Annotated in this window: 43 protein-coding genes (2 of these 43 cut by a window edge); 18 read left to right on the top strand and 25 right to left on the bottom strand. The window is 33.8% G+C overall.

All coding sequences use genetic code 11. The features are described 5' to 3' along the window. Positions 1 to 471, top strand: the 3' portion of a protein-coding gene (locus AC4FRF_RS06505; RefSeq protein ID WP_491158678.1) for a hypothetical protein. 225 nt of this gene lie to the left of the window's left edge; 471 of the gene's 696 nt are visible here — the last part of the coding sequence; the start codon falls outside the window, past its left edge; its stop codon occupies positions 469 to 471. Between the two features lie 65 nt (positions 472 to 536). Continuing rightward, on the top strand, positions 537 to 4277 hold the full coding sequence (locus AC4FRF_RS06500) for a DUF7149 domain-containing protein (RefSeq protein ID WP_491158677.1): 3741 nt from the start codon (positions 537 to 539) through the stop codon (positions 4275 to 4277). On the opposite strand, the gene AC4FRF_RS06495 is transcribed toward AC4FRF_RS06500, so the two are convergent. Next, complete coding sequence (locus AC4FRF_RS06495) at positions 4261 to 4932, bottom strand: TaqI-like C-terminal specificity domain-containing protein (RefSeq protein ID WP_491158676.1); 672 nt, start codon at positions 4930 to 4932, stop codon at positions 4261 to 4263. The genes AC4FRF_RS06500 and AC4FRF_RS06495 overlap by 17 nt on opposite strands. 4 nt (positions 4933 to 4936) lie before the next feature. Here AC4FRF_RS06495 and AC4FRF_RS06490 point away from each other — a divergent pair, with 4 nt between their 5' ends. Then, the gene (locus AC4FRF_RS06490) at positions 4937 to 5539 is read left to right on the top strand and encodes a master DNA invertase Mpi family serine-type recombinase (RefSeq protein WP_491158674.1); all 603 of its coding nucleotides are present in this window, start codon (positions 4937 to 4939) and stop codon (positions 5537 to 5539) included. Between the two features lie 56 nt (positions 5540 to 5595). On the opposite strand, the gene AC4FRF_RS06485 is transcribed toward AC4FRF_RS06490, so the two are convergent. The 3 genes from AC4FRF_RS06485 to AC4FRF_RS06475 all read right to left on the bottom strand — a co-directional run bounded on the left by AC4FRF_RS06485 (position 5596) and on the right by AC4FRF_RS06475 (position 7440). Beyond that, positions 5596 to 6099: a conjugal transfer protein TraD gene (locus AC4FRF_RS06485; RefSeq protein WP_491158673.1), complete on the bottom strand. Its 504-nt coding sequence runs from the start codon at positions 6097 to 6099 to the stop codon at positions 5596 to 5598. A gap of 132 nt (positions 6100 to 6231) precedes the next feature. Further along, a complete protein-coding gene (locus tag AC4FRF_RS06480) occupies positions 6232 to 6669 on the bottom strand; it encodes a DUF3408 domain-containing protein (protein WP_491158672.1) in 438 nt (145 codons plus the stop codon). Between the two features lie 3 nt (positions 6670 to 6672). Beyond that, positions 6673 to 7440 (bottom strand): ParA family protein, encoded by a 768-nt coding sequence (locus AC4FRF_RS06475; RefSeq protein WP_491158671.1) that lies wholly within the window; start codon positions 7438 to 7440, stop codon positions 6673 to 6675. A gap of 668 nt (positions 7441 to 8108) precedes the next feature. Here AC4FRF_RS06475 and mobA point away from each other — a divergent pair. Beyond that, positions 8109 to 8552 (top strand): conjugal transfer protein MobA, encoded by a 444-nt coding sequence (mobA, locus tag AC4FRF_RS06470; RefSeq protein WP_491158854.1) that lies wholly within the window; start codon positions 8109 to 8111, stop codon positions 8550 to 8552. A 158-nt stretch (positions 8553 to 8710) separates the two neighbouring features. On the opposite strand, the gene AC4FRF_RS06465 is transcribed toward mobA, so the two are convergent. Further along, positions 8711 to 11137: a DEAD/DEAH box helicase family protein gene (locus AC4FRF_RS06465; protein ID WP_491158670.1), complete on the bottom strand. Its 2427-nt coding sequence runs from the start codon at positions 11135 to 11137 to the stop codon at positions 8711 to 8713. Between the two features lie 6 nt (positions 11138 to 11143). Further along, positions 11144 to 11899, bottom strand: coding sequence for a hypothetical protein (locus AC4FRF_RS06460; protein WP_491158669.1), 756 nt, complete (start codon positions 11897 to 11899; stop codon positions 11144 to 11146). 254 nt (positions 11900 to 12153) lie between these two features. Here AC4FRF_RS06460 and mobB point away from each other — a divergent pair, with 254 nt between their 5' ends. Then, positions 12154 to 13464, top strand: a complete 1311-nt coding sequence (mobB, locus tag AC4FRF_RS06455) for a conjugal transfer protein MobB (protein ID WP_491158668.1) — start codon at positions 12154 to 12156, stop codon at positions 13462 to 13464. Positions 13465 to 13574: 110 nt separating this feature from the next. Next, complete coding sequence (mobC, locus tag AC4FRF_RS06450; protein WP_491158667.1) at positions 13575 to 15575, top strand: conjugal transfer protein MobC; 2001 nt, start codon at positions 13575 to 13577, stop codon at positions 15573 to 15575. An 86-nt stretch (positions 15576 to 15661) separates the two neighbouring features. Here the strand turns inward: mobC and AC4FRF_RS06445 are convergent, their stop codons facing one another. Beyond that, positions 15662 to 15793 (bottom strand): hypothetical protein, encoded by a 132-nt coding sequence (locus AC4FRF_RS06445; RefSeq protein ID WP_262493886.1) that lies wholly within the window; start codon positions 15791 to 15793, stop codon positions 15662 to 15664. A 205-nt stretch (positions 15794 to 15998) separates the two neighbouring features. Here AC4FRF_RS06445 and AC4FRF_RS06440 point away from each other — a divergent pair, with 205 nt between their 5' ends. Beyond that, positions 15999 to 16175 carry a histone H1 gene (locus tag AC4FRF_RS06440; protein WP_055091131.1) on the top strand — a complete coding sequence of 59 codons (177 nt, stop codon included), beginning with the start codon at positions 15999 to 16001 and terminating at the stop codon, positions 16173 to 16175. A gap of 114 nt (positions 16176 to 16289) precedes the next feature. Here AC4FRF_RS06440 and AC4FRF_RS06435 read toward each other — a convergent pair whose 3' ends face one another. The 4 genes from AC4FRF_RS06435 to AC4FRF_RS06420 all read right to left on the bottom strand — a co-directional run bounded on the left by AC4FRF_RS06435 (position 16290) and on the right by AC4FRF_RS06420 (position 21326). Then, positions 16290 to 18371 (bottom strand): type IA DNA topoisomerase, encoded by a 2082-nt coding sequence (locus AC4FRF_RS06435; RefSeq protein WP_491158666.1) that lies wholly within the window; start codon positions 18369 to 18371, stop codon positions 16290 to 16292. Between the two features lie 20 nt (positions 18372 to 18391). Next, entirely contained in the window at positions 18392 to 19825 is a 1434-nt protein-coding gene (locus tag AC4FRF_RS06430; protein WP_491158665.1) for a DUF3945 domain-containing protein, read from the bottom strand. 99 nt (positions 19826 to 19924) lie between these two features. After that, on the bottom strand, positions 19925 to 20218 hold the full coding sequence (locus AC4FRF_RS06425; protein WP_491158664.1) for a helix-turn-helix domain-containing protein: 294 nt from the start codon (positions 20216 to 20218) through the stop codon (positions 19925 to 19927). Positions 20219 to 20480: 262 nt separating this feature from the next. After that, positions 20481 to 21326, bottom strand: coding sequence for an RteC domain-containing protein (locus AC4FRF_RS06420; protein ID WP_491158663.1), 846 nt, complete (start codon positions 21324 to 21326; stop codon positions 20481 to 20483). A 523-nt stretch (positions 21327 to 21849) separates the two neighbouring features. Between AC4FRF_RS06420 and AC4FRF_RS06415 the strand changes: the two genes are divergently transcribed. After that, a complete protein-coding gene (locus AC4FRF_RS06415) occupies positions 21850 to 22056 on the top strand; it encodes a hypothetical protein (protein ID WP_491158856.1) in 207 nt (68 codons plus the stop codon). On the opposite strand, the gene AC4FRF_RS06410 is transcribed toward AC4FRF_RS06415, so the two are convergent. Then, entirely contained in the window at positions 22031 to 22267 is a 237-nt protein-coding gene (locus AC4FRF_RS06410; protein ID WP_491158662.1) for a transposase, read from the bottom strand. The two genes, AC4FRF_RS06415 and AC4FRF_RS06410, sit on opposite strands and share 26 nt — an antisense overlap. A 54-nt stretch (positions 22268 to 22321) precedes the next feature. Beyond that, positions 22322 to 26278 (bottom strand): hybrid sensor histidine kinase/response regulator transcription factor, encoded by a 3957-nt coding sequence (locus AC4FRF_RS06405; RefSeq protein WP_491158661.1) that lies wholly within the window; start codon positions 26276 to 26278, stop codon positions 22322 to 22324. A 385-nt stretch (positions 26279 to 26663) separates the two neighbouring features. Between AC4FRF_RS06405 and AC4FRF_RS06400 the strand changes: the two genes are divergently transcribed. The 9 genes from AC4FRF_RS06400 (at position 26664) to AC4FRF_RS06360 (ending at position 40672) form a co-directional block, all read left to right on the top strand. Continuing rightward, positions 26664 to 29675: a SusC/RagA family TonB-linked outer membrane protein gene (locus AC4FRF_RS06400; RefSeq protein ID WP_491158660.1), complete on the top strand. Its 3012-nt coding sequence runs from the start codon at positions 26664 to 26666 to the stop codon at positions 29673 to 29675. A gap of 17 nt (positions 29676 to 29692) precedes the next feature. Continuing rightward, positions 29693 to 31216, top strand: a complete 1524-nt coding sequence (locus tag AC4FRF_RS06395; protein WP_491158659.1) for a RagB/SusD family nutrient uptake outer membrane protein — start codon at positions 29693 to 29695, stop codon at positions 31214 to 31216. A gap of 84 nt (positions 31217 to 31300) precedes the next feature. Further along, the gene (locus tag AC4FRF_RS06390) at positions 31301 to 32476 is read left to right on the top strand and encodes a cellulase family glycosylhydrolase (protein ID WP_491158658.1); all 1176 of its coding nucleotides are present in this window, start codon (positions 31301 to 31303) and stop codon (positions 32474 to 32476) included. Between the two features lie 100 nt (positions 32477 to 32576). Then, complete coding sequence (locus AC4FRF_RS06385) at positions 32577 to 33632, top strand: glycoside hydrolase family 43 protein (RefSeq protein ID WP_491158657.1); 1056 nt, start codon at positions 32577 to 32579, stop codon at positions 33630 to 33632. A gap of 3 nt (positions 33633 to 33635) precedes the next feature. Next, positions 33636 to 35387: a sugar-binding protein gene (locus AC4FRF_RS06380; RefSeq protein ID WP_491158656.1), complete on the top strand. Its 1752-nt coding sequence runs from the start codon at positions 33636 to 33638 to the stop codon at positions 35385 to 35387. A gap of 166 nt (positions 35388 to 35553) precedes the next feature. After that, positions 35554 to 37371, top strand: coding sequence for a glycoside hydrolase family 2 protein (locus AC4FRF_RS06375; RefSeq protein ID WP_491158655.1), 1818 nt, complete (start codon positions 35554 to 35556; stop codon positions 37369 to 37371). Positions 37372 to 37381: 10 nt separating this feature from the next. Then, positions 37382 to 38422, top strand: coding sequence for a glycoside hydrolase family 43 protein (locus AC4FRF_RS06370; protein ID WP_491158654.1), 1041 nt, complete (start codon positions 37382 to 37384; stop codon positions 38420 to 38422). 31 nt (positions 38423 to 38453) lie between these two features. Continuing rightward, positions 38454 to 39635, top strand: coding sequence for an aldose epimerase family protein (locus tag AC4FRF_RS06365; RefSeq protein ID WP_491158653.1), 1182 nt, complete (start codon positions 38454 to 38456; stop codon positions 39633 to 39635). A gap of 23 nt (positions 39636 to 39658) precedes the next feature. Beyond that, positions 39659 to 40672, top strand: coding sequence for a glycoside hydrolase family 43 protein (locus AC4FRF_RS06360; protein WP_491158652.1), 1014 nt, complete (start codon positions 39659 to 39661; stop codon positions 40670 to 40672). A gap of 439 nt (positions 40673 to 41111) precedes the next feature. Here the strand turns inward: AC4FRF_RS06360 and AC4FRF_RS06355 are convergent, their stop codons facing one another. Then, the gene (locus AC4FRF_RS06355) at positions 41112 to 41762 is read right to left on the bottom strand and encodes a sugar-binding protein (protein WP_491158651.1); all 651 of its coding nucleotides are present in this window, start codon (positions 41760 to 41762) and stop codon (positions 41112 to 41114) included. Between the two features lie 323 nt (positions 41763 to 42085). Between AC4FRF_RS06355 and glmM the strand changes: the two genes are divergently transcribed. Continuing rightward, positions 42086 to 43459 (top strand): phosphoglucosamine mutase, encoded by a 1374-nt coding sequence (gene glmM, locus AC4FRF_RS06350; RefSeq protein WP_491158650.1) that lies wholly within the window; start codon positions 42086 to 42088, stop codon positions 43457 to 43459. 249 nt (positions 43460 to 43708) lie between these two features. On the opposite strand, the gene AC4FRF_RS06345 is transcribed toward glmM, so the two are convergent. From AC4FRF_RS06345 to AC4FRF_RS06295, 11 genes are all read right to left on the bottom strand, one after another. Then, on the bottom strand, positions 43709 to 44497 hold the full coding sequence (locus AC4FRF_RS06345; protein WP_491158649.1) for a gluconate 5-dehydrogenase: 789 nt from the start codon (positions 44495 to 44497) through the stop codon (positions 43709 to 43711). Positions 44498 to 44532: 35 nt separating this feature from the next. Then, complete coding sequence (locus AC4FRF_RS06340) at positions 44533 to 45663, bottom strand: BT3233 family polysaccharide utilization protein (protein ID WP_491158648.1); 1131 nt, start codon at positions 45661 to 45663, stop codon at positions 44533 to 44535. Positions 45664 to 45752: 89 nt separating this feature from the next. Beyond that, entirely contained in the window at positions 45753 to 46535 is a 783-nt protein-coding gene (locus AC4FRF_RS06335) for an SDR family NAD(P)-dependent oxidoreductase (protein ID WP_491158647.1), read from the bottom strand. A gap of 71 nt (positions 46536 to 46606) precedes the next feature. Then, positions 46607 to 47242, bottom strand: a complete 636-nt coding sequence (locus tag AC4FRF_RS06330) for a response regulator transcription factor (protein WP_491158646.1) — start codon at positions 47240 to 47242, stop codon at positions 46607 to 46609. 295 nt (positions 47243 to 47537) lie between these two features. Continuing rightward, the gene (locus AC4FRF_RS06325) at positions 47538 to 48452 is read right to left on the bottom strand and encodes an alpha/beta hydrolase (RefSeq protein WP_491158645.1); all 915 of its coding nucleotides are present in this window, start codon (positions 48450 to 48452) and stop codon (positions 47538 to 47540) included. A 228-nt stretch (positions 48453 to 48680) separates the two neighbouring features. Next, positions 48681 to 48815, bottom strand: coding sequence for a hypothetical protein (locus AC4FRF_RS06320; RefSeq protein WP_491158644.1), 135 nt, complete (start codon positions 48813 to 48815; stop codon positions 48681 to 48683). Between the two features lie 28 nt (positions 48816 to 48843). Beyond that, positions 48844 to 51153, bottom strand: coding sequence for a glycoside hydrolase family 3 N-terminal domain-containing protein (locus tag AC4FRF_RS06315; RefSeq protein ID WP_491158643.1), 2310 nt, complete (start codon positions 51151 to 51153; stop codon positions 48844 to 48846). Between the two features lie 50 nt (positions 51154 to 51203). Further along, positions 51204 to 53522 carry a GH92 family glycosyl hydrolase gene (locus AC4FRF_RS06310; protein WP_491158642.1) on the bottom strand — a complete coding sequence of 773 codons (2319 nt, stop codon included), beginning with the start codon at positions 53520 to 53522 and terminating at the stop codon, positions 51204 to 51206. 96 nt (positions 53523 to 53618) lie between these two features. Next, positions 53619 to 55055, bottom strand: a complete 1437-nt coding sequence (locus AC4FRF_RS06305; RefSeq protein WP_491158641.1) for a sialate O-acetylesterase — start codon at positions 55053 to 55055, stop codon at positions 53619 to 53621. A 90-nt stretch (positions 55056 to 55145) separates the two neighbouring features. Further along, the gene (locus AC4FRF_RS06300) at positions 55146 to 56729 is read right to left on the bottom strand and encodes a DUF4955 domain-containing protein (RefSeq protein WP_491158640.1); all 1584 of its coding nucleotides are present in this window, start codon (positions 56727 to 56729) and stop codon (positions 55146 to 55148) included. A gap of 369 nt (positions 56730 to 57098) precedes the next feature. Next, positions 57099 to 57671 carry the 3' end of a glycoside hydrolase family 88 protein gene (locus AC4FRF_RS06295; RefSeq protein ID WP_491158639.1) on the bottom strand. The gene runs 645 nt beyond the window's last position, so only the last 573 of its 1218 coding nucleotides appear in the window; the start codon falls outside the window, past its right edge; the stop codon is at positions 57099 to 57101.

Genomic DNA, 57671 nt, shown 5'->3' with positions numbered 1-57671 from the left:
TATCCCGATCCTCAAGGACAATCCATATGTTCTTATCAGTTTGAAAATATTGCAATAGACATTATGCCTGCCGATGATAGTAGTATTGGAATATCCAATAAATGGTACAAGCCCGGATTCAAATACCTGCAACAAATAGAATTGCCCGAAGGAATTAAGATCAATATATTACCATCTCCTTATTTTCTGGCAACCAAATTAGAAGCTTTTAAAGACCGGGGACAAAATGACTTTTACGGAAGCCACGACTACGAAGACATCATCTATCTTATAGACAATAGAACAACAATAGTCGAGGAAATACTAGCGAGTGAAGACGATGTAAAACAATACATCAAGCAAGAACTGACAGCTATTAAAAACCATCCACAAGCAAACGAAATTTTAGCCATGCACATCCATCCGTTAATTAGAGAAGAAAGATTTCAAATGTTGATGGGGAAAATTGAGAGAATAATAAATTTTTACTAATGATTTAAAGCTTAAAAAAATCAACTTACTTTACAATATAAAAAATTAGTGCAATTTCAATTAATATGAATAATCAACTACTACAGCCAAGAAAAGCTTTAAATAAAGCCTTCCTAAAAATCAAACCTATTCGTTCTCAAATTGAAAATTTCAAAACCAATTTGATTAAGATTCTAGATGCTATAAATGAAAAGGAAAGTGAAGAGTTTCATAAAAACTTAGTTATTGATTTTCTAAAAAAAACATACTACGACCCTGACTATTTTGTAAATACCAAAGGACGCAATGATTTAGTAATTCATAACGGAAAAGATGCCAAAACTAATGTAGGGGTTATTATAGAAGCTAAAAGTACCATAAACAAATCTGAAATGATTACCGTTGATAACCTTAATGGTAAAGCATTACAGGAATTAATATTGTATTATATGAGAGAGCGTATTACTCATAAAAATACTGAATTAAAACATCTTGTCGTTACCAATATATATGAATGGTTTATTTTTGATGCTCAACTATTCAATAAATTATTTGCTGAAAACAAATCATTTACAAAACAATTTATTGATTTTGAAGAAGGTAGAGCATCAGGTAATACTACTGACTACTTCTATAAAGAAATTGCAAAACCATTTATTGAATCCATCGCAAATAAAATTGAATTTACCTATTTTGACATTCGTAAATACGAGAAACCGCTTCGAAATGAAGATAAAGAAGATGACAAAAAACTTGTTGCCTTATTCAAAATACTTTCTCCTGAAAATTTACTAAAATTATCTTTTACCAACGACAGCAATACATTAGACAAAAACTTTTATAGTGAACTACTCCATATCATTGGTTTAACCGAAGTAAAAGAAGGCGGTAAAAAACTTATTGAGCGACAAAAACAAGGCAGTCGAAATTCAGGTTCATTATTGGAAAATGCAATCATTCAACTCGATAGTCTGGATAAAATATCCCGTTTACAAAATGTAAAGCAATATGGAAACACCTATGAGGAACGTTTATTTACAGTAGCCTTAGAGCTTACAATCACTTGGGTAAATCGAATTTTATTTTTGAAATTACTCGAAGCACAACTCATAACCTATCATAAAAAAGATAAAAGTTATTCGTTCTTGAATAGCAATTTGATTACAGATTACGATAATTTAAACAGCTTGTTTTTTCAAGTTTTAGCAAAAAAACCTGAAGACAGGAATGAGAGAGTCAAAACTATATTTGCCAAAGTACCATATCTAAATAGCTCATTATTTGAACCTACCAACTTAGAACACGAAACCTTATTTATTTCACAACTCGAGGACCATATTCCTTTAAAATTACTGCCATCAACTGTCATTAAAGATACTAATGGCAAAAAAGAAACGGGAACAAAAGATTCACTAAATTATTTTTTCTCATTTTTAGATGCTTATGATTTTGCAAGCGAAGGAAGTGAAGATATTGAAGAAGATAATAAAACCTTAATAAATGCTTCTGTTCTTGGGTTAATATTTGAAAAAATAAATGGCTATAAAGACGGTTCATTCTTTACACCTAGTTTCATCACAATGTATATGTGTAAAGAAACAATTAGAAGGTCAGTAGTGCAAAAATTCAACGAAACTAAAGATTGGAATTGCATCACATTTGAGGAACTATACGATAAAATTGAAAATAGAAAAGAAGCAAATAATATCATTAACAGCCTAAAAATTTGCGATCCTGCTGTGGGTTCTGGACATTTTTTAGTATCTGCTTTGAACGAAATTATTGCTATTAAAAATGATTTAAGAATATTACAAGACACTAAAGGTAGCAGACTCAAAGAATACCATTTTGAGGTAGTTAATGACGAATTAATTGTTACTGATGAAGATGCTGTACCATTTCAATATAACCCAAAAAATAAAGAAAGTCAACGCATACAAGAAACACTATTTCACGAAAAGCAAACTATTATTGAAAACTGTCTATTTGGTGTAGATTTGAACCCAAATTCTGTAAAGATTTGTCGTTTGCGATTGTGGATAGAGCTACTTAAAAATGCATATTATAGAACAGGAACTAACGAACTAGAAACATTACCAAATATTGATATTAATATTAAATGTGGAAACTCTTTAATTTCTCGTTTCGAATTGGATGCCGATTTGAAAAAAGCATTAAAACAAAGCAAATGGAATATTGAAAGTTACAAACTTGCCGTTGACACCTATCGTAATGCCGAAAATAAAGAGCAAAAACGAGAAATGGAACGTTTAATCGCCGACATAAAAGGAAATTTCAGAAGCGAAATAAACAGTAATGATCCCAAAAAGTTAAAGTATGAAAAGAAAAAAGGGGAACTCTATAATTACACCCAACAAACTGGACTTTTTGAGCGAAGCAAAAAAGAGCAAACTGCTTGGAACAAAATTGTAAATACATTAACTGTCGAAATAAAAACACTTGAAACCGAAATAGAGGAAATAAAAAGTAATAAGGTTTATGAAAATGCTTTTGAATGGCGTTTTGAGTTCCCTGATGTTTTGAATAATAATGGAGATTTTGAAGGATTTGATGCTATTATTGGGAACCCGCCTTACATTCAATTACAAAAAATGGGGACTGATGGTGCTTTTTTGGAAAAAATGAATTTTGAAACCTACACAAAAACTGGAGATATTTATAGTTTATTTTATGAATTAGGTTTCAATATATTACGCAAAAATGGTTTACTAACATTTATAACCTCAAACAAATGGATGCGTGCTGCCTACGGAGAAAGTCTTAGAAAATATTTTATCGAAAAAACAAATCCTATTTTGCTTCTTGATTTTGGTGGAGTACAAGTATTTGATTCTGCAACAGTAGATACAAATATATTTATTGGAAGTAAGTCAAATTACAAAAATCCAACGAATGCATGTAGACTAAATAAAGATTTTAATTCTGAATTCTTTGAAGATTTTGTCAAAAGTAATTCAACGCCAACTTATTTTAAAAATGAAAGCTGGGTAGTTTTATCTTCTATCGAAAATAAAATAAAAGCAAAAATAGAAAAAATAGGAACTCCATTAAAAGAATGGGATATTCAAATAAATTATGGTATAAAAACAGGATATAATGAAGCTTTTATTATTGATAGAAAGAAAAGAGATGAACTAATAAAAGAAGATCCAAAAAGTGTCGAAATTATTAGACCGATTTTACGTGGCAGGGATATTAAACGCTATTCTTATGAATTTGCTGATTTGTGGTTGATTAATACTCATAATGGCATAAAAGAAAAAGGCATAAAACCTGTAGATATTGATAACTATCCAATTATTAAAAAACATTTAGACAAGTTTTATCCTCAATTAGAGAAACGTACTGATAAAGGAGATTCTCCCTACAACTTGAGAAACTGTGCTTATATGGAGGATTTTTCTAAACAGAAAATTATATGGATTGAATTAGCTGACAAAGGACGTTTTGCAATGGACATTTCTAATAATTTTTTAGCTCTTAATGGGACATTCATCATGACTGGCAATGACTTAGAATTTATTTGTGCCATTTTGAATAATCCCATCACAAGTTGGCATTTTAACACTTTCTGCATAAGTTCTGGTGTTGGTACAAATCAATGGCGAGAATTGTATGTTAGAAATCTTTTAATTCCTAATGTGTCAGTCGAAAAAAAAATAGAAATCATAAAATTAACAAAGAGTTTGATTGTCTTAGAAAATTCAAATGAAAAATATACAAAAGAAGTTAATGAATTAAATATTTTGATATACAGTTTATTTGATTTAGCAGATGATGAAATCGAATTTATTCAATCTCAATAAAGCCTATTTCTTTTCTTTCATTTTCTGACAAAGAATATAATTCGAAAATTTTTTGGTCAATTTCCATTTCAAATTTTCTAGTTGATTGTTGGATCATTTTTAATTTTTGAACTTCTTCAACTAAATTCTTGAAATCTAAATTTATTTCATTTGACACTTTAATAACAGGAATTTTATCAAGAAAAATTTTTCTTATTTCTCTAGTTCCTCCTTGTAATTCAGGAAAGTTGTCAATAAAACAATATTTAAAAATAGACGAATTTAAAAAGGCATTCAAAAAATATAAATTTTCCCCTGTAATCATAAACGATTTATCATTTTGCATAAATTCTTTATTGTCTAAGTAAAATGGTAAAAATTTTGTCATATTCGGATACATTATTTTCTGTTTAGAAAAATCCTCCCAATAACCTATACTGTCTTGCGTTTCAAACCATTTATTGTTACTTTTTTTTCTAGCTCCTAAATCACCTGTTTGCTTCAATCTATCATAACCAAAGCTTAACAAATGTCGTTTCACAGAAGGGTAATTTTCTATATCTATCTTCAAACTTGGAAAAGTTGTAATTAAATAAATCTCAGCAAATTCATAAGAATAGCGCTTAATATCTCGTCCTCTCAAAATCGGTCTTTTAAAATACCCTATTTTTATCAAAAAAATGATATACGGTTACATTAGGGTTAGTACAGACAAACAAACAGTAGAAAATCAAAGATTTGAAATCAATCAATTTGCCATTAAAAACAATTTAGTTATCGAAAAATGGATTGAAGAAACTATTTCAGGTACAAAAGAAGTTAATAAAAGGACATTGGGTAAACTTCTAAAAAAGACAAAAAAAGATGATATTCTAATATGTTCAGAGTTATCAAGACTCGGGAGATCATTATTTATGATTATGGAAGTTTTAAACTTTTGTATGAAAAAAGAAGTTAAGATATGGACGATAAAAGATAATTACAGATTAGGAGAAGATATTCAATCAAAAGTATTGGCATTTGCATTTGGTTTGTCAGCAGAAATAGAAAGAAACTTAATTTCTCAACGTACCAAAGAAGCACTAGCACGAAAAAAATCCGAAGGAGTGACATTGGGGAGGCCAATAGGCCGTAAATCATCTAAAGTCAAACTATCTGGAAAAGAATTACAAATTCAAAAATTACTTAATAAAGAGGTCTCTTATAGTGCAATAGGACGAATATTAGGTGTAAATAGAATTACGGTTTCTAAATTTGCTAAAGAAAGAATACACCTAGATTAAGCGAGTGTCTCATTCGTTACTTTATTTAAGATTCTTTTAAAAAGATATTGGGGAGTTCACACAAACTCCCCAATATCAAAATCCTCGAAATCATTTTTCCGCAAAGTGGAAGAACTGGTTTCTGTTTCAGAAGAAAGGCTACTGTCTAATAGCTCGGCTATTTTACGGGAAGCACTTTCCATAGAATTTTCCAGTAGGTCGAATAATTCGGTTCCTTGTATTTTCTGAACTATAGCTATTGCTTTTTCCTTTTGAGAGGGCTCCAAATTTTCTTTTTGCAGCAGCATCCCAACGGAGCTTAGTTCTTCAAAGGTAACGCCTTGGGCAAAACCGTTATCACCATCGGAGATTCCATAACTATTCCATTCTTCTGCCTCGTCCTCAAAATCAGGTATAATTCCAGAAACTTCGTCCAGCTCTTCCAGCGGAATTTGACTCTCGATATCTTGATCATCAATTTCAATGTCAAAATTATCCGTTTTATCTTCCTGCTTTTTCTTTTGACTTTCATTGGCATTGTTTGGCACTGAAAGGCTTCTTAGTGTTTTGGGCTGCCCCATGATATCGGGCAGCTTTGGGTTCTTTTTTTTCTGCGTTGGCTTTTGCTCCTTCCCTATTTTGATAACAATCTTATCCTGCAAAAGCAGAGCAATTACAATCAGTAAACATATTACAATTACTATTTCCATGGCTTATAAAATAGGTTTGTACTTATCATTAAAACTCTTGGTTATCTGCTCACCAAATTCCTGAAAATGATAGCTCAACAAATTATCCAAATATGCATAAATAGTGATCTTATCTTCTCCAATCACTTGAACAATTCGGGACAGTTTCTCGTGAAAATCAGGTCTGATATACACTGTTTTTCCATCTCGTGCATTGGTGTCCGGTCTTTTGAAAAAAATGCTTTCATAATCCGGTTCACTTATCTTTTTGGTTCTGGTCTTTTCTTTAATTTCTAATTTCTCAGGTGGCAATTCTTTAGGCTTACTATCTTCCTTTTGTGGTTCTTGAGTCGATTCTGATGGGAACTGTAAACCTTCCTTTTTTATGCCATCGACCATCAGATTCATCATCAACTCCTCGTTAATTTCAGGAGTGTTTTTTCTCTTATTATCTTTCTCCATAAACTATAATTGAATGATTTTTAAAAATTCATTTACAAATAAATCTAACTGACAGGCCTTCATCAAACGTTCATCTGGAGGCATAACAGTAGAGCGAAATACGGTTTTGCTATTCTCTTCACTTTCTTTACGAAAACGGGTACTATTCTTAACTTGGCTTTGCATCAGGCTCAAACCCAATTGTGCAATAAGTTGGTTATAAACGTCATATAAGGGAGTACTTTCCCTGCCATCCACCTGATTCCAAAACAGATTAATGGTTTCTATAGAAGTTGCTCCTTTTTTCATAATCACATCCTGTAAAAGCTGGTTAAAAACGAGTGTGCTTTCCATTACCAAACGGTCAGCCGTAATAGGCGTAAAAATGTGATGCATTCCTGCCAATGTTTTGAGTATTCCTGGAGTATTTACTGTTCCAGGAAGATCGAAGAATATAACATCAATAGGTACTGAAGAGGAATTCAAAAATTCGTGAGCTGCATCCAATACACTTTCCGCTTTATACTGCATAATCGGATAAGCTTTTTTGTTAATGGTGGTAAATTGTTTGTATGCCAACTTTTTTAAATGCTCATTTTCCATTACCATAGCCAGATCACGGGATTTCATTTTCATTAAACTGTGTTGTGGAAAATCGGCATCAAATACCGCAACATTGTAGCCCAATCGATAGTGCATTGTACTGGCAATAAGTGCTGTGAATGTACTTTTTCCGACACCGCCCTTTTGAGAAGAAAAAGCGATAAATACTGTTTTGTGTTTTGCATTCATAATTTCAACTGTTTTAATTATTTATATATCCAATTACTTATATGTGTATTTCAGCAGTTACCTACTCACCACTGCACATAGGTTTATCTCTCTGTACAACATTATTTAGTTAGGCAAATACTTATCAAACTGTTTAGCTATCTAAATATGTCCTTATATCCGTAAGCAGAAAAGTAACGACTTACTCATTTATCTATTTAAATTCATATAGCTGTACTTTTCTATGCTACTATCTATGCCATTATGTTGTTACCTCCGTACCTACTTATATCCATATGTTTATTTATAAGTATAAAGAAATACAGCTATGTATTTGCTTTTATTCTCTTGGTAGTAATTGGCATTTACTGGCAATTCTTGGCTACTCTTCACACTATAATGATTCTGTATTCAATCATTTACTTTGTATAAAACACCAACCAGATAAATGGATGGAAAGATTAAATCAATATTTGGACAGCAACTGGAACGGCGTTAAGCTGTTTTTCCCTGCTTTATTAAATCCGGTTCCGCCGACAGGCGGACGGATTATCTGTTCACCAGAACAGAGCAAGTTGTGTTTTGAGGCACTCGAAATGAATTCCGTGCCTCAAAACAACTTGCCCTTGCAGGGAGCTAAAAACATCCTCCGAAGTCGGTGTTTTGTAAAATTTACAAATGGATTAGTGATGAATGAACAACAGAACAATAAACAGCACAAAAGCGGTAGAAATCCTAAAAAGAATCCCAGCATTCATCGTTATGTTTTCCGTTTGACAGACGAAGAAAATGCTAAATTTCTTTCCCTTTATGAAGCTTCAGGAGTTGACAACAAAGCTCATTTTATCACTTCTGTTCTGTTTGAAAGGCAAATAAAAACCGTAAAAATTGATATGGCTGCAATGGATTACTACATGCGATTAACCACTTTATATGCTCAGTTTCGTGCTGTTGGTGTTAATTACAATCAAATAGTGAAGATATTATACCGCAATTTTTCCGAAAAAAAAGCTGCGGCTTATCTGTTTAAATTAGAGAAACAAACAGCGGAATTAGCTAAATTATGCCGTGACATAATACAGTTGACCGAGGAATTTGAAGCAAAACATTTGATTAAAAATGAGAAAAAATGATAGCAAAAATTGGTCGTGGAGCAAATACTATTAGAGTTATTTCCTATAAAAAATCAAAATAGATAGAAGGAATGGCAACTTTTTCGCTAATACTTTTATGACCATTTTTTTGCTTTAAATTAATAATAGTCAAATCTTCCTTGAAATTAGTTGATTAATTAATTTAAAAACCGTTCGATTTCAAATCTATAGAAGTCATTAACTGAGTTTTTGTATACTTCAAATTCAGGTCTTGATCTCAAATTATTATAATCATCAAAGTATAGGTATTGCAATTGATTGTCACTTTCGAGTCTAGAAATCAAGCTTACACTTAAACCAATTTTTGAAAGGTCGATTTTATATTGGTTAGTTGTCCCATAAATATATTTATTATAATCATCAAGTGAGATTAGTTTATAATCATATAACATAATTATAAATTTATTAAGTTTAAAACTAATAAAATCGTCTTCCATTTTTAGCTTGATGATTGCTAGATTGATCATTTCAGTATCAGTCTTTTTGCCAAGATTAACATAGAGTTTTGGTTCCTTTGGATCTTCCGTTCTGCCCACTTCGCCGTATGTTTTTCCAAAAAATGTCAATGGATTTCTATCTTTAATACGTTTTTTGAAATAATTAAACATATGATTGACGTTTTCCTTTAAAGCTTTTTTTTGGTTTACTGTAATATGATAGTCATAATATGTGCGAGCTTGAGGATATTGAAGTCGTTTAAATTCGGCATCTTTTACATCAGCATTATTTATGAATACATAATTAATCTTACCCAACATATCTAATGTATTCCAGACAGGGTTAATTTTTACGTTTTCTAACCGCTTGTCCAAGATTTGACAAATTATGTCAAGATCCTCGTAAAAGTGTGATATCCCTGATTCGATAAGATATTGTTTAACTCTTTCAAAAGACGTTTGAGGAACTTTTGTTAGAAATGATTCATCGTCTCTTACCTGATCATATAATGTCTTTTTACGTTCTCTCTCACTCTTTGTTAATTTATTTAAATCGAAAGTCTCGAGTGTCGGATTGTGAATTACATCTTTAAAAATGCGACTACGCAACAAGCTAATCTTTGCCGCCATCTTTCCATCTTTTCTATTAAAAAGTTCGCTATTAACAAAATGAACTGTGGGCAGAAGTTTATTAAGATCATTCTTTGATGATGAAAAAATGGTATTGAGCCTGTTAACTCTACCAATAAGATTTGTTAATTCCTTTCCTCTCAACGAATATGTATTTAAAATATAAAGATTGTCGATTGGTAAATTCATTCCCTCTAATATGACAGAATTTGCAATAATGTATTTTATTTCTACTAAATCTTTAAACTTACTTTCAAGATATTCTTTTATAAGATCAGGAAGTTTGCCGTGTAAATAAACAACTCCATGTTTTAAATAGTCTACAGCATAGAATTTTTCATGTACCTCTTGCTTCAAAATTTTAATCAATTGGTTTATAGCTTCTGAGTTACCAATTTCAGACAAATGTCTTGCTAACTCTTTCGCAGCCAACTCTATACTTATAGGACGATAATTGTATAAAAAATTCTTTTTAGCAGTTGTTGAATTGATATAAACAAACATATCCTTAAATTGTCCGACGTGGTAATGTTCGTTAACGAACCTATTATATTTGGTTACATTTCCATCACTACAAAACTCATATATTTCTGGTTCTTTGATGTTAAACGGTATTTTATGTTGATTAATACTTTGCTCTTGTGCAATTTTTAAGCTATGAGCATCCTCAATAAGAGGTGATAAATAAACTACATTTTGATTAGGATTAAGCACACGGTTTTTCGCTAAAAGTCTCGAAAGTAAAATACTTCGAGGATCATCTTTTAAGATATTATGTGCCTCGTCAATAAAAAGGACATTAAAATGAATGTCATTTTTGCTTAAGAGTCGTAAAGCCCGTTCTTGTGTAAAGATTGCTATAATAGAATTTTGACCTTGAAACATCTCATCGTGAATGATAATTTTTTTTCCAAGATTAGCATTTCTAATCATCCGATATGTTTGCATCAGCAACGATTTTGTTGGTACAATTATTCCAATTTTGTTGTTTAAACCGGTATATTTTTTTATGTAGTCCACAATTACCGAACTCTTACCAAATGATGTCGGAGCAATATAACTTACCTCCAAAGTCTGATCAGCAAGTAGCTGTCTTTTACTATTGAATTGATGTACAGTTTCTATATATTCCTCATGTCTATAGCGTTCCAATTCAATTCCAATACAACAATCTTCTAAGGATTCCTCCCTTAAAAGACCATCATCCAAAATGGCCTTAGCCACAGGGTAATAACCAAAATTGGTAGAAAAATCATAAAGGGGAGCATAATCTTTATATTGTGTACTGTATTTTAGCACTATATAGTATGCGAACTCTGCATAGCTGGTGTATCTGTTGTCCTGCTCATAATGTTTTAAAAAAATGATAGCACAGCCTAATATATAAACAATTTCCTCATGGATCAATTCACTACCAATCGTTAATTTTTCCATTATAGTTTGGAAAGCCTCAATTTTATTGATATCTGTAAGCGCTGTTTTTTCGGTTTGATTCATGAATAACTAAGGTGTTGTCAAATATTGCCAAAAAAGTTCTAGGGATTTTTTTGTCACGCAGACAATTTTGATTTTTTTAAAATTGAATTTCGAGATAGCTTCCTCAATCTCTATTTCTAAAGCAGTAGCATCAGTAGCATTCCAAATTCCATTTAAGAAAATTGTAGAGCCTGGAATTATGTTAAAATCATCAATCTTATGATAAACTTTGTTATCAAATTCAGTGGTAAACTTTTTAATGTTTGCTCTGACGCCCACGTTGGCACCTACATCAATATGAGATGCATGGTTGTAAGCCTCTCGCCATGGATTATTCTTGACATCCCCAGCTAGTTTTGCTTTTAAATCATTGTAAGATTCTTTTACTTTTGAACTATGTGAAATTCCTGGTGTTGAAATTAAACCAGACTTGCTCTCTAGAATCCATTCCTCGGCATTATGAAAATAATAACCGTCAAAACCTTTTTTTATGGAATTTTCTTCTAAATTAAAAAATAGAAATTGTGGTTCAAAACCAGCTTCATTTAAATATAAGTGGATAAAAAATTCTGCTATTGCTCCCATTTCAAGGGTCTTGCCTTTTTTTGGAGTGAGATAATTAACTACCCTTTGCTTTACTCCATTTAAATCAACTGAAACATTTCCTTCACATATTTTAATGAACTTATTATCTAAAACAGTTTTTAAAGTTGTATCGATATTTTCAATATCGATAACACATAAATCACTGCCACATTTCATTTTTTTAATAGTTGATTTCAATTCTGTAGCTGGATTAAAAATATTAGAAAGTTACTTATGTTATTCGTAAAAATAGTAATAAAAATAACACAATCTATTTATAACTAAATAAAAAACAACATCTATCCAATTAAATCCATTCTATTATCAAGTATCTTTTGGACAAATAGAGTCATCAGATACATTATTAAAAAGTAAAAAAAATCTATTGCTTAACTTAAAAAAGTTTCTAAAAAAGGTTGTAAGACTGCTAAATAATTAAAATACATTTAAAAATGATAGCAAAAATTGGTCGCGGAGCAAATATTATTGGAGCACTTTCTTATAACCAACTCAAAGTTGATAAGGAAAACGGGGAAATATTGACAACTCATAGAATACGGGAAACAATCAACGGAAATTATACTGTTGCCCAATTGTATCACTCATTTGAACCTTATCTAATTGCAAACAAACGAACCGAAAAACCCGTATTACATATTTCTCTCAACCCTGATCCAAGAGACAAAGTAAGTGATGAAGATTTCAAACAAATAGCAAAAGATTATATGGAACGCATGGGTTATGGAGATCAGCCTTATGTTGTTTTTAAACATACCGATATTGAACGAACTCATATTCACATTGTATCGACCTGTGTAGGCCGTAACGGTAAAAAACTTCCTGACAACTATGAAAAATTTCGCTCTATGGATGCTTGCCGTGCATTAGAACAAGAATACAAACTAATAGCTGCAACGGAAAAAAAATGTAACCCAAAAGAAGAACTATTCAGACCAATTGACTACCGGGCAACTAATATAAAAAGCCAAATAGCCTCAGTAGTCCGATATTTACCCAAATACTATCACTATCAAGGTTTAGGAACTTACAATGCCTTACTTTCTCTTTTTAACATTACAGCTGAAGAAGTAAAAGGTGAGCTACACGGACAAGCTAAACATGGATTAGTCTATTTTGCAATGAATGAACAGGGAGAAAAAGCAAGTAACCCATTTAAGGCATCTCGCTTTGGTAAACATGCAGGACTGGATGCTTTACAAAAACATTTCGAGCAATCGAAAGAAAAAATGAAAGTAGAACCAGCAAAAGAAATCCTAAAAAAGACAATCGAAATTGCAATCCATACCACTACCGACGAAACCGATTTCAAGAAACAACTATTAGAACAAGGTGTTAATACAGTTATTCGAAGAAATGACCAAGGACGTATTTACGGAATAACTTTCATAGACCATGAATCCCGTAGCGTTTGGAACGGATCTCAACTGGGTAAAAGTCTTTCTGCAAATATTTTTAATGATTGCTGGAATGAAAAAATAACACAAAAACATCAAGATGAAATACATGACAATATGAAGACTACATATCCCGAAAGTACTAACAATACAAAACCAGAAACCGAAAAACCACATTCTCTTTTTGACTTTCTAAATAAAGATCAATCAACCCAAACTAATACTGATTTTGGTTTTATGGAAAGCCTTGCATGTCTATTACCAAAAGTTCAGGGAGAGGATTATGAAGAACTGACCTTCGCTAACCAAATGAAGAAAAAACGCAGAAAAAATGGCAATAAGAAATAGATTTTCAGTTTTACAAAGACAACTAATTCCAATAAAAGCCATTTGAATACCTTCATTAAAAATGTTTTACTTAACTCCTAAATTCAAGAAAACTTTTAAATTATTAAAAAATGCAAGGAGAAGACGATTTAAGAGGACTAGCCAAAATAATGGCTTTTATGCGTGCAGTAAGTATACTTTTAATGCTCATGCACTTTTACTGGTTTTGTTACAGCTTTTTTTTAGAACGAGGTTGGACTTTACAAGTCATAAATAAGATACTCGGTAATTTCCAGCGAACAGCAAATCTATTTTCCTATACGTTTTACAGCAAGATTTTTTCTTTGATTTTACTGGCATTAAGTTGTTTAGGAACCAAAGGAGTGAAAAACGAAAAAATTACCTGGACCAAAATCTACATCGCCTTAATAATCGGCGTTGTTTTTTTCTTTCTAAATACACCACTACTTCAATTATCCATTGGAATTGCAGCTTCTTTATATATCCTAACAAGCTCGATAGGCTACATTGCCCTAATGATGGCTGGTGTATGGATTAGTCGTTTACTCCGTTCAAATCTCATGGATGATGTATTTAATAACGAGAACGAAAGTTTCATGCAGGAAACTAAATTAATGGAAAATGAATATTCTGTCAACTTACGGACCAAATTTTATTACAAGGGCAAATGGAACGAAGGATGGATAAACGTTGTGAATCCTTTCAGGGCATCCATAGTGTTAGGTACACCCGGATCAGGGAAGAGTTATGCCATTATCAATAATTACATCAAGCAACATATTGAAAAAGGATTTTCGATGTACATCTATGATTTCAAATTCGATGATCTTTCGACCATAGCCTATAACCATTTGCTAAAACATACCGATAAATATAAGGTTAAACCAAAATTCTATATTATCAATTTTGATGACCCAAGAAGAAGCCACCGTTGTAATCCCATCAATCCAAATTTTATGACGGACATATCCGATGCCTACGAATCAGCCTATACTATTATGCTTAATCTCAACAGAAGTTGGATACAAAAACAGGGAGACTTTTTTGTGGAATCTCCAATAATCCTGTTAGCAGCTATCATCTGGTTCTTGAAAATATATGACAAAGGAAAATACTGTACGTTTCCTCATGCTATTGAATTGCTCAACAAGAAATATGTAGATGTATTTACTATCCTGACTTCCTACCCAGATCTCGAAAACTACCTATCCCCTTTTATGGATGCTTGGCAAGGTGGCGCACAGGATCAATTGCAAGGACAAATAGCTTCCGCTAAAATTCCTTTGTCCAGAATGATTTCACCTCAGCTTTATTGGGTAATGACGGGTGATGATTTTTCTTTGGATATCAATAATCCAAATGAACCCAAAATACTTTGTGTTGGAAATAATCCGGATAGACAAAATATCTATTCTGCGGCACTTGGCTTATACAATTCAAGGATTATAAAGCTCATCAATAAGAAAGGACAATTAAAGAGTTCTGTTATTATTGATGAGTTGCCAACCATCTATTTCAGAGGATTAGACAACCTGATAGCCACTGCCAGAAGTAATAAGGTAGCGGTTTGTTTGGGCTTTCAAGATTATTCCCAATTAACACGCGATTACGGTGACAAAGAAAGTAAAGTTATTCAAAACACCGTGGGTAATATCTTTAGTGGACAGGTGGTTGGAGAAACCGCCAAAAGCTTATCAGAACGCTTTGGGAAAGTGTTGCAGAAAAGGCAAAGTATGACCATTAATCGAAACGACAAATCAACATCGATATCTACACAACTGGACAGCCTAATCCCAGCTTCAAAAATTTCCACACTAACACAAGGAATGTTTGTGGGGGCAGTTTCAGACAACTTTGATGAACGTATTGAACAGAAAATTTTCCATTCCGAAATTGTAGTGGACAATGAAAATGTAGCTTCAGAAACCAAGGCTTACAAAAAGATACCTGAGATTTTATCTTTCATTGATGAAAATGGTGAGGATAAAATGAAAGTTGAAATAGAAACGAATTACAGACAAATAAAACGTGATATTGTTCTGATTATCGAAAGTGAATTGGAACGCATTAAAAATGATCCTGATTTACAGCATTTGGTACAGGAAGAATAAAAGCCACTTCTTTTTGAAATGGCTATATGTCTTATTAAGAGTTATAAACTTATCAATTTTCATCCTTTTAGGAAGAATGCCTAAAATTACTTTTTACCTGAACTTTTAGATGGTTTAAGAGAAGGCGTATTCCCTGGCGTACTTTTATTATCACGCTGACGCTGATCTGGTTTTCCTGTTGAATCTGCTATTCTTTTGGGTCCTGGTTTAAGTGCCATAATTTAAAATTTTTATTGGTTATATATTCCAAATATAGTTAATTTCAAGATAAGAAAAAACACATTAATCTATTCTCTTTATTCCATACTTTCTGACTTGATAAAGTCTATATATGAATCAATGTTCAATAAATTTTTCCTTTGTCTGGAGTAAATTACACTTGTAATTATTATTTTTACTTCTTTCACTAAATAAAAATCTCTTATGAAAGAACTAATTGAAAAAATCGCTACAGAATTTGAAACATTCAAATCGGATGCAGAATTACAAACAGAAAAAGGAAATAAAGCAGCAGGAACAAGAGCTCGTAAAGCTTCTCTGGAAATAGAAAAGCTTTTAAAAGAATTCAGAAAAACTTCTTTGAACGAGTCCAAAAAATAAAATAAAAATGGCTGTCTCATACCTTGAAACAGCCATTTTTTTAAAGTTTTATAATTCGGAACAAAACCTAAAAGAATCAATGAATTAACACCTTTTTTTGAGTCAAAAAATTCTCTATTTGTTTTTTTTCTTTTCAGGAAAGGTAAAAGAGGTCTCCCCTTTTTCATTCATAATAATAAAAGCATCGAATTTTTTTCCTGGTTTACTAGCCATACCCCTAAGGAGATTAGTTTTGCCTTTAGTTATCAAAGTCTCCAAATCTAAAAGATTCAACTGTATACCACATATATTTCGGAACTGTACCCAATTACAGCTTTCGTCCAAACATTTTATCAATTTATCCCGAATCACTAATTTCTGCTTTTTACATTTTGGACAAATTAGTTCTGGATGTTTTTCGTTATCAATAGATAATGCAAGGATTTCTTGTGTTATAATCATAGTAAAGTCTTCCATTTCTTTTTGAAAATTTACAAAATCATCTTCATTGTTTTCAATCTTTTGCAAGGCTAATTCCCACTCGGCTGTCAAAGCTACATTGGCTATCTTTTTGTCTTTTACCAATTCGTAAACTCTTAATCCTTTTTCTGTAGGCACTAAAAATTTCTTATCTCGTTTGATATACTCTCTTTTAAAAAGTGTTTCGATAATTGCAGCCCTTGTTGCTGGAGTTCCAATGCCTATTTCTTTCAATACTTTTCGTTCTTGTTCACTTTGAATCTGATTGCCCGCATTTTCCATTACTCCCAATAAACTAGCTTCAGTATAAAGAACAGGTGGTTTGGTTTGTTTCTCCAAAACTTTCACTTCCTTTATCTTTAGCTCATCTCCAATTTTTAATTCCGGTAAATCTTGGACAGAAGCGTTTTCCTCATCTGTAAAGTTTCCTTTTACGAATCTCCAACCTGGATCTATAATTTTACACCCTTTTATTCCAAAATCATAATGTGCCACTTGCAAGACAACATCTGTTATTTCTTTTATACAAACAGGAGACACGGCTTCTAATAAACGATAGGCAATCATTTCATAAATGGCTTTTTCCTTTGCTGCTAAAGCCGAAGGTATCTTATCTGTTAATAATAAACCATGATGATCGGTTACTTTTAGGTCGTTAACGATACGTTTATTCAAACGTCCCCTTTTCATTTTAGGCACTATTTCTCTAAACTTATCCATTTCTTCTAATATTCCTATTAACTTAGGGATTTCTCCCCAAATATCTTCAGGAATATATTTACTCCCGGTACGTGGATAGCTAATAAATTTCTTCTCGTAGAGGCTTTGGGCAACAGTAAGAGTCTCGTTAGCAGACAGATTTAATTTGATATTGGCCTCCTTCTGCAAAGCTGCAAGGTCAAACAATAAAGGTGGTTGTTCATTAACTATTTTTGTTTCCACGGATGTAACTTTGGCTACTCCATGGCGCTGTATGAATTTCAATGTTTCTTCAGCCTGTTTATTATTATCCCATTTGATTACGGAAAAACTTTTAAAATCAATAAACTCCTTTCGATGTTCTAATTCAATTTGCCAATATTTCTTAATTGTGAATGCTTTATTTTCTATGAACCTTTTACAAATAAGTGCTAATGTTGGCGTTTGCACCCTCCCTAAAGAATAAATACCACTTCCGGCAGCAACTGTCAAAGCTTGTGAAGCATTAATACCTACTAACCAGTCTGCACGACTTCTTCCTAATGCTGCCAAATGTAAACCATCAAATTCCTTTCCCGGCTTCAAATTATCAAATCCATTAAGAATGGCTTTTTCTGTTAATGAGCTTATCCATAATCTCTCGAAGGGTTTGTCGCATTTTAGATATTCATAAATATAACGGAAAATCAATTCCCCCTCACGTCCGGCATCTGTGGCTACAATAATACTTTCACAGTTTTTTAAAAGCTGTTCAATGATTTTCAATTGTTTCAATGCTACTGTATCTGGAACATAGCCATCAGTTGTCTTGATTTTACGAGTGATTAATAAAAAAGGATTAGGTAATATCGGCAAGACTTCTTTTTGAAAACCACTAATACCATAATCCTCCGGCATTGCCAAGGTAACTAAATGTCCGAATGCCCAGGTTACCTGATAGCCATTCCCTATCAGATAACCTTCCTTCTTCTCAGTAGCTCTCAAAAGCGAGGCTATTTCCCTAGCCACACTTGGCTTTTCTGCAATTACTACTTTCATCGATTGAGTCTTTAGGGTAGTTATATTTTTCGACCTGTAGATTTCTTAGCTGCTTTGGGTTTATCCTGTTCTTGTTGTTGCTTTTTACTATCCGGGTTATTCTGTTCGGTTTTCAAAGGTTCTTTGATGTTCTTAGTAGCCTCATTCGTTTTACCCTCAGAATTAACAGCAATTTGTGTTTTACTTTCTTCTTTAGGTTGGGATTGGTCCTTCATTTTATTTGGATTATCAAAAGAAAAGTCTGTTTTTGCAGTTTCTTTATTGAATGTGATGTATCCCTGATATTCTTTCCCTTTCTTATCAATCAAGCCACTTACATATACTGTTTGCCCCTCTTTGAATTTTTGGTATTGCTGCTCATCAAGTTCTTTTCCACGAAATACGCGGGGTACATCCTGCTGTTGACTTTGAGACTGTTTATTATTATTATTATTAGCTCTATCAAAAAGGAATTCTACATAACATTTATCCGCATTGAATTGAACAGAAGCGCTGAAAGGTTCTCCTTTTTTAGAAATCATCCCTTCTAGATACAAAGGTTTACCTTCCATCAAAATCTGTTTTTGTTGCTCATCTAACTTTACTCCTTTTATTTCATCTGGAATTTTGATACGATCTGTACGAAGGGCAATCAATTCTTTAGTCAATCTATCCACACTTATAATAGAAGATATTGTTTCTCCAGTTTTGGGATTAGTCAAGTCAACCATTCGTCCCATATTTCCTGTACTTAGTAAATTTTCTTTATCTTCTTTGGTAAATTCATGACCAAAAAAAGGAAAGTTCAACTGAGGCTCTTTACGGATTCCGTGAATAGCAACAACCACCTGTCCGTCATCTCTAGTTTGCAAAGAAAGTCTGGCATCCATACGGGTGATGGAAGTTCCTAAATCAAGACTGATAGGAACCAATTCATTTGTCTTATAGCCTTTTAACAAGGGATCAAGTAGATTCATTTTTTCAAGGCGTTCTTTACTTAACCCTAAATTGGACATAGCATTCCAATCGATCTGTTCTAATTTAAAGCGATATTCGCTAGTTTCCGTTGTTGACTGCGTAGTTTCCATAATATTCTCATTTTTTTGTTTATAATCACTTTTTATCTCGTATTGTGTAAATAGTTTTTCTCCTGGTTTAGTAGGATTATCAACTTCTTTTTGCATTTTATTAGCTATATTAATTGCTTCATTAGCTGATACTTTAAAAAAAGTAAAATGTGTAGGATTCTTTAATTGGTGGAGAAAATTGGAAAAAAAATTAGAAAAAAAATCACCATGCTTATCAATACGCATAAACTGGCTTTCATTTTTCTTGTTGGCAGCTACTGTTTGTAGTTCTCCATTCTTCTTTGCTCCTTTAACTACTTCTATTTTCTTTTTTTTCTTGTCGAGTACCAACAAAATATCTGAAAACTGATCTGTAGCTCTTGGAACATCTATAGCTTCCTCGCTCATCACAATAACATTTTAAATTTACATACCCGAAAATAATGAGATGAAATAAAAGCTTATAACCAATGACTTTTACAGGCTTTGCTTGACACTTTTTGTCTTTCATTTTTTGAAAGGAGCTTTAAAACTATCACGTATAAATTGATGTACATCAGATAATTTGTAATACAGTTTTCCACTAATGGTATAATAGGGTAATTTTCCCGACGAACGATAACGTTGAAGTGATCTATTACTAATTTTCAACATCTGAAGGAGATCTTGATTGTCTAGTAATTCTTCTCCGTCAATATTATTCCGTTTCTTTTGAACATCATTTATATGTTCATTCAAGATATCAAAGCGATCCATAATTCGCTCCATCCATGCTATAAATTCCATTCTGTCTATATTCATAACTTTTACTTTAAAAAAATTACACAATTACTTATGATAGCTGTACAAATTTGGAAAGTATTATGATAATGAAATGCCAAGTCTTACCAATTGAAAATGACGATTTTTATTTTTTACAAAAGAGTATAACTAGCTGAAAATAAAGCTTTTATTAATTACAAAACAAGAGCAAAGGGACAAAATATTTATTTGCCAATTGGTATTTATTGCATAAAAAAACAGCGTGGTAAAACGCTGTTTTTACAAGTAAGTTGTAATTCAATTATAAATTTTTATCCATATATTCTTCTAAAGAAATTTTAAGTTTATCTAGAAAAACAGTCTTAGAACCTGTTCTCTCTTTCATACGATGAAACGCATGATGAATATCTCCCAAGGGAGTACGAAACAAAATATGAAAAGCAAGACTAATTTTTCGAATTCCAATTTTACCATGTGAAATAGCGCCTGATACATATAAAGCATAAATGAGTTCGATAAGTGCATTTTTAGAATCTGTCCAAAAAATATCTTTTACCGATTCAGGATTTTGCAAAATAAAATTTGAATTTTGATCTGGATTTGTTTTCGCCAACAGATACGTATAAAGCAGTTCATTAGCTATTATTCGAGCAATTTTATAATCATAATAAGTCGAAAAACTAGTATCTATTTCAAAGACAAAACTATTAAGTCCATTATGATAATTTATTTTTCCAAGCATGAAAAATTCATTATCCTTATCTGTCCTTCCAGAACGATAATATCTATGAAAATCTGAATTGCAAATATGCTCATTGTATTCTTGTTTCAATTCTTCTAATTCATTTGAAAAAAAAGCAAAATACATTTTTCCATCATTTACAGGGCAGGAAGTTTCAATTCTAAATACTTTGTTGTAATAAATTAGCTTACCTAGTATTTGAGGTTTGATATTTTTAAAAAAATTAATCTCTTCAGAATCATCTTTAAAACCATCTTTTAAAATTTTATTTTTTATTTCAAACAACAATTCCCTTAAATAGTTACTTACTTTATAGGATTCCTCTATTAAATTAGTAGTTTCTTCAGAAACTTTTTTCTCATACCTTTTTATCTCGGTTAGTATACCATCGAAAGAGCTTTTCATTGTATTTTGTTTTAATCTCTTAAAAAATAGCCTATACAAAACAAATCAATTTTAATTAATGTAAAATATCAATTCAAAATAGATACAAAATGAGATACTAAACAGCTATCTTATTAAAAAATTATTAGACTTTTTTACTTAATCTATTATAGAAAATGATTTTAGCGATCCTTTTTCCTTTAATCAAACAATATATTGTTAAACTTACAATTCCCAATAAAAAACATATATATTGCACTAAAGTAAATAAATTCTTAAATAAAAACTAAATCGTAAACAAATACTTATAAACAAAAATTGTTTATTAAATCTAAATAAAAAACCATTCTCTTATATCAAATAGTTGAATCTAAATAATATTCTTTTTGACTTTCTAGTAATTTAAGCGAGCTGTCTGCATTAAAATCAGGATAGTTTTTTTAAAGGCATTTATATATTTGCTTATTCCATAAAAATGGAAAAATAATAAAAACCAAACTGGATTATTTCCGTTTTATATAATTAACCCCAAATAGCTTTTTTAATGAAAAAATTTATTCTGTGTACCTCTTTAATTCTTTCCCTTTCTGTTCATGCTTTTCAAATTGATCCTCCAAAGGTGACTCAAAAAGAAACAAAACTTAAAACTCCCTTTGGAACCTCTAAGATTAAAACCCCTGATTTTAGTAAATGTGCCAAAACGGGTCAAGTCCAAAAGTTGGGGATTATGCAAAAAGTTGCGTTAATCTGAACAGGAAGAAATCTATTTTCCTGACACCTCTAAACTGTCTTCTAAAAGCTTTTATTTTTGCGTTAAAAGATTCTGCTGAAGCATTAGTACTTCTGCTGTCAAAATAATTTAGAATTGACTGGTAATTAAATGTTATGGTGTTAAGAACAATATTGAAGTTTTTAAATCCCGATTCTTCTACTTTTCTGTACCAATGAGCCAGTTTAGTCATAGCAATACTGCTATCTGGACTTTTTAGTACTAACTAAATAAAAAAACCTCCTAACTATTTTTTCATAGAAATATAATCCGAAGGTGACATTTTGAAATGTTTTTGAAAATTTCTACCAAAACTGGTTTGTGATTTATAACCTACCATCTCGGCGATTTCATACATTTTATAGTCTTCATTAATCAGTAATTCCGCTGCCTTTTTCAATCTAACAACGTTAATCAATTCATTCGGACTCAAATTCGAAATATCCTTAATTTTTCGGTACAAGGTTGATCTACTCATATTCATAATCTCAGAAAGCGATTCAACGCTTAAATTTTGATCCGTTATGTTTTTTATGATTTCTTCATCTAATTTTTTCAGAAATGCTTCATCGGTTTTATTGTGGGCGATACTTTTGATATGTGAAAGCGGGGAACTCGCATAATATTTCATGATTTGCTTCCTGTTTTCTATCAGATTTAAAGACTGTACTTTTAAATATTCCATAGAAAAAGGTTTGGCAATATAGGAATCCGCTCCCACTTCAAGTCCGTCAATTTGGGATTTCAACGAATTTTTGGCAGTTAATAGTATAACCGGAATATGACTGGTTTCGAGATTGGTTTTGATTTTTTTACAAAGTGTAATTCCATCCATAACGGGCATTTCAATATCACTTATTACTAGGGAAATATTTTCATTATGAATCACTTCCAACGCTGCTTCTCCATTACTCGCATTAAAAACAATATAAAACGGAAGTAATTCCTTTGTTATAAACTGCAATAAATCTTCATTATCCTCCACAACCAAAATGGTGTTTTTCTCACTTTTGGTTTCTGGCTCTGGAATTTTATTTTCGTTACTTTCTATATCTTTAGCCTGTTCGTCATACAACATAAACTCCTCTTCCTGATGCAAAGGCATTATCAGTTCAAAAACGTTCATCTCAGGCTCAAAAAAAACCAACTGCAAACTTCCATTATGAAGCTGTGCTAAGGACTGCGCTAAAGACAAGCCGATTCCGGTTCCTGAATTGTTATCCATATTATCACCCCTGAAAAAAGGTTCAAAAATCTTGTCTTTCAAATGACCCGGAATCATATTCCCGTCATTCTTGACTATTAATTTTAGTTTTTTCTCATCCCTGATTAAACTCACAACAACTTTATTTTCAGAATATTTAATGGCATTACTGAATAGATTGCTCATTATTTTTTTCAAAGCTTCTTTATCCACAAAAGCATAAATATCCCTTTCGCTTAATTCTAATTTGAAATCAATATTTTTTTCTTCAATAAGCTGGCTAAACCTAAGATGCATATTCCGCACTATTGACGAAATATTAGCCTCGACAAAAGTGAGTTTCAAACCGCCAATTTCTGTTTTCCGAAAATCTAAAAGTTCATTAACCAATTTTAATAATCGGGAGGTGTTTTTTTTCATTATCGAGAGATTCTGCGGAATCTCGGGCGTTTCATATTCAAACTGCAACAGTTTTTCCAGAGGACTCTTGATAAGCGTTAAGGGTGTTTTTATTTCGTGGGCTACATTGGTGAAAAATTCAATTTTAGCTTGATAAATTTCTTTTTCTTTTTCATCATTCAGATGTTTCAATTTTCGGTTATTTTTTAGCTGACTCAAATGATTAGAATAGCGAATAATCATAAACAAAGCATAGCATATCAATATAAAATACAATAAATACGCATACGTACTGGCCCAAAACGGAGGACTGATTTTTATTTTAACAGCAATTTCTTTACTCCAAACCCCAAAACTGTTCAGCGATTTCACTTTAAAAACATAAGTTCCCGGAGAGAGTTCGGTAAAGAAAACTTTGTTATTTCTCTCTAAATAAACCCAATCTTTATTTACATCTTCGAGTTTGTACCAATATTCCGTCAACTCAGCTCCAGTGTAATTTAAGGCCGCAAACTCAATATTAAAAGACGACTGATCGTGTTCCAACTCCAACTCCTCAATATATGAAATTGATTTTTTTATTGGCGAATTTTCATCCGTTACCTGAACATCCTGATTGTTGATTTGCAAACCAGTTATAAAGGTTTTAGGTGCATATTTATTTTTAGTGAAATTTTTAGGATTAAAACTAATCATTCCGTTCAGATTTCCGAAATACATATCGCCGTTTGCATCTTTAAATGCTGAATTATAATTAAACTGGTCGCTTAACAAGCCATTTGCTGTAGTATAAATTTTAATTCTGTTTTGTTTTGGGCCAAACTTCACTAAGCCTTTTGAGGTTGTTATCCATAAATTATTCTGATCATCCTCTAAAATAGAATAGAAAACATTGCTCGGAAATCCGTTCTTGGTGTTGAACTTTGTGAAAGATCGGCTGGCTTTATTAAAGAAATTCAATCCGTTTTCTGTGGCAATCCATAAATTCTTTTTAGAATCCTGAAAAATAGAATTGATAGAATTATTACTGATCCCTTTTATGTCCTTGTAGTTGTATCTGAAAATTTCATTTTTCCTGTTTTTAGGATTATAAAATAACAATCCGTCCCTGTAAGTTCCAGCCCAATAATTCCCTTCACTATCTTCCATAAATGACGTATAATGCATATTTTCCGGAAAACATTTAAGCACATCAAAATGATCCAATAATGGATTGTATTTGTAAATCCCTAACGAAGTTATAACTAAAAGTTCCTTCTTCTTTGTTTCATAAAAACTGAAGATAAAATTGCTTCTGAGGCCTCCCACTTCGTTATTAGCACTGTAATGCTTAATCACTTTCCCTGATTTGCTATCTAAAACATCTAAGCCATGCTCAAAAGTCCCTATCCAAATTTTGTCTTTCCGGGCTATTAAAGCATGAATGTTGTAATAGGACACTGAGCCTTTTCCTGTTCCTGGTTTGTATGAAGTAAAAACCTGAGTTTTGGGATTGAATTTATTCAAACCAGCATCTTCTGTACCAATCCAAAAATCTCCGTTTTCATCTTTGTGAATTTCCCTGACCGCACTACCATTAATCGAATTTTGATTATTTTTCGGAAAATACTTTTTAAATTGAGTATATTGTTTTTGATGATAATTTATCCCTCCAAAATAAGTCCCAATCCAAACGCCATTTTCTTTATCAATCGTAATCGAATAGGCCGCATTATCCGAAATACTAAAAGGGTCATTAAAATCTTTTTTTAGATTGGTATATTTTTGAGTTTTTATATTATAAATAAAAACTCCCGATTCGCTGGCTATCCAAATTTCATCTGCTCCTTTCTTTTTAAATTGTCTTACAAACAATGACTCTTTTACAGAAAATGGCAACACCGCTGTACTTTTACTAATGCGGTTATACCACAGCACACCATTTTCTTGGGTACCTATTACTATATTATTTTTATCCAAAGCATAAATCACCGTAATCCTGTAATTCATTTTGGACGTAGTTTCATTTTCAAGTGAAATAGTCTCAAAAGACAAACTTTCTTCTGAATAATGATATAGTTTATTTAAAGACGAAACCCATATTTCCCCCTTTTCATCTCTTGTGACAGAAGTAGCTATAAAATAACGATTAGGATTGAATGTGGTTGTCTCTTTTTTAAGTGTAGAATATTTATAAAGAATATTGCCCGAAATAAACCATAAATTTCCATGATTATCATGTTCAATTGCTGCAATTCTATCATTTATTGCTTCATTGAGAACACTAAAACGATCTGATTTTTTATCATATTTATACAATCCTTTATCTGTACCAACCCAAATAATCCCTTTATATTCATGTAAGGATTGAATATAGTTACTTCCTAAACTATGAATTGGATCGGAATTACCGCGATAAGTCTTAAATCGATACCCATCAAAACGATTTAAACCATCTTTGGTACCAAACCACATGAAGCCATCTTCATCTTGTAATGACGACAAAACAGTATTATTAGACAAGCCATTTTCTACCTGATAATGCTTAAAATAATAATCTTGCGCCTGAACAAAAGGTGTAATTAAAATAAAAAGAATAAAATATACTAAGAATTTACGCATGTTTGTGATTTTGATGTTAAATGCCGATTTCAACGAATCGTCCCAATCTTATTCAAAATGTTGCAACAACCTAATTTTATAGCTTTAAAACAAGAATTTGCATCATTTCCGATAAATATTGACACAAATGAATAGATTTTTTTTGAATTAAAATAGCCTACTTTGAATTTCCAAATAAAAAAGATATCGATATTTTATTTAGAACAAAATTATTATATCAATAAAAAAAATAGCTATTAATAAAACAATTACTAATTTCAAAAAAAAATGAATTCAAGTTTAATAACAAATGTTATTGATTATTTTTTTTCTCGAATCAGAGACGATTAAATCTAATAATCATTACTATACCAAAACGAATAAAACTATTTAAAATGAAAAATAAATGAAAACAGAAACCAACCAAATTTTTAAGAAGAGATATTATCTCTTGCTTTTTTTTAGTTTTTTACTACAACAAAGTTACGCCCAGGAACAAATTAAAATTACTGGAAAAATAACCTCGGCTACTAATAGAGAAGCTATTCCATTTGCCAATATACTTATTAAGAATACAACAAGTGGAACCACATCCGATTTAGATGGAAATTTTTCCATAATGGCTAAATCAGGTCAAATACTTGTAGTAAGCTATCAAGGATACAAAACAAAGGAAACTAATATAAACAAAGAAACGGTAATCAATATTTCTTTAGTTGAAGACATTCTTGCATTGAATGAAATTGTAGTAGTAGGCTACGGATCACAACAAAAGAAAGATCTTACCGGTGCAATTTCAGTAGTTAAAGCCGAAGAAATCCAAAAAAGACAAGTAACAACAGTTGCCGAAGGTTTACAAGGTCTGGTAACCGGTGTTAAAGTTAGAGGTGGAGGAAGACCAGGACAAGAAGCCGGTATAGAGATTCGTGGTCTTAAAAATCTTCAAGGAACCAATCCTCTTTACGTAGTTGATGGTTTAATTACTACTGCTAACAGGGATTTTAATCCAAATGACATCGAAAGTATTCAGGTTTTAAAAGATGCTTCTGCGGCCGCAATTTACGGATCAAGAGCGGCAAATGGTGTAATTATTATTACAACTAAAAAAGGAAAAAAAGGTCCTTTGAAAGTTGAAGTTTCCTCAAAAACGAGTTTTACCAACATGCCAACGTACGATTTAATGGGCACTGAAGAGTTTGCAAAACTTAACAATCAAGCTTATGATAATGCAGGTATCCCAAGACAAAATCTTAATATGGCAGTTAATACAAATTGGCAAAAAGAGGTTTTTAGCACTGGGTTAATTCAGGATTACAACGCTAGTTTTTCTGGAGGTGGAGACAATTCAACCTTTTTTATGTCAGGAAATTATTTTGGAAACAAAGGAACTGTTGTGTCAACAGACTTCGATAGAATTTCGTTCCGTGTTAATTCTAGCGGTTCAAAAGGAATTTTCAGCATTGGTCAAAATTTAGCTATCAGTAATTCAAAAACAAACGAAATGTCCGGTAATCCAATTATCGATGTATACCGATTATTACCTACAATTCCGGTCTACGACTCTAGTAACCCTGGAGGTTATGGTTACGGAAAAGCCGACGTAGCCAGTACTTTTGGAACAAATCCATTAGCATTAGCCGATTTTCTTGATACTACAAACGAAAATTTTAGAATTAGAGGAAATATTTGGTCTGAATTGAAATTTACATCATGGTTAAAATACCGTTTTAATTTTGGTTATGAAACAAGCTTTGACAGCTACAATTTTATCAGAAAATTAGGCAACTGGACTTTAAATCAACCTTTTGAACAATCTTTCATTAATCAAAACAAGGGAAGATCTGAAACACAACTTTTCGAAAATACCTTAACATTTAAAAAAGAATTTGGAAAACATAATCTTACTGCATTAGTAGGGCAAACTTTCCAAAGAGATAATTACAACCAAATAAGTGGTACAAAGAGAAATCTTCTCGTTAATCCAAGCACTGGATCTTATTTTGATGTTTTAAATTTAGGCGATTCTCCTGAAGTAGGTGGATTTAGAGAAGAAGCAGCACTAACATCATATCTGGGAAGATTGGAATACAACTATGACGATCGCTATTTATTCAATGCTGTTTTTAGACGTGACGGTTCTTCAAAATTCAGCGATGGTAATAAATGGGGGAATTTCCCATCAACTTCATTAGGATGGAGAGTAAGCAACGAACCCTTCTTTAAAGTAAATTTTATTAAAGATTTAAAACTTAGAGCCAGTTATGGTGAATTAGGTAGTGGTAATATCAGAAATTACGAATACCAAGGTTTCATCAATACAAATGGTGCTATTGTTATGGGAAATGGACAAAATTTGTATCCTTCAGCAACACAAGTAAGATTGGCTAACTCTGAATTGCGTTGGGAAAAACTAAAACAAACCAATTTTGGAATGGATTTAGGAATCCTAAACAATGATTTGCGTTTTACAGCTGATTATTTCATAGCCCGTACCGAAGATGTATTATTTGGATTTCCAATTTTGATGACTACTGGAAATGATGGAGGAAATCCAATTTCAAATGCAGCAACTGTAGAAAACAAAGGTTTTGAATTTGAATTGGCTTACAACAAAAAAATCAATGATTTTTCATTTAATGCTTCTTTAAATTTCACCAAATTAAACAACAAATTAGTTTCATTAGGTAACGGTCAAAACGAACATATTCAGGGTAACACAATTACCAGAAAAGGTAATGCTGTTGGAATGTGGTATGTTTTACAAACAGATGGATTGTTCCAAAACCAAGATGAAATTCAAAATTATGTAAGTTCAGATGGAACTGTAATTATGCCAAATGCACAACCGGGTGACATTCGATTTAAAGATGTTAACGACGATGGTGAAATTACAAACGAAGATAAAGACATAGTAGGAAGTCCTTGGCCAGAATTTGAAATGGGTTTCAATGCTGGTGCTTCCTACAAAGGGTTTGATTTCTCTATGAACTGGATTGCTTCTCACGGAGCTACTATCTACAACGGTTTTAGAAGTACAGTAGATCGATTTGATGACGACAGTAATTACAGAACTGGTATCAAGCCTTGGACAGCAGAAAACCCAAATACTGATTTCCCTAGAATTGTAAAAGGAACCACCTTGAATGCAAGAGGAGATAGTGATCGTTTTTTAGAAAGCGGCGATTTCATCCGACTTAAATACATCGGATTAGGTTATAACCTGCCTGAAAATATTTTACAAAAAGTTGGTCTTACAAGCGCTCGCCTGTCTTTATCAGCACAAAACATACTTACAATTACTAAGTACAAAGGTTTAGACCCAGAGTTCAGTAACGGTAATATTTTTGAAAGAGGTGTAGATATAGGTTCTTTTCCAAATTTAAGAACATATTCTTTTGGTATTGAATTTGCCTTTTAATTTTAAAAAACAGTATAATGAAAAAAATAATTATAACAACAACAGTTTTGATAGGCCTTCTTTTTACATCTTCATGTGATAATGAACTTGTACAAAGTAATCCAAATAGCCTAACAACAGAACAGTATTGGAAAACTGAAAGCGATGCACAAGCCGGTGTAAATTCTATTTATGCAATGTCCTACAAAGATGGTTTATGGGCCAGATGGATTTATTTCCGTTTGGATTTGACTTCGGATGAAGGCTATAGTAATAGCCCATGGATTGAATTAGCCGATTGGACAAGATTCAATTATATCAATTATAATTTTTGGGAAGGAAATGTAGTAACCTGGAGAGATACTTACAAAGCTATCTTTAGATGCAATCAGGTAATAGCCAATGTTCCTAATATTTCGTTTCAAAACGAAGATGATAAGAAAAAAATTATTGCTCAAGCAAAATTTTTAAGAGCCATGCATTACTACTATGCTGCAGTTCTATGGGAAAATATTCCAATTGTTTTAGAACCATCATCTCCTACTGATCTTCCGGTTCAAAAAAATGTTACTGAAGTTTGGGCACAAATAGAAACAGATTTGAACGAAGCTTTCACCGATTTGCCTCCACAATGGGGAGCTGATCAAACTGGAAGACCTGATAAAGGTGCAGCTAAAGCATTCTTAGCCAAAACATACATGCAACAACGCAAATGGCCAGAAGCAAAATTAGCTTTGGAATATTTAATTACAGGAGCAGGAGCAAGATATAGTTTGGTTTCAAATTACAGAGATAATTTTACTGATGTTAATGAAAACAACAGCGAGTCTGTATTTGAAATTCAATTTGGAGACCAAAGAAAAGGCGGAACAGATGAAAGTCAAAGTGCTGCTGTTTCCAGTAACCGTGCTCAATTTTTTGCTCCAAGAAGTATTGGATGGTCTGACGGACAAGCCAGAATGTGGTTAGTTGACGCTTTCAAAGAAGAAAAAAACAAAGACAATGGCTTAGACGTACGCTTAAGATACACCTTATTTTATCCTGATTTGTTGGCCGATTTTGGAGACAAAACCTATAACAAAACCTGGCAATGGGGAAATGAAGCCTGGTTTAGAAAAGGCAGCAGGGATTATTATAGAGATAATGAAGATTATTACAGTCAGGTTAACTATAGATTAATTCGTTATGCTGATATTTTATTACGCTATGCCGAAGTTTTAAACGAAACAGGAAATACTGCCGATGCCTACCAATACGTAGATATGGTAAGAGCTCGTGTAAATCTGGAAAAATTAGCTATTGTTCATCCAGAAATTGGAAATGATAAAACTAAATTCTTAGAACGATTGAAAATAGAAAGAGTTTTAGAATTGACAGGAGAAAGTGTTCGCTGGGAAGATTTAAAACGTTGGGGAGATTTAGACACTCAAACTTCTGTTGATAAAATCGCACTTCGTGATCCTGATTTCAACAATTTTGTTGTTGGAAAAAACCATAGATTACCTATACCTCAAGTAGAAGCTGACAATAATCCAAATTTAGATCAACATCTTGAATATTAACAACTAATTTTTTATGGGAATGGTTTACAGAATCATTCCCATAAATTTAAGGAACATCTACTTGTTCCATTAAAATATATTACAATGAAAACGACAAAACTTTATCTGGCACTTATGCTGGCAGGGACACTATTAATTAGTTGTAACAAAACTAAATCAAATTCAGAAGAAAATAACCCAGCAACAACTACTGTTGAAAAAAGAGAAATTTGGACAAAAGAACAGGCCAAAACATGGTATGCAAAACAGCCGTGGCTTGTAGGGGCTAATTACAACCCAAGCACTGCCATAAATCAACTGGAAATGTGGCAAGAGGAAACTTTTGACCCTAAAAGAATTGATGAAGAACTAGGATGGGCTGAACAAATTGGGATGAACACCATGCGTGTTTACCTTCATGATTTATTACACAAGGATGATGCTGAAGGACTTTACAAACGCATGAATAGCTTTTTAGAAATTGCCAATAAACACCATATCAAAATCGTATTTGTTTTATTCGATTCTTGTTGGGATCCATTTCCAAAATCCGGCAAACAACGCGCTCCACAACCACATGTCCACAACTCTGGCTGGGTACAAAGTCCAGGTCAAAAAGTGTTGCAGGATACTACACAATATCCTCGCTTAGAAAAATATGTGAAAGAAACTGTTGCTGAATTTAAAGACGATAATCGTATCCTGGCTTGGGACATTTGGAATGAGCCAGACAACATGACTGGACCATCTTATGAAGCGGTAGAAATCAAGAATAAAGCCGAATTAATATTACCTCTTCTGGAAAAAGCGTTTCAATGGGCAAGATCAACTAATCCATCACAGCCTTTGACTTCAGGCGTTTGGGTTGGCGATTGGAGTGATGAAACTAAAATGCAACCAATGCACAAACTACAATTAGAACAATCAGACATTATTTCTTTTCACAATTACAACAAGCCACAGGATTTTGAAAAAGTAATCAAGCAATTGCAACGTTACGGAAAACCAATGATTTGTACAGAATATATGGCACGCCCAAACGGAAGTACTTTTGAAGGCTTTTTACCAATTGCAAAAAAGTATAATGTAGGAATGATCAACTGGGGATTTGTTGATGGCAAAAGCCAAACAAAATATTCCTGGGACAGCTGGACTAAAAAATACGATTCGGAACCGGAACTATGGTTTCATGAAATATTTCATACTGACGGTACACCTTACAAAAAAGCAGAAACTGATTTAATCAAAAAATTAACTACTGAAGCGAATAAAAAGAATTAAACAATTATTTATTGCCACAGATTCAAATGATTAATCCTTTAATCTGTGGCAAAAATAATCCAAAATAGAATTTCAAATTCATAAGTTAAAAACAACACTGATGAAGAACAACACATTAAAACAGCTCTTTTTTTTAGGAATATTATTGTTTGGATTTTTCGCAAATGCACAGCAGCCCACCCCACCCGGACAGCTAGAAGGCAATGCAAAACCAAAAAACGAAGCCTATTTGTTTGCACACATGACACATTCGGATTACGGCAGACTGTATTATTCTGTAAGTCTTGATGGCTTGCATTGGACTAATTTAAACAACGGAAAAAGAGTTTTCCCTGAATATCAAGGACACCCGGATATTTGCAAAGGTCCAGACGGCAAATACTATATAACAGGCAACACCAGCGATGATTCACCAGAAATTAATATATGGGTTTCTGATGATTTAATAACTTGGAAAAAGCATGCTGTTTATACGCCAGATCTAAAAAGCACACCTGATTATTCCAACGCATTGCAAAGAATAGGTGCTCCAAAATTGTATTATGACAAAGACTCAGCAAAATTTATACTAACCTGGCACACGCCTCACAAACCAGGGTCTAAAGAAGATCCCGAAGCTTATTGGGCAAGCCAAAGAACCCTTTATGTGTTATCAAAAGATTTAAAAACATTTGAAGGTACTCCAAACCGATTATTTGATTGGGATATGGGAACAATTGATGTATTCATCAGAAAAGTGGGAGATTCCTATTACGCCATTTTAAAAGATGAAACCTACCCTACTTTATATTGGACAACGGGAAAAACCATCCGAATTGCTAAATCAAAATCGTTATTAGGACCTTACTCCTTGCCTCAGGAATCAATCAGTCCAAATTTCAGAGAAGCTCCGATGTTGATTCCATCTCCTGATGATAAAATCTGGTATATGTATTACGAGCAATACCCGGGAGTTTCTTACGGATTATCTATTTCAGATAATTTAAACGGACCATGGTTTCAGGCATCAGGATATACTTTTTACAGCGATTGGGACAAATACAGCCTACCTGAAAAAGCAAGACACGGTTGTATGATTACCATTTCTACAAAAGAGTATAACAATTTGGTGAAAAAATTTGGTTTAACCAAAACAGAATCAAATCCTAAAAAGTAACAAATGAAAAAAATAAATTATGCGTTTCTAGGACTTATATCCCTTTCATTACTTTCCTGTAGCGACTCTCAGGATGAAAATAATGAAAAACCAGTTGTAGAAAATATTGCATCCAAACCAGCTATTGAAGGTATCAGAATCGCTTGGGATTACACGACTTTAATTCAAGTTTCGGATAAAAACAGTACAAATTACAATGGATACGCCAGACTAGTGCAATTAAGCGATAAAAAATTAATATGTACTTATGAATCTGGTGGTGCCATTTTGGTTAAAACCAGTTCTGATTTTGGCAGCACTTGGAGTATACCTATTACGGTAGTTTCCGGAAATACTTTGGTGAATATGACCACACCGGATATTTTACAATTAAAAGATAATTCTATTTTAATTTGTTATAATCCAAGACCAATTGGCAACGGAAACAACACCGAAAAATTTTCTATCAATACAATTAAAAGTTATGATGGAGGCTTGACCTGGAAAGAAAATCAAATTGTATATGAAGCCAGTTCAGAATTTGAAAATGGCTGTTGGGAACCTTCGGCATTACAAATTCCGAGTGGCGAAATTCAATTGTTTTTTTCCAATGAAAATGTGTATCGCAATTCAAATGAACAAAATATTTCCCTGATTCGTTCTTCAGATAATGGATTAACATGGTCAACAACTCCAGAAATTGTGAGTTTCAGAGCAGGAAAAAGAGATGGGATGCCCTCTCCTATTCTATTAAAAAATCAAACCGAAATTGTTTTTTCTATTGAGGACAATGGCATTGATAATCAATTCAAACCGTATATCATTCGAAATTCAATTACCGAAAACTGGAAACAAACTGTCGATGCAAACAGCAATAACCGAAACTATGCTTTGGAAGAAACATTGAGTAATCCGATTTATGCCGGTGCACCATATTTGTCACAAATCAGTACAGGGGAAGTTATAATGTCTTATCAGGGAACTGAAAACAGAGCTACAAACGATATCAACAATGCCGATATGAAAGTTGTTATTGGGACAAATGAGGCTAAAAAATTCAACCGAAAATCAACTCCTTTTCTACTTTCCAGCGGAAAATCAGCTTTATGGAATAGTATAAAAGTTCTCGATGATGATACCGTTGTTGCATTAACCACCACAAATCAATTTTCAAATTCTTCACAAGTTTGGATGATAAAAGGACGTGTTATACCTGAAATTAATGTAACAAAAGAAACACCTTTAATTGATGGACAAAGTAATGAGGGGATTTGGCAAACAGAAAGTCCTATTTTTATTGGCCAAAAAAGTAGCACTCAATTAGACGCCAATTTTACCTATGATAGCGAATATTTATATGTTTTTGCCCAAATAAAAGACAGTCAAATTGTAAGTACAGATGCTTTAACCGGAAGTGATGGTTTTAATTTATATATAGACCCTAAAAACAGAAGCCTAATTGCTCCGGGAAAATCAATTTTCAAACTGGAATTAGGACATTCTAATCTTTTTTCAATATACGAAGGAGAAAATAGTAAGTGGAAAAAACTAAACAGTTCGCAAGGAATTGCAACAACAACGGTCAAAACTTCAAACGGTTATCGAACAGAAATTAAAATACCGTGGATCACATTAGGCGGAATACCTGCAAAACAAACCAGAATAGGTTACAACATAGAACTTAGAGAAAAAGGAGTAAATAATTATACCGAAAGTATTTCAACCAATAGTATTGACAAACCTTATTCTTGGTCTACTTTAAAGCTGGTAAATTAATATCAAAACAGGGCCTTTTATTAATTTAAAACGTCACAAAAAATTTGGTTAGTTAGTGGTTTGTTTAATTACCAGACCGTTTTTAAATGGTCTGGTAATTTATTAAGTCACAGAAAAAGAAAATAGCGCTTCAATTTTAATGAGGTACACCAAAATAAATATACCAATGAAAAAAAATGCAACAGTACTCCTCTTTTTGTGCTTAGGATTATCACTATCCGCGCAATGGAAACCTGCAGGAGAAAAAATAAAAACAGAATGGGCGAATAAAGTCAATCCCAAACAGGTACTTCCTGAATACCCCCGTCCTATAATGGAACGTAAGGAATGGAAAAACCTTAACGGATTATGGAATTATGCCATTCAAGAAGCTGGAAAACCAGCTCCTGCAAAATATGATGGCCAAATTCTGGTGCCATTTGCTGTCGAATCCAGTTTATCAGGCGTGATGAAAGAAGTGGGTGCTAAAAATGAGCTTTGGTACAATACCTCTTTCGACATAGCATCCAACTGGAAAGGACAAAATATTTTGCTTCATTTTGGTGCGGTAGATTGGGAAACTGAAGTTTGGTTGAATGGGATTAAAATAGGTTCCCATACTGGCGGATACACTCCATTTTCTTTTGACATCACTCCTTTTATAACCGGAAAAACACAGCAATTAACAATCAAAGTGTGGGATCCTTCCAATGATGGGCCGCAACCAAGAGGAAAACAGGTGAAAAACCCAGAAGGAATCTGGTACACGCCAGTTACTGGAATTTGGCAGACAGTTTGGATAGAACCTGTGAATAAAAAGAACATTACAACGATTAAAACCACCCCAAATATCGATCAAAATAAGATTACTATAAAACCTGAAATTGCGGGAGCCAGTTATGGAGACGTAGTCGAAGTAAGTATTTATGATGATTCAAAAACAATTGCTACAGGAAAAGCTTCCGTTGGAAAAAACTTGGAAATCATTTTAAATAATCCCAAATTATGGTCTCCGGAATCTCCTTTTTTGTACAAAACCAATGTAAAATTAATTAGCAACGGAAAAGTTGTCGACCAAGTAAAAAGTTATTTTGCCATGCGAAAAATTAGCTCTAAAAGAGATGCAAATGGCGTAGTTAGAATGCAATTAAATAATAAAGACTATTTTCAATTTGGTCCGTTGGATCAAGGTTGGTGGCCTGACGGATTGTACACTGCTCCAACTGATGAAGCGTTAAAATATGACATTGTTAAAACCAAGGAATTAGGTTTTAATATGATTCGCAAACATGTTAAGGTAGAACCGGAACGTTGGTACACCCATTGCGACGAAATGGGAATTTTAGTATGGCAAGACATGCCAAGTGGAGATGACCAGCCTTTATGGCAAAATAAAAAATATTTTGAAGGTACTGAATTACAAAGAACTCCCAAATCGGAAGCAATTTATAGAAAAGAATGGAAAGAGATAATGAATCATTTGCATTCTTATCCAAGCATTGTAGTTTGGATACCTTTTAATGAGGCTTGGGGACAATTTAAAACGGTTGAAATTACCGAATGGACTAAGAATTATGATCCAAGTAGATTAGTCAATTCGTCCAGTGGTGGAAATCATTTTCAAACGGGCGACATCTTGGATTTACACAATTATCCCGGCCCTGAATTGTATCTTTATGATGCCCGAAGAATTACCGTTCTTGGTGAATATGGAGGAATTGGATTGCCTCTGGAAGGTCATTTATGGAAAGAAAACGACAATTGGGGTTATATCAAGTTCAAGAATGCTACCGAAGTCACTAATGAGTACATCAAGTATGCCAATGAACTGAAAAAATTAGTCAAAACTGGATTCTCAGCCGCAGTTTACACCCAAACGACTGATGTAGAAGGTGAGGTAAATGGATTTATGACTTATGACCGAAAAGTGGATAAAATGGATTTCGAAAAAATAAGCGCCATTAACAAAGAAGTTATTGATGCTCTAAATCACAAATCAAACTAAAGCTATTATTATGAAAAAATATTTAATTCTCATTGTACTTATAATTGCTTCAGGTTGTAACTCGGAAACCTATTCGCAAAAAGAAACCTTTACCAATCCTATTTTGCCATCTGGGGCAGATCCTTACAGCACCTATTACAAAGGCTATTATTATTATACTCATACCTTGCAAAATCGCCTAGTTTTGTGGAAAACAAAAAATCTGGCTGATTTAAAAAATGCCGAAAGCAAAACCATTTGGACAGCTCCAAAAAATACAGACTATTCCGCAGACATTTGGGCACCGGAATTTCATATCATTGACGGTAAATGGTACGTATATTTTGCCGCAGACAATGGAGACAATGCCACTCACAGAATGTATGTCTTAGAAAACAAATCGGAAGATCCTTTTAAAGGAACATGGGAATTTAAAGGAAAAATTGCTGCAAAAACAGATAAATGGGCTATTGACGGAAATGTTTTTAGTTACAAAAATAGCCTTTACATGATTTGGGCTGGATGGGAAGGCGACACTAACGGACAGCAGAATATCTACATCGCCAAAATGAAAAACCCTTATGAAATAGAAGGAGATCGAGTTTTGATTTCTTCCCCAACATACGATTGGGAAACACACGGTGCTTTAAACGACCCGAATAATCCTCCTCAAGTCAATGTCAATGAAGGACCACAGTATTTAATGCACAATAACAAAGTGTTTATCGTGTATTCTGCCAGTGGATGTTGGACTGATTTTTATGCTTTGGGTTTATTACATTTTCAAGGAAACGGGGATTTACTAGACGCTTCTTCTTGGAAAAAATCAGAGAAACCATTATTCCAACAATCCGTAAAAAACCAAGTTTTTGCTCCTGGACACAATTCGTTTTTCAAATCTCCAAACGGGAAAGAAGACTGGATTTTATATCACGCCAACTCAAATCCTGGTGAAGGATGCGGGAATAAAAGAGCGCCAAGAATGCAAAAAATAAACTGGGATTCGAATGGATTTCCAGTATTTGGAGAGCCTGTTAGTGAAGGAACAAAATTAGAAATTCCTGCCGAATAGTTTTTCTGTTAAACGATATAAAATTAAACGAATGAAAAAAATTCAGATATACGCATTACTTATTTTTGCTGTATTTCAGGTTTCATGTAAAGAAAACAATAGAAACAACTCAAATAAGAAAGGAATCAATCAAAAAACAGCTTCAGATTCAACACAAAATATTTTAAAAGCTAAAAATTTTGAAGAAGTAATAGACAGCAAACACACCCATTTATATTGGATTGAGAATAATGGTTTAAAAGCTGCTTTCACAAACTATGGAGGACGATTAGTAGGCTTGTGGTTAGCCGATAAAAACGGAAAACTTACAGATGTCGTGGTTAGTATGAACAGCGTTAGCGGATTTCAAAAATCGACAGAACCCTATTTTGGAGCTACCATCGGCAGAGTTGGAAACCGAATCGCTAAAGGAAAATTTACCTTGGAAGGAAAAAAATATACTGTTCCTTTAAATAATGGAGAAAATGCACTACACGGCGGAAAAAAAGGTTTTCAGGATGTGGTTTGGAATGCGAAAAAAACTAACGAACATACTTTAGTTTTAACCTACACTTCTCCCGATATGGAACAAGGATTTCCGGGAAAATTAGAAGTAAAAGTAACCTATTCCATTACGGCTGATAAAACCTTAAAAATGGAATATGAAGCCTCCACAGATAAGACTACGATTGTTAATTTGACCAATCATGCCTTTTTTAATTTGAACGGAGAAGGTAGTGGAACTATTTTGAATCATGAATTACAATTGTTTGCTAATAAATACACTCCAGTTGATGCCGGTTTAATTCCAACAGGAAAATTAGAAAATGTGACCCAAACTCCTTTCGATTTTATTGAAAAACATACTATCGGGGAACGCATCGAGATGGCTAATGAGCAATTAAAATTCGGAAAAGGATACGATCATAATTTTGTCCTAAACGGAAACATCAAAAAAGGGATGAACCATGCTGCAAGCATTACCGGAGACCAATCGGGGATTTCTATGGACATTTACACTACCGAACCTGGGATTCAGTTTTACAGCGGGAATTTTATGCAGGGTAAAAACACTTTCAAATCTGGGGCAAAGGATAATTTCAGAACAGCTTTCGCACTGGAAACACAGCATTTTCCGGATGCACCGAATCAGCCTAATTTCCCTTCCATAACTTTAAAACCGGGACAGAAATACCAGACGGTTTCTTATTACCAATTTTCGATCCACAAATAAAAACGAATACAAAACCAACTCAAATGAAAAAAAAATTTATACTCCTATTTTTAGGGCTAAGCCTAAATTCCTGTTCCCAACAAAAAGACGAAGAAGTAACTACAACAGTTCCTCCTACTCCAACACCAGTGTTAAAAGATGTTTTTTTGGCTGACCCAACTATATTCTATAATGAAGGAACTTATTATTTATATGGAACAACAACAGGAAACACTCCACTAAACGGGGAAGGATTTCAAGTTTATACCTCGACCGATCAAAAAAATTGGAAAGGCCCCGTTGGTGCTCAGGGAGGTCTTGCCCTGAAAAAAGGAGATGCTTATGGTTCACAAGGATTTTGGGCACCTCAAATACTGAAATACAATAATCAGTTTTACATGATGTATACTGCTAATGAAAATATTGCAGTGGCAACAAGCAATAGCCCGCTTGGTCCTTTCAGAAATACTTCTAAAGAACCATTGGCTGCATCTGTTAAACAAATTGACCCCTTTGTTTTTATAGATGATGATGGAAAAAAATATCTGTATCATGTTAGACTTACCAATGGAAACCGAATTTTTGTAGCCGAATTAAATGACGATTTATTGAGTATTAAAACTGAAACGCTTACAGAATGTATCGCCGCAGAACTGCAATGGGAAAACACCCAAAATGTAAACTGGCCAGTTGCTGAAGGCCCTACAGTATTGAAAAAAGACGGTTTGTATTATTTAATTTATTCGGCAAATGATTTTAGAAATCCTGAATATGCGGTTGGATATGCGACCAGTAAAAGTCCTTTGGGACCTTGGGAAAAATCAACAGCGAATCCTATAATTTCACGAAATTTATTAAAAATAAATGGTCCAGGTCACGGTGACTTATTTTTAGACAAAGACAACCAATGGCAGTATGTACTTCATACCCATTACAGCATTACAAATGAAGCCCCAAGAAAGGCAGCAATCATTGAAATGAATTTTATTCAAAAAGAAAATGAATTGCAATTAGAAGCAAAAAAGGATAGTTTTCGATTTTTGAAAACCAATCAATAATAGTGCTAAAACTCTATTTTAGCTGTTAGATGATCTATTTGACATCCCTAATATCAGCTTATTTTATTCAATTTATCGTCAAGATATGAATAATCCTTGAGGTACCAGAAACAAAAAAGAAGCCGTCTCAAAAAAAATTGAGACGTTTTTTTAATCACTTTCTTTGCAAATTTCTTTAAAACTAGTCGGTTATTAATTAAAAAACCTTCATTATCAATATTTTATATATAACTCCATAAATCTTCTATCAGGGTCAGTATTTTAACTTTGTTGGTTTTAATTAATTATCCATTCTTCTCATATATATCTTATTTACGGTAATGATAATATATTCTAAAACGGGATTTTGTTAGCAAAAAAATATGAAAATATTTTTTTTACTAAATCGTTTTAGTATTTTTACAGCTTATTATACCAATCACTTTATATGGAATAAAAATTAAGTCATTAAATGGAATACCCCAAAAGAAGATTTTATATGAAAGTTTGGGGTTTCTGTTTCAGGATTAATCCAGGTAATCCAGGTAGGTTCAAAATTGATATTATCTTCCGAATTGTATTTTGCCCTAAATACCCCTGTTTCAATTGTATTTTCTTTAATCAATTGAAATTTATTTAAAGAAGCTATACTAATGGCTCCTTCAACGGTAAAACTAACATCATTTTTTGATGATTTAACCATAATATCATCCTTTGGCCAATTCCAGTTAAAATCGAATTTTTTATCCGGATAGGCTATAAAATCCATTATTCTGGCCTGAGTATCTATTTCTAAGCAATAGTATGGATTTAGTGAATCATTGGGTCTGAAAAAAAGTTCAACCCTGTCAGAATTATTGATACTGTCAACACTATTGTCTTTTTTTTCAATATGGATTTTAGAATCAAAAACTGTAAAACAAAAAAAGAAATTCACTCCATCCCACAACGCCCTAAATTCAATTTTTGAAGGCTCCTTTGTATCCCAGGGAGAAATAAATTGAGTTAAAACTTCTGCTTTACTCCAGGCAGCTCCCTCCCCTTTTCCTGTAATTTCTAATTCAGTTCTTTCAATCAGATTGACTTTGTAAACATTATTTTCTCTTTCCATACAATTGTGTATTGTGAATCTAATAGGACTCTTTTTATTTCAAATACAAATATAGTGTGCTCGAGAACATTTTTAATACATTTTCTTGTTTTTTTTATACTGTATAGCTACTTTTGCCTTTCAAAAGAGAATACAAGCTTAAAAAACAACAACACAAACAACTGTTTTACAAATATTTAAACCTAAAACCGATTCAAATTACACATCTGTTTTAGACAATTCTATTTTTCTATAAAGCTTAAAACTTCAAATCAACTCTTTAGTTTGGATTTCATCTTAAATAAGAAAGAAATAACAATAATTTTTAATAAAAATAATAAACTATGACTCTAATAAAATCCATCTCAGGAATAAGAGGAACCATTGGCGGTAATCCAGGAAATGCATTAACCCCAAATGACATTGTATCTTTCACAGCAGCTTTTGGTTTCTGGCTAAAATCAAATGATACTACAACAAAAAAAATAGTAATTGGACGTGATGCCCGAATTTCAGGAGAAATCGTTTCAAAGATTGTATGTGGCACACTGCAATCGATGGGTCTGGATGTTGTTGATTTAGGATTATCAACGACGCCAACAGTAGAAATGGCAGTGGTTGCCGAAAAAGCACTAGGCGGTATCATCCTGACAGCCAGCCACAATCCTAAGGAATGGAATGCCTTAAAACTACTAAATGAAAAAGGTGAATTTATTTCGGCCAAAGACATAATGACTATATTAGAAAGCATTGAGTCTGAAAATTATCAATATACCGATGTAGACCATTTAGGTAGTTACACCATTAACAATGATTATTTCAACTATCATATTGAAGCAATCAAAGCTTTACCGTTAATAAATACCGAAGCCATTAAGAAAAGAAAATTCAAGGTAATTATTGATGCCGTTAATTCTACCGGAGGAATTGCAGTTCCTTTATTATTGGAAAGTTTAGGTGTAGATCAGGTTGAATTAGTGAATTGCGAACCTAAAGGCCAATTTGCACACAACCCGGAACCCCTTACCGAAAATTTAACCGATTTAATCAACAAAATGAAGGAAGGCAATTTTGATATTGGTATTGCAGTAGATCCGGATGTTGACCGATTGGTTGTAATCTGCGAAAGTGGTGAACCTTTTAATGAGGAATATACCTTAGTGGCCGTTTCAGATTATATCTTATCACATCAAAAAGGGAATACGGTTTCTAACTTATCTTCAACCCGTGCTTTAAAAGATATTACCGAAGCAAGAGGCGGAGAATACCATACAGCCGCTGTGGGTGAAGTAAATGTTGTTGAAAAAATGAAGGAAGTCAACGCCATAATTGGTGGAGAAGGAAACGGTGGAATAATATATCCTGAACTACATTATGGCAGGGATGCTTTGGTTGGAATTGGGTTTTTATTAAGTTATATGGCAGAAGCTAATCTTTCGTTGTCTGCATTAAAAGAAAAATTCCCGTTGTATTTTATGTTCAAACACAAAATCGATCTTCCTGAAAATTTAGCAATGGATTCGATTTTAGAAAAAGTAAAAGAAAAATACGCTGACTGTCCAATTATTACCATAGACGGAATCAAAATTGAAATGGAGAACAGTTGGGTTCATCTAAGAAAGTCAAATACAGAAGCTATTTTGCGTGTTTATTCAGAAGCTAACACTTATGAGCAAGCTAAGGCAATTGCGTTAGAAATTAGCGATTTAGTAGTTTAATGCATTAATTAAAAATCCGTTGGATGCTAATTAAATTATTACTTCCAACGGATTTTTAGGTTTAATATGTAACTGACTAAAACGAATTAGACTGCTCAATACTGCATTTGAGAAAAACATTCATAACTGAGGATATCAAATCTATTAATGGAATAAATTACCAAAATATATAATAGTCTGCTTTGATTCTAAAAAAAATCTGCCAACATTGTTTTTTAAACAATATCAGCAGAAAATTTTAATTATTTATTATTCGTTTGATGGTTTTCCAATGGTTGCAAGGATTCCTCCATCTACATAAAGGATGTGTCCATTTACAAAATCACTTGCTTTTGAAGATAAAAAGATGGCGGCACCTTGTAAATCTTCAGGATCTCCCCAACGATTTGCCGGTGTTCTGCTGATAATAAAATCATTAAATGGGTGTCCGTCCACTCTAATTGGCGCTGTTTGGCTGGTTGCGAAATACCCCGGACCAATACCGTTAGTTTGAATGTTGAATTTAGCCCATTCTGTTGCCATGTTTTTGGTAAGCATTTTCAAACCTCCTTTTGCAGCAGCGTATGCACTTACGGAGTCTCTTCCCAATTCACTCATCATAGAACAAATATTGATGATTTTTCCTCCTCCACGTTGAATCATTCCTTTAGCAACATTTTTGGAAACGATAAATGGACTGATTAAATCTACATTGATTACTGCAGCAAAATCTTTAACTTCCATTTCGATAATTGGTGTTCTTTTAATAATTCCGGCATTATTGATTAAGATATCAATTGGAGCTACTTCGGCTTCGATTTTGTTTATCGCTGCAATCACAGCAGCTTCGTCAGTCACATCAAATACATATCCGTAAGCTTCAATTCCTTCCGATTTATATTCTGCTATGGCTTTGTCTATGTTTTCCTGCGAAAGATCGTTTACTACAATTTTTGCTCCGGCGTGACCAAGTCCTTTAGCCATAGCCATTCCCAAACCATGAACCCCTCCTGTAATGAGAGCTGTTTTCCCTGTTAAATCAAATAAATTTACTGACATTTTTTATAAGTGTTTTAGTTATTAATTTTTTATTGCTATTTGACCTTTACGATTAAAGGGCTTTTTATTTGCTGATAAAAATGATCTAAATAATTGAACCATTGTTTTGCATCAGTAATTTTCCCTGCTTTATCCCACGCAGCTCCGGTATAATACACTATCGGCTCGTTATTTTTTGTTTCAGTTATGGCTAATATTTGATTGTTTTCTACCAACATTTTTTTGACAGGGGTACTCAATATACCTCCCACTCCGGTTGTACCATCTTGCCCATGAACAGGCTCCCAATATCCCAAAATACCTTGTTGTTCATTTAGTGAAAGTACTCCACTTTCAGGGCGCTTGCTTATTCCAACTGCAACCGGCAATGCTTTGCTATCTGCATAAGTGTAAACATTTTCTATTCGGTTCAATTGTGAACCTGCATCTAATGAAATGGTTTTGATACAAGAAACTCTAATACCGGATGCATCCCAACTGTCATATTCTAATTTAAAAGTAGAACGCAACGGACCATTATCCAATAATTTCCATCGATGGTAATTTCCGGAATAATAAACACTGTCTTTAATATAAGGTGCCATACTTCCAGCTCCTAATGTGTATCCAACCTTATAATAATCCAATCCATCTCCATGATCCGTATGATACTCCCCTATTTTATAACGTTCATTTATAACCATTTTATCGGTACGTTTTACCCAAACGTCCAATCCATAAGCATCATCTCTTGTTTTTTCAAGCGCCTTACCATAGGCCCTGAATGCAATACGGTCATTTTCCCAGGCAAAATCATCCATTCTTTCAGGGACATAACGTGCATAGGTTTTGGTTTGAAATGCAATTGGTTTTCCTTTTTGTATTGAAAGACTAAGTTTTCCTTTGGCTTTGACATTTACCTGCACCAATAAATTTTGGATAGTCGAAAGTCCTTTGTGTTCCAATTGATAAGGAATTTGCTTATTGGTCGATAAATTGATCACAACAAAATTTGTAGTGTCTATTTGAGGATAATGAGATACAATTGTTTCCCATTTGATAGCCACAACAGCTTCCTTTCTTTCCAAATCCAAATTATTTTGTATTTCAATAATTTTCTTTGTTTGGGACAAAAGCAGTAATGGTAAAAAAAGAAAAAATAAATAAATGTACTTGGTGTATTTCATTGGAATAGTTATTAGGTTTAATTCTGATATTTTATTTCTACTGATATTGCTTTTAAAAAACACTATCAGCAGAAAATTTTAATAATTTATTATTCATTAGAAGGTTTTTCAATGTTTGCAAGGATTCCTCCATCTACATAAAGCATATGCCCATTTACAAAGTCACTTGCTTTTGATGACAAGAAAATTGCTACATCCTGTAAATCTTTAGAATCTTCCCAACGATTTTCTTGTGTTTTACTAATAGTAAATTCATTGGATGGAAGTCCGTCCACACTAATCGGAGCTGTTTTGCTGCTTACGAAAGAACTGGTACCAATACCATTAATTTGAATGTTAAATTTAGCCCATTCTGTGACCATATTTTTGGTCAACATTTTCAAATCTCTTTTTGCAGCAGCATGAGCACTTACAGAATATCTACCCAATTCACTCATCATAGAACAAATATTGATCACTTTTCCTCCTCCGCGTTCAATCATTCCTTTGACAACATTTTTCGAAACGATAAAAGGACTTATTAAATCCAAATTGATTCCTATTGTAAAATCTTTTACTTCCATTTCAATAATTGAAGTTCTTTTGATGATTCCGGTATTATTGATTAAAATATCAATTGGAGCTACTTCAACTTCTATTTTATTTATGTTGGCAATTACGGCAGCCTCATCGGTCACGTCAAATACATATCCGTAAACTTCAATTCCTATCGATTTGTATTTAGCTATAGCTCTATCTAATTCCTGTTGTGAAAGACCATTTATTACAATTTTAGCACCAGAACGACCAAGTCCTTTAGCCATAGCCATTCCCAGACCATGAACCCCTGCTGTAATGAAAGCTGTTTTTCCTGTTAAATCAAATAAATTCATTGTTTCTTTTTTTTAAATCATTATTAACCAGTTAGCTGTAATTATATCTTGAAAGGGTTTAAAAAAGATGATTAGTCAGAGTGTAATTTTTTAAATAATTCAGCTAATTCAATAATATTGGTTATACGAGCTTTTTTAAAAATATTTAGTTTGTGTGTACTTACCGTTGTCATTTTAATGTCAAGCTCATTCGCAATCTCAAGGTTACCATATCCTTTCACAAGAAGTGCAGCAATTTCAAATTCACGCTGGGTAAGTTCCTCCAAAGGATTACTATATTCTTTCTTATTTTGAAAAAAGGAGATAAACTTATCCAGAATATCGGCTGATATGTATATTCCAACTTCCAACACAGCTTTTACGGCTTTCACGATTGTATCGCTTTCACTAAGCTTATTCAGATAGCCATTGGCACCAGCTTGTATGTAACGAAAAGCATACGCATCCTCCTCGTGAACAGAAAAAATCAATATTTTCACATCTTTTTGTAATTCCCTTAAATCGGCTATCATATCGTGTTTTTTTCCACCGGGTAAATTAATATCTAATATTACCAAATCAAAAAAACTCTTTTCCAATTTAGCGATTGCATCAGGAAAATCATTAGCTTCAAAAACTTCAATTCTGTCTATTTCGTTTTCCAATAAAAATGACATTCCAGATCTTACAATAAAATGGTCATCGACAATCAGTATTTTTTTAATCATATTTAAAATTAAACCTCTTGGCTATAATTAAATTTAGTTATTAAAACCTATAATTTATATAGTTCAGATTGATCTGTTTTATCATTTCAAGGAACAAGAAATTGCATTTTATGAATTCATTTATTTTGATCCTCCTCAGACTGAAATGACAAAATAACTGACATTACTCTTTTCCGATAATTGCAGCAAACGGCTATTATCTTAATTAAATTCTCTATTTATAACAAAACCATCTTTTGTTTTTTATCCCCTTGCATTTATTTCTGTAACTTTTTTTCTAATGCAATCCTGATAGTTAAAGACGACTATCAATAAGAAATCCACTCAGCCAGCCCTTCAAACGTTCCATCCATTTGTCGTTTGTTGTCTTATTGTACATACCAAAACCATGACCGCCCTTCGGATACAAATGCATTTCAGCAGTTACTTTGTTCTTGATACAGGCCTGATAATAACGGATGCTGTTCTCTACCGGCACAACTTCATCATCCCCGGAGTGTACCAAAAAGGAAGGTGGAGTTTGGGCTGTTACCTGTAATTCGTTTGAATAATTTTTTATCTGAGCTGCCGAAGCTTTTGCTCCAACTAAATTATTTCTGGATCCCTGATGTGTAATCGCGCTGTCAAAACTGATAACCGGATAAATCAATATTGCAAAATCAGGACGAACAGAAGTTGTGTCTTTGACTGTTACATCAACATTTGATTCAAAATGTGTTGCAGCAGTTGAAGCCAAGTGCCCGCCTGCTGAAAATCCCATAATGCCTATTTTGTTTTTATCCAAACCCCATTCGGCTGCTTTCGAACGAACCAATCGAATGGCTTGTTGTGCATCCATTAACGGTGCAGTGCTGCGGTCTATATTACTTCTATCATCAGGCAAACGGTATTTCAACACAAAAACAGTAACTCCCCATTTGTTCATTTCTTCTGCTACCCGTGTACCCTCTAAATCAATAGCCAAAATCCCATAGCCACCACCCGGACAAACAATTACAGACATGCCGTTAGGGTTTTCTGCTTTGTAAAGGCTAAGTGTTGGCACACTCACATTAGAAATGCGTGTTACATCGTCCAGCATTGCCGAACTTTCTATATTGGGAGTAGGTTTCGAATTAGGAATTGTGCCTTTGTATAAAGGTATTTCCTGCTGAGCCTGTGCTGCCGTAATTGTCATAATTAATAAATTGATTAATGTTGAGAACTTCATAAAATGTTTGTTTTTAATTCATTTTAATTTCCAATAGACAATACTTTTTCATCATACCGAATCCTTTTGATAATTTCACTCAACGGCTTATTTTTTGTCTAAAACAAAACCATCTTTTGTTTTTTTAAGCCATTGCTCCAAAGAAGGTTGCATTTTTTTTACAACTGACAAATCCGGACTGTAAATATTTTTCAATTCAAAAGGATCAGCTTTTAAATCATATAACACCTATTCGCCCTTGCCTTGATAGTATTGAGCATAGCTTTTCCCATCAATGGCTTTAGGTGTTTTGTCTTTCATTCCCATTAATTCCACAAGAGTCGGATAAATATCCGGAAGGCTTTCCAGGAATGTATTATCCATTCTTGGCTGGATATGCCCTTTCCAAAATCTATTTTTTGGATACTAATGTGAATTTGTTTGTAACACCATCCACACTATTTCCTCCAACAAATATTTCAAAATCTCCGGCATCTACTTTTGGTTTCAAATTCTCATCCAAATAATTTAAATCGGATGAATTTAATGTAAAAGTTACCGTTTGCGTCCCTCCGGCAGGAATGCTTACACGCTGGAATGCTCTTAATTGTCTAGGAGCTTGGGTAATATGCTTGGTATGCAGATTGGTAAAATACAACTGCACTATTTCATCGCCATCTCTGCTGCCTGTATTGGTAATATTTACAGACAATTCTATCTTTTCGTCCATTGAAAATTTATCCTTTGCAAATTTGATAGCTCCATATTGAAATGTGGTATAAGACAATCCGAAACCGAAAGGATATAAACAGTAATACCTGTCTTTTGAAACAATTCCATTAACTTTAGTCTCAGGATACTCCGCAACACTTCCTTCCCTTCCATAAGGACGGGTAATTTGGGTCAATGGAATCTGTCCTGTATGTCTTGGTATAGTAACGGTAGTTTTACCGGAAGGATTAACTTTCCCTGCCAGTATTTCAGCCAGTGCATTACCTCCTTCTTCCCCTGCAGGAAACATCATCATAACTGCATCCACCTTATCGAGCCAATTCAGCATGGTTACAGGTCGGCTATCATTCAACACGACGATCACAGGTTTTCCCAAACTGCTTATTGTTTTAATCAACTCTTCTTGAACTCCCATCAAATTCAAATCAATTCGGTCTTGTGATTCACCACCGGTAACACTATATTGCCCTCCCATCACCAACACCGCGATATCGGATTGCTTAGCTATAGTAACCGCTTCTTCAAACCCTGTTGTATCTGTACCGGTAAGCGTACAACCTTTTGCATAACGGATAGTGGCTGTCGAACCAAAAAGATTTTTTATCCCATCCAGCGGGCTAACGCCAGGCACTCCGGCTGATGAATATCCACCCAATTGAACCACATTGGCATTTGGTCCTATAACAGCAATATTCTTAACCGATGTTGCGATTGGCAATACATTGTTTTTGTTTTTCAGCAATACAATACTTTCCTCTGCCGCTTTTTTGGCCAAAGCCCTAAATTCAGGGGCATTACATAATTTGGTAGCCTGAGTGGTATCTTCAATATACGGATGCTCAAATAGCCCCATCTCAAATTTTACACGCAAAATACGTTTTACACTTTCATCAATTACCGATTGGTCAATATTTCCTTTTTTAACTTCATCTATCAATTCAACATAGGCTTTGTATCTAGGCAAATCCACATCCAAACCTGCCTTGGCACATATCACCGCAGCCTCTCCTTTTGATTCGGCTATTTTGTGCATCCCCATGGTATGTACTACTCCACTCCAATCCGACACGGTAAACCCTGAAAATCCCCATTCTTTTCTCAATATATCCGTAAGCAGCCATTTATTGGCATGACACGGTACTCCATCAATAGCGTTATAAGCTGCCATTAAGGATTTTGCTTTGGCTTCGGTTACTGCCGCTTTGTAAGGAACCAAATGGATTTCCCTTAGTTCTCTTTCACTTAACGAAACATTAGCCGCATCCAACCCATTGGCAGGTACAAAATTTGCGGCAAAGTGTTTTGGCGTACAGATTACACCATTTTGCTGTACATTCTTGATAAATTCAACTGCAAAACGAGAAGCCAGGAAAGGATCTTCCCCATACGTTTCTTCCATTCTCCCGTGACGCGGATCCCTTGCCAAATCAAGCACCGGGCTCAACGCCTGTCTAATACCTCTGCTGTAGGCTTCTTTTCCGATAGCGTCTGTTATTTTTTTCATCAGTGGTAAGTCCCATGTACAAGAGAGCGCAATAGACTGAGGGTAAGTAGTGGCGCCAAAGCCTTTGACACCGTGCAAAGCCTCATCATTAATAAGCGTAGGAATACCCAATCTTGTTTCTTCTACAGCCACTTTTTGAATTTCATTGACTGTTTTAACTCCTTTCGCGGCATCCATATCGGTTGTAGGGCAACTAATATGACCCGTACCGTGTGTTTTCATCTGTTGACGAATATAATCGATTGAATACACCCCACTGCTTTTGAATATCTCGTCTCCGTCACCCAAACGCAAGGCACACATTTGATATACTTTTTCTTCGAGGGTCATTCGTGCAATTAAATCATTTACACGCTTCTCAACCGATAAAGCGGGGTTTTTATAAGGCAAAATTTTGCCTTCAGGTTTTGTTTGCGCAGTAATTACTCCGCTAAAAAGCAAAGAAACAATTACTGTTGATATTGGAGTTGATGATAAAAATTTCATTTTTTCGTTTTGTTTTTAATTCATTATCTATATAATTATGATGGTGTTTTTTATTTGCCAACCCCCCAATTTTTATTAGGCAAAGGTCCCATTTCAAACACCAACTTACCACCGTTAACGATATCCTTAAACTTGATTTTTGGTTGCGTCAGAGGTTTGCCATTTAGCGTCGCTGATTGAATGTAAATATTCTCTTTTGAGTTGTTCTGAGCCTCCATAACAAATTCTTTTCCCTTGTAAAACTTTGGATCAAACTGAACGGTAACTTTGTTGAACAACGGGCTGGTAAGATCAAGTTCAGGTTCTGTTTCTGTACCACCACGCATCTCAAATAATCCCATAGCACTCATTACGAACCAGCCCCCCATTTGACCTTCGTCTTCATCGCCTTCCCAAGCCTGGTAAGGTGTAGCTCCATAAAAGGTTTCCATAATTTCACGAGTCCATTTTTGGGCTAACCAAGGCTTACCGGAATAATTGAATAAAAATGCAGGTTGCATATTAATCTCGTTTCCATGGTTAATATAAAACTCTTGTCGGCTACCGGTATTACGATCTAAAGCGTGTGCCGCAAATTTATGTTCCACCGATTTTTCAAAGCCTTCTTCTAATCGTTTATTAAACAAATCTTTCCCCATCAAACCAATAAGCCCATCTGCATCATGAGGTACATAAAAGGAATATTCCCATCCGTTCCCCTCTACAAAAGATTTGTTTAAAAACTCATCGTAATTCTGTATCCATTTGCCTGTTGAATCTTTTGGAACGACAAATTTCAGATCGTTATTAAATACATTTCGATAATTCTGAGAACGTTTTATGAAATAATTATAGTCGGCTTTTCGTCCCATTTTTTTTGCTAATTGAGCCACACAATAGTCGTCAAATGAATAATCCAATGCCTTATTAGTATTACCAACTTCATAGGGAACATAGCCATACTTCATGTATTCTTTTAGCCTTGGATTTCCTGCTCTACCTCCGTAAATATTAACCCCATTATGCATCATCATAAATTTGGAAGCTTCAAAAACTTTTTCAATAATAGCCTTGTCCTTGATAATTCCTTTCTGTATAGCTGCTACCATCAGCGCTATTTCATGTGAACCTTCCATAATACCTGAATATTCAAGTCCTGTTGGGCCTTTGCCAGTCCAGCCTGTATGCTCAAACAACTCCAGTTGAGAGCCTACCCAATTTTTCATAATATCAGGAGCTATAAGGCTTAGAACTCCATTGCTATTCCAAAACGAATTCCAAAACGCATCACCTCCATATATATCCTTGCAATACTTGACGGTTTGAACGTTTTCGGCAGGGTCAACATACTTTCCATTTACATCATTCCAGGTTTGCTTGGCAGCAAAGACACGATATAAATTGGTATAAAATTTTATCTTATCGGTTTCTGACCCGCCTTCAACTTTAATGGTTGAAAGGAGCTTGTTCCAAACATCTTCAGCATTTTTCTTTACCGCTTCAATGTTCCAGCCAAACGGTTCCATTTCTGTTTTTAAATTTAACCTAGCTTGTTCAATACTTACCAGCGAAATACCTGATCTCACATTAACTTGATCCCCTTTTTTAGTCTTGTAAGTAACAAATGCACCTATATCTCCACTACCTGCAATCTCACTGCAATTAGCCGTTAATTTTTTTCCAAGCCAGCCATTGAAAGTTTGAAATGGCTTATCAAATTGAAGAACAAAACATAACTTGTAATCATTAAAGACCCCGGTAACTGTTTCAGCATAGCCCTCAATTTCGGTATCGGATACTTTGGTTATTTTAGCGTTCTTCACATTAAATGCATATTCGGCAGGAAACAGCAAATCAATAAGAATTCTTGATTCCTTTTTCTGCGGAAATGTATAGCGTTGCAATCCACAACGGGTTGTAACCGCCATTTCGGCATTCACTTCATGATCGTATAAATACACCGAATAATAACCTGGGGAAGCTTTTTCTGTTTTTTTCTCTATTCTTGAATGATACCCTGCCCTTCCACCTTTATAGGGTGAGTCAGTTGGTTCATCGGAAAAAACTAAATCCGTGGTAGTAGGCATAATTCGTAATCCCCCCATAGTCCAAGCATGAAGATGACTAAAACCATCTACACTATTTATGGCATACTCATAACCAGACATCCAGTTATTAGCATCCTGTTTTACACCCTGATTGTCTGGTCCTAATTGAATCATTCCGTAAGGAACAGTTGCATAGGGACCGAGCATCCAACGTGAATTTGATGTCCCCAAAAACACATCTACATAATCAACTGGCTGTTTGGTTTTTGTTTGTCCACAAAGAACCGTATGCATCACTAGCAATAGCAATAGTAAACGATAAGAATGACATGAAAATTTCATAATGTTATATTGCTTTTTTTTATAATTAAATTAGAATTAATATGGGAAACTCCCAACTCTTTATCTCCCTCCTTTTAATCTAAGATTGGTTGATTATTACCAATCATCAGTCCTAAAACTGCTGGCAGGAAACCCTTCAGTATTGAACAAGTCACCTACCACAAAATCTTTAAACGCATAGCGCACAGCTACGGGATTAGCAACCTCTGGAGCGGATACCTCTAGTTTTCCCTTAGAGATTACCGCTTTTGCAGGGTAAAAAACTTTATCGGCTCCGGCAATTTCAAAATAGCTTAATGGCTTTCCGTAAGAAGTTAAACCGTTGGGCGTATTGCTGAATTGCACAGTAGCCACATTACCGGCAAAGCTTACTGATTCATACATTGGAGAGGCATAAGGAAACCCTTTTAAACCATAGGTTTTAGCCAGTGCCATATAAGCCAGCCTCTTTCCCACCGTTTCTTTATCCCAGGGATGGATGAAATTTTCTGTACCAATATCCATTGTCACGGCCATACCACTGTTGGGAATTACTGCCAAAGCTTTTCGCTGGGCATCTCTCAAATAGGCTGAATTTAGGTTGGGAGTAGCTTCAGCAGGTTTATAATGTTTGTAAGGGGCAATCTGAACATAATAAAACGGAAGATTGTCGTCATTTGATTTTGTTCTCAGCATTTGCACAAAAGCAGGAAACAAGGTCTCGTATTGTTTCGGACGTGTTTGGTTACTTTCACCTTGGTACCAGATACAGCCTTTGATGGTATAGCCCAGAAAAAGATGCATCATTCCATTATAGACTGTAGTGGCATTCTGATTAGTAATTTTTTGTGAAGTATCTGTTTTAGAAGGAAAAGAGGTAATATCAGGGAATGGCTTCAATGCTTCTTCATCCATAAAACTTTCTACGGGAGTACCTCCATAGCTATTGCATACCAGTCCAATTGGCACTTTTAATTTCGCATACAATAATCTCCCAAAGTAATAAGCTGTAGCACTAAAGTTGGTAACCGATTCGGGTTCAGATTCGTTCCATGTTGCCTTAGCTGAATCATCCTGAGCGGCTCTCTGAACTGATCTTGGCACGGTGTACAACCGGATTTTGTCATTGGCCGAATTAAAAATGGCATCGCTGGCACCAAGAATAGGCTGATCCTTGAAACCTTTCATTTGCATTTCCATATTACTTTGTCCGCTGCAAAGCCATACTTCGCCTATCAAAACATTTTTAATCGTAACGCTATGGTTGGCTTCACTTATTTTTATTTCAAAAGGACCTCCTGCTGCAGGAGTGGTAACGTTTGCTTTCCATTTTCCGTTGGAATCGGCAGTAACGGTAACCTTCTTTTTATTCCAGGATGTAACAAGGCTAACTTGGGCTCCTGCGGTACTCCAGCCCCAAATCAAGGGATGCGATTGTTGCTGCAACACCATATTGTCCGAAAACAAATACGGAAGTTTAATGGCACTATAAGCTGTACTTCCAAAGGAAATAAAGCAAATTAGATAAATAATTACTTGTTTATTAAGTTTCATAATTTTGGTTATTTTGAAATTAGTTATTCAATTTGAAATATTTTAAATGCTGTTTAAAAACTATTCTGGACTAGTTTAAAATGTATTGAATTAATTCATTTCTCTAATCCATTTGGGTAATTTACCCAACCTCAATTTTAATTGAGCTTCATACAAAGAAGCAGGTTCAACTGCAGTACCTATGGATTCGGACTGTCCGACTTGCTCCATTTTAAAAGTGGTTCCCTTACTTGTGAAACCAACAATTACCGGATTTGGAATTCTCCACCATTCAGACACCGCATTCGTTGGCCAAAATTCAAAATCGTTGAAAGGTTCATTGGTTTGTTTATAATTCCATAAAACCAAACCCTGCATGTGATTGGGCATGTTTTCCATAGCACCACCGGCACGACCATTCATCAAACCGCCTTCGACACCGTCAAGCAAGGTGTTTCTCGGTTGGCTCGAATGGGACTCAAAACAAGTTGTTGCGGGATAGGTACATTTCCAAATTACGGTATTCATTGATCCATTGGAAGAACCAAAAGAATGCCATTGCGAAGCCTCGTCAACACAATTGGCAATCAGCACATTGGTAGAGCCGTTGGAATTTATGGCCTGATGGCCTGCATTACCATCAATTTTACAGTTTACGACCGTGATATTGGCACTCTGACCAATGGTTGTCGCAACACTGCAATTGGTAAAGCGGCAATTTTTCATCCATGAATTAGTGGTTTTCCTTATATTCAGCATGGTATAACCACTATCGTCTTTCCAGGAACGGTGATGCTCAAATTTTTCTTTCCAATTCCCCACAAACGCAATATCTTCTATCCCAACCTCTTCGCTATTGGCAAATTTATAGACTTCCCAAGTATATTTCGGGTCAATCGCATAGGCAATGGGCGCATTAAGCGTAAGCATTCCCTCCTTTATTTTTTTAATCTGATAAAAAACCTTGACACTTATTCCTTTTTCTAAAAGGTTTTTCCACTCCGCTTCTACTTTATTATTTTTTAATTCTGATGCAATTAAATCTTTATTGTTATCCAATAATTTCAGCACAATCCAATCGCCTTCTGCCAAACCTTCGGTGGTATTGACCTGAATAGTTAAATCACCAACAGAAGCAGCTGCAGTAAGCTGTCCAATTTTTTTATCAGAACCCGAATTCGTAAAAACAAATAATGGCGGAACGGTCCACATTTGGGAAGGATTTGCCGGCGGAAGATTGTTTTTCATAAACAACTCCGTTCCTTCTGGACCAGAACCACTTCCTCTGAAAATGATATGCCCACTTTTGGAAATAATGGAATTTTCACCATCTCCTTCTTCATTAACCAAAAATCGTCCTTTTGGAAAAAAAACAATACCTGAACCGTTTTTATTGGCCGCATCAATGGCTAATTGTATCGCTGTTTTATCCGAAATATCATCATTTGGTTTGGCACCAAAATCGGTAACATCAAAATATTTATAATCGGTGATATTGGGGATTTTCTTTTCGCCCTGATGATAACCTACATAAGAGAAATCAGGCAGGATACTTCTGTCTTTTTTATAATCTTCAAATATTTTGGCTTGCTTCTGGGCAGAAACCGTTGTTATAGTAAACAGATTCAAAAGAAGGATTAATCCCTTTTGAATCTGTTTATTATTGGAATGGTATATTTTAATTGATTCTAACATGATATTAAACAATATTTTTATTTAATTATTAAATTAATTCTTCAATTTAATCTTCACACACATTAATCCATTAATTTTCCAAAAGACTTTGATTTTTTCATTATAAAACATTTTCAAATTTACCTAGATGCCTTTTTTTTTTAAGCGTAAAATCTTCCTTTTTTATACTATAATCTTCCTTTTTTAAGTAAAATTATCTTTTAAAGTTATTACCTAACAAGTGTTTTGTAAACTTTTACTTGTATAACAAAATAATAAACACATAGAACACCGATTTTGAAGTTGTTTTTAAATTAAATCTACATCTAATTTTTTATAAACTAAAAAACTATGTTTCTATGTGTTTCGAATTTACAACTTACCCCCAAGTTATAAATACCAATTTTTGTATCTCAATAACGCTTCCAGGAAATAATAGTCAGCATAAGTCAACGGAACATCAATTTCTCCGTTATGCGGAATCGAACCTACGCTGTGCATCAACAAATAACCTCCATTTGTTCCTAATTGAGCTCTGTATTTTGGACTCGATAATGATTTCAAAATGGTCTTGGCAACATCTACATAATTTTTCTTTTCCTTTCCCGAAGTGTATTGTCCCAGTTCCAATAATGCTGATGCATAAATCGAAGCTGCTGATGCATCGCGCAAAGTACTTGGAGTTATAGGTGCATCAAAATCCCAATATGGCACCTTATCGGCCGGTAATTTTGGGTTATTCAGTATAAATTTAGCAATTCCCTTTGCTTGTTTTAAATAAGCAGGATTTTTTGTAAAACGGTACATCATAGTGTAACCGTACAATGCCCATCCCTGTCCCCTACTCCACGCACTTTCATCAGCATATCCCTGAGCGGTAACTTTCTTAAGAACTTCACCCGTTTTTAGATTATAATCTAAAACATGGTAACTGCTGAAATCCGGTCTGAAATGATTCTTTAT

The organism is Flavobacterium sp. ST-158, from assembly GCF_058309975.1.
The sequence above is the reverse complement of the archived record's forward strand: the minus strand, read 5'-3'. Positions and strand labels throughout refer to the sequence as shown.

Bases quoted from the DNA above. Each gene is read 5' to 3' on its own strand.
- AC4FRF_RS06380 (WP_491158656.1), top strand. From the start codon at position 33,636: ATGAAAAAAATAAATTATGCGTTTCTAGGACTTATATCCCTTTCATTA.
- mobA (WP_491158854.1), top strand. From the start codon at position 8,109: ATGAATGAACAACAGAACAATAAACAGCACAAAAGCGGTAGAAATCCT.
- AC4FRF_RS06400 (WP_491158660.1), top strand. From the start codon at position 26,664: ATGAAAACAGAAACCAACCAAATTTTTAAGAAGAGATATTATCTCTTG.
- AC4FRF_RS06365 (WP_491158653.1), top strand. From the start codon at position 38,454: ATGAAAAAAATTCAGATATACGCATTACTTATTTTTGCTGTATTTCAG.
- AC4FRF_RS06340 (WP_491158648.1), bottom strand. From the start codon at position 45,663: ATGAAATACACCAAGTACATTTATTTATTTTTTCTTTTTTTACCATTA.
- AC4FRF_RS06385 (WP_491158657.1), top strand. From the start codon at position 32,577: ATGAAGAACAACACATTAAAACAGCTCTTTTTTTTAGGAATATTATTG.
- AC4FRF_RS06355 (WP_491158651.1), bottom strand. From the start codon at position 41,762: ATGGAAAGAGAAAATAATGTTTACAAAGTCAATCTGATTGAAAGAACT.
- AC4FRF_RS06370 (WP_491158654.1), top strand. From the start codon at position 37,382: ATGAAAAAATATTTAATTCTCATTGTACTTATAATTGCTTCAGGTTGT.
- AC4FRF_RS06375 (WP_491158655.1), top strand. From the start codon at position 35,554: ATGAAAAAAAATGCAACAGTACTCCTCTTTTTGTGCTTAGGATTATCA.
- AC4FRF_RS06490 (WP_491158674.1), top strand. From the start codon at position 4,937: ATGATATACGGTTACATTAGGGTTAGTACAGACAAACAAACAGTAGAA.
- AC4FRF_RS06430 (WP_491158665.1), bottom strand. From the start codon at position 19,825: ATGAGCGAGGAAGCTATAGATGTTCCAAGAGCTACAGATCAGTTTTCA.
- AC4FRF_RS06440 (WP_055091131.1), top strand. From the start codon at position 15,999: ATGAAAGAACTAATTGAAAAAATCGCTACAGAATTTGAAACATTCAAA.
- AC4FRF_RS06330 (WP_491158646.1), bottom strand. From the start codon at position 47,242: ATGATTAAAAAAATACTGATTGTCGATGACCATTTTATTGTAAGATCT.
- AC4FRF_RS06315 (WP_491158643.1), bottom strand. From the start codon at position 51,153: ATGAAATTTTTATCATCAACTCCAATATCAACAGTAATTGTTTCTTTG.
- AC4FRF_RS06325 (WP_491158645.1), bottom strand. From the start codon at position 48,452: ATGAAGTTCTCAACATTAATCAATTTATTAATTATGACAATTACGGCA.
- AC4FRF_RS06410 (WP_491158662.1), bottom strand. From the start codon at position 22,267: ATGACTAAACTGGCTCATTGGTACAGAAAAGTAGAAGAATCGGGATTT.
- AC4FRF_RS06360 (WP_491158652.1), top strand. From the start codon at position 39,659: ATGAAAAAAAAATTTATACTCCTATTTTTAGGGCTAAGCCTAAATTCC.
- AC4FRF_RS06310 (WP_491158642.1), bottom strand. From the start codon at position 53,522: ATGAAATTTTCATGTCATTCTTATCGTTTACTATTGCTATTGCTAGTG.
- AC4FRF_RS06475 (WP_491158671.1), bottom strand. From the start codon at position 7,440: ATGAATGCAAAACACAAAACAGTATTTATCGCTTTTTCTTCTCAAAAG.
- mobC (WP_491158667.1), top strand. From the start codon at position 13,575: ATGCAAGGAGAAGACGATTTAAGAGGACTAGCCAAAATAATGGCTTTT.
- AC4FRF_RS06405 (WP_491158661.1), bottom strand. From the start codon at position 26,278: ATGCGTAAATTCTTAGTATATTTTATTCTTTTTATTTTAATTACACCT.
- AC4FRF_RS06305 (WP_491158641.1), bottom strand. From the start codon at position 55,055: ATGAAACTTAATAAACAAGTAATTATTTATCTAATTTGCTTTATTTCC.
- AC4FRF_RS06335 (WP_491158647.1), bottom strand. From the start codon at position 46,535: ATGAATTTATTTGATTTAACAGGAAAAACAGCTTTCATTACAGCAGGG.
- AC4FRF_RS06415 (WP_491158856.1), top strand. From the start codon at position 21,850: ATGAAAAAATTTATTCTGTGTACCTCTTTAATTCTTTCCCTTTCTGTT.
- AC4FRF_RS06445 (WP_262493886.1), bottom strand. From the start codon at position 15,793: ATGGCACTTAAACCAGGACCCAAAAGAATAGCAGATTCAACAGGAAAA.
- AC4FRF_RS06465 (WP_491158670.1), bottom strand. From the start codon at position 11,137: ATGAATCAAACCGAAAAAACAGCGCTTACAGATATCAATAAAATTGAG.
- AC4FRF_RS06420 (WP_491158663.1), bottom strand. From the start codon at position 21,326: ATGAAAAGCTCTTTCGATGGTATACTAACCGAGATAAAAAGGTATGAG.
- AC4FRF_RS06480 (WP_491158672.1), bottom strand. From the start codon at position 6,669: ATGGAGAAAGATAATAAGAGAAAAAACACTCCTGAAATTAACGAGGAG.
- AC4FRF_RS06395 (WP_491158659.1), top strand. From the start codon at position 29,693: ATGAAAAAAATAATTATAACAACAACAGTTTTGATAGGCCTTCTTTTT.
- AC4FRF_RS06345 (WP_491158649.1), bottom strand. From the start codon at position 44,497: ATGTCAGTAAATTTATTTGATTTAACAGGGAAAACAGCTCTCATTACA.
- AC4FRF_RS06320 (WP_491158644.1), bottom strand. From the start codon at position 48,815: ATGGATAATACATTCCTGGAAAGCCTTCCGGATATTTATCCGACTCTT.
- AC4FRF_RS06390 (WP_491158658.1), top strand. From the start codon at position 31,301: ATGAAAACGACAAAACTTTATCTGGCACTTATGCTGGCAGGGACACTA.
- AC4FRF_RS06500 (WP_491158677.1), top strand. From the start codon at position 537: ATGAATAATCAACTACTACAGCCAAGAAAAGCTTTAAATAAAGCCTTC.
- AC4FRF_RS06435 (WP_491158666.1), bottom strand. From the start codon at position 18,371: ATGAAAGTAGTAATTGCAGAAAAGCCAAGTGTGGCTAGGGAAATAGCC.
- glmM (WP_491158650.1), top strand. From the start codon at position 42,086: ATGACTCTAATAAAATCCATCTCAGGAATAAGAGGAACCATTGGCGGT.
- AC4FRF_RS06425 (WP_491158664.1), bottom strand. From the start codon at position 20,218: ATGAATATAGACAGAATGGAATTTATAGCATGGATGGAGCGAATTATG.
- AC4FRF_RS06300 (WP_491158640.1), bottom strand. From the start codon at position 56,729: ATGTTAGAATCAATTAAAATATACCATTCCAATAATAAACAGATTCAA.
- AC4FRF_RS06485 (WP_491158673.1), bottom strand. From the start codon at position 6,099: ATGGGGCAGCCCAAAACACTAAGAAGCCTTTCAGTGCCAAACAATGCC.
- mobB (WP_491158668.1), top strand. From the start codon at position 12,154: ATGATAGCAAAAATTGGTCGCGGAGCAAATATTATTGGAGCACTTTCT.